This is a genomic window from Oryzomicrobium sp. (assembly GCF_021287045.1).
In the GTDB taxonomy this organism is placed as follows: domain Bacteria; phylum Pseudomonadota; class Gammaproteobacteria; order Burkholderiales; family Rhodocyclaceae; genus Oryzomicrobium.
Genome location: NZ_JAJTBG010000007.1, coordinates 115,344 through 171,231, shown reverse-complemented (window position 1 = coordinate 171,231; position 55,888 = coordinate 115,344). Strand labels below are relative to the sequence as shown.

Sequence of the window (55,888 nt, the reverse complement as noted above, 5' to 3'; positions counted from 1 at the left end):
GAGAACAGCGCACGGCGCTCGGGACTGCCCAATCTCTCTTCACGTCCACCGCGACAGCCGGAGCCCTGCTCACGGGATGGGATATCCCGCCCTCCCCCGGCACGCCGGTCGGTCCATCGCTTATCCCCGTTTTCCGTGGGCAAGCCTGTGGATAAGCCTAAAAACCACCTGGCGGCTCAAGGATATGACGCACCGCCTGAAAAACAAGCAACGACGCGGCTCTTCACGCCCCCTGGCCGCAACGCAAGCACTGGCGCGGGGTTTTGCAGGGGGCAATGCGGCCGCCGTACCGGAACGGCGAAACAGCGCTTACGACCCCAGATTGAAGATAGCGAGTGCCGCAGAGCCAATCGCGACACCGCCCCCAGCCTCCCGAAAACCCGCGCCAGTAGCGGAGTTCCAGGCATCCACCGCGCAATGCCGAACAAGATGCGGCACCACGCCGGTGCCGGAGCCCGGCTCCCTCATGGAGTGCCGGCGCCCTCCTCTACGGCGTCGAGCAGGCGTTCGCACTCGGCCATCAGGGTCTGGGCCGTATCCGAGGTGTGGTTCGGGTCCAGGGCGTCCTGCATGGCGTGGACGGTGTACAGCCCCGCCTCCCGGGAGAGGGCGCCGGCCACCTGGCGGGCCAGCACGTCGCTCAGGGCAGACAGGTGGCGGCGCTCGGCCAGGGGCAGGCTGCGCTTGGTGCGGCCCAGCCACTCGGCGGCCAGGGTCGCCCCCTGGGCCTCGGTAAGCCACTGGCCGTGCTCGTAGTAAGCCGCCAATCGCTCGGCGGTGAGTGCGAACACGAGGGCGGCGCGCACGCCGCGGGAATTGGCATCGGGCAGGGGCGAAACGGAAGAGTCGATGGCCATGGGAAGAAGGTGGCTGGGGAAAAAAGGCGGACGGCAAACGCAGGCCGCCACCCTACCACCCCGGCCGGCATGGCGGGAAACGGCGGAAGGGGCGGGCCGGAAACCCAGTACTGGCGCGGGGCACGGCTCTCCATAGCCAAATACTGTACATCCATACAGTAGTTGGCTATGATTGACGCACTGACAGGCTGCAACCCTCCCGGTCTTACCCTTCTTTCCAGGAGTCACTTGCCATGAAATTCATCCAGAAGTGGTTCGAGCAGATCGCCGGCGTATCCCAGGAAGAGCGCCAGCGCTGGGCCCTGGCCCGGCAGATTTACTCCACCCAGCACATCGACGTGATGGCGCTGCAACGGCCCGCCTATTGGCGGCGCAAGGCCCGGGTGTCCGGCGTCCATCGCTGACAGGCAGACCCATACCTGCGGCCAGGTGCCCGGATGGCCTATCAATGCCGGCATCCACACGATGCCGGCAATTTTTCTGTCCAGGGCGCCCTGGCTTCCCCTGTCCGACATTCACGGATGCTCGGCCGGCCAAGCCATGGCAACGCACCGCACCGGGCCATGAAACAAGGACGGCGCCAATTGGCGCCGTCCTGTTCGACCTAGTGCGACCTATCCAGAGCCGGCCCGATGCCGGATCGGCCCCGTCGTTGGTCGGGTCCTCAGGCCAGTCTCAGCCCAACTCCACAGGCACGAAGATGCGGGCGTCGCCCCGCTCCACCAGCACGGCCACGCGCTTGCCCGCCTTGGCCAGCAGGGCGCGCAACTGCTCGGGGCTGGACACCCGTTCGCCATTGACCGAGAGGATGATGTCCCCGGGCTGGATGCCGGCCTTGGCCGCCGCGCCGGCGACGTTCTGCACCACCACGCCGCCGCTCACCTCGGCCTGGCGCTGCTCGTCCGGGGTCAGGGGGCGGACGGCGACGCCGAGGCGCCCCTTGGGGCCGTCCGGGTTGTCCTGGGCGGCCACCTTGGGCTCGCTGGCAGAGCCGACCTTCACCGCCACTTCCTGGGACGAACCGTGGCGCCACACTTGCAGCTTGGCCACTTCGCCAGGCCGCATGCCGGCCACGGTGGCCGCCAGGTCGCCGGAATTGACCAACTCCTTGCCGTTGATCGCCAGCACCACGTCGCCGGGCTCCAGACCGGCCTTGGCGGCGGGACTGCCCTTTTCCACTGAACTGACCAGGGCGCCGGCGGGCTTCTTGAGGCCGAAGGAATCGGCCAGGGACTGGTTCACCTCCTGGATGGTCACCCCCATGCGGCCGCGCTGGACCTGGCCGTTGGTGACGATCTGCTGCTCCACGTTCATTGCCACCTCGATGGGAATGGCGAAGGACAGGCCCTGGTAGCCGCCGCTGCGGGAGTAGATCTGGGAGTTGATGCCGATCACCTCACCGGCCATGTTGAACAGGGGGCCGCCGGAGTTGCCCGGGTTCACCGCCACGTCGGTCTGGATGAAGGGCACGTAGCTGCCGTCGGGCAGGTTGCGGGACTTGGCCGAAACGATGCCGGCGCTGGCGCTGTTCTCGAAGCCGAAGGGGGAGCCGATGGCCAGCACCCATTCGCCCACCCGGGCCGCGGCGGAACTGCCGATCTTCACCGTGGGCAAACCCTTGGCGTCGATCTTGAGCACGGCCACGTCGCTGGTCTTGTCGATGCCCCGCACTTTGGCCTTGAACTCGCGCTTGTCGGTGAGCTTCACCGTCACCTCGTCGGCGCCGTCCACCACGTGGGCGTTGGTCAGGATGGTGCCGTCGGAGGAAATGATGAAGCCCGAGCCGAGGCCCCGTACCGGGGTCGAGCCCTGGCCTTGCGGCCCGCGGAAGTGGCGGAAGAATTCGTAGAACGGATCGTCCGGATCGAGCTGTGGCAGACCGGCGTCGGCCACCTTGCGGGTGCCGGTGACGCTGATGTTGACCACCGCCGGGCCGTTGCGCTCGACGATGCTGCCCATGTCGGGCAGGGCCATGGGGTTGGCGGCAGCCGGGGCGGGGGCAGTCACCGCGGCGTCGGCGCGGCTGATGGCCGAAACGTGGCCGAAGGAATAGGCACCGCCCACCGCCGCCGCCAGGGATAGGGCGATCACCGACATCTTGAGCGCTTTTGCGGTCATTCTTAGTCTCCTAGAAATGCTTGGGCATGGGCTGCCGGGAGGCAGCGGGCCGTCCGCCCGGGGCGATGGGACCGCGGGCGCAACGGGATACCTTGCATAGTTGCCAAGAACGGCGCGTTTGCCAGTTGGATTTCTGCACCGGGTAGTTGCAGTTATGCAGCGATTTGTATCGTTTTGTTTTTCCTGCCCCGGCAGAGGACGAAGCGCAAACCCCTCCGCCCCACGCTGTTGGGTTGGGAAAGGCTGGGACGGATATCCGACCCCGTCGAGATCGGGGCGCGCCTGGAAGTCCCCACTTGGCGGGTAGCGGACTTGATCGTCCGGCCCGGCAATGGCCCGGCACGGCTCCGGGCAAGCAAGGGAAGCCATCTATAGCCGATGAAAAGCCAACGGCCGGGGCAAGCCCCGGCCGTTTCGGCATCCCCGGGCAGAACACCGGGGAGAATGATGACAACCGCGACAGCGGCGACGGGCCGCCGTCAGCCGGCGTAGCGGAAGTAACCGATCAGGCGGCGCAGTTCCCCGGCCGTGTTGCGCAGGTGGGAGACGCTCAGGCCCACGCTTTCCACGGTGCGGGCGCCGTCTTCCAGGCGGCTGGCGATGTCGGCCACACTGCTGCTGATGTCCTGGCTGGCCTGGGATTGCTGCACCGTGGCCGAGGCGATGTGGGTGGCCATGCCGTCCACCTGGCGGGATTCGCCCACCACCGCCGTCACGCCCTCCTCCAGCCCGGCGAACTCGCTGTCGTGGCGGCCGATCAGGCTTTCGGCGGCCTGAATGCGGCCGGTGGCCTCCTGGGAGAGATTGTGGATGCTGACCACGGTCTCGGTGATCTGCTGGGTTTCCTTGCGGGTGCGCTCGGCCAGCTTGCGCACTTCGTCGGCCACCACGGCGAAGCCGCGGCCGGCCTCGCCGGCCCGGGCCGCCTCGATGGCGGCGTTGAGGGCGATCAGGTTGGTCTGGTCGGCCACTTCCTGGATGGCCTGGGTGATGCGGCCGATCTGGGCCAGGGACTGGCCGAGCACCGCCAGGGTCTGGTTGGCATCCCCCACCGCCTCGACCACCGCCGTGGAAGCATTGCGCCCCTCGCGCATGCGGCTGCTGACCTCGCCCATGCGGTCCCGGGTGGAGGCTGCCGCGTCGGCGGTGCGGGCGGCGTCCCCCGCCACTTCCTGAACCGTCACGCTCATTTCCTCGATGGCCGCGGCAATGCGCCCGGCCGCCTCGGACTGGGCCGACGACTGCTGGGCCACCCGGTCCATGTCGGCGGCCAGCAGGTCGGCGTTGCCGCCCACCTGGTCGGCCATCTCGGCAATCTCGGCAAGCATCACCTTGAGGTGGGACTGGGTGGTGAGCAGACCGTCGAGCAGGGTACCCACCTCGTCGCGGCGGGTGTGGCGGATCAGCTCGGACAGGTCGCCCTGGGCAATGCGGTCCAGGCTGGATTCGACCCGACGGAAGGCGGCGAAGATGTCCCGGTGCACCCAGGCCATGGCGCCGCCAGCAAGCAGCCCCCCCAGGGTCAGCCCCTGGATCAGGTAGCGCTCCAGGCCGGCGTCCAGGCCCAGGTCCTGGCCAAACCAACTCAATACGCCGGACAGCACCATCGCCCCCATCACCCCGGCGGTGGCCAGCCCCAAGCGCGCGCTCAGGCCGAAGCGAGCACGGGAGCGGGGCTTGGGCAGGCTTCCCCCGGTTTCATTCAGGCGGGTGTACAGCGCCTCGGCGGCGGCGATCTGCTCCCGGGACGGGGCAGTGCGCACCGACATGTAGCCGATGGTCTGGTTGTCCTGGCGCACCGGCACCACCAGGGCGTCCACCCAGTAGTGGTCGCCGCTCTTGCAGCGGTTCTTGACGATGCCGCGCCAGGGGCGTCCCACCTTGAGGGTGTCCCACAGGTTCTGGAAGGCCTGGGGCGGCATGTCCGGGTGGCGCACCACGTTGTGGCTGTGGCCGATCAGTTCTTCCCGGGTAAAGCCGGACAGCTCGACGAAGGCGTCGTTGGCGTAGGTGGTGATCCCCTTCAGATCGGTCTTGGAAACGATGTACTTGCCTGCCGGAAACGGGGTTTCCGCCCCCGTGACCGGAAAATTCTTTTTCATATGCCGACACTCCCTGAAACCGTATTACACATTATGCCAAATGTTTACTTATTCTGAATGACAAATCACAGCCGAACCACCGGCACACGTTGCAATAAACGGGCCAGAAATCAGAACCTTACCAATGCACCACTACGGTGCGATTAAAAAGAAAAACCCCCGAACGAATCGGGGGCCAAAGGGGGGTAAGACGGTAAGGCGGGATCAGCCTTGGACCCGGAAGTCGATGACGATTTCTCCGGGTTCGCGTTGAACGTACTGAATCGCCACCCGGTCGCCGAAGAACTGGTTGATCTGGGCCAGCAGCGGCAGGGGATCGTGGTCGTTGCAGAAACGCATGGTCTCGCCGGGCTGGAGGGCGTCCAGGGCACCGAAGATGGCGGCGTGGCGGAAGCGCTTGGCGACGCCCCGGGCGTCGAAACCGTAGATGCCGTCCTGGATGACGGGGATGGAACAATCGTGGGCCATGGGATTCCTCGGCTGGGGGTTGAATTCCCGACAATTTTTGTCGGGTACTCCCTCCGGCGCCTTGATTCCCATCAATTCGCCGACCGTCCCACCCCTCCCCTGCCTTGGACAGCCGGGGCGCAAACAAAAACGGCATACCCCGAAGGGTATGCCGTTCGGCCGCAAAGCGCTCCCGGCCAGGGGCCGGGAGGCCGCGCGGAATCAGAGACGCTCGAAAATCGCTGCGATGCCCTGGCCGCCGCCGATGCACATGGTCACCAGGGCGTACTTGCCGCCCACGCGCTGCAACTCGTACAGGGCCTTGGTGGCGATAAAGGCGCCGGAGCAGCCCACCGGGTGACCCAGGGCGATGGCGCCGCCGTTGGGGTTGGTCTTGACCGGGTCGAGGCCCAGGCCCTTGGAGACGGCGATGGCCTGGGCGGCGAAGGCTTCGTTGGACTCGATCACGTCCATCTGGTCCAGGGACAGGCCGGCCTTCTTCAGCGCCAGCTTGGTCGCCGGGATCGGGCCTTCGCCCATCACGTCGTTGGGCACGCCGGCCACAGCGTAGGAAACCAGGCGGGCCATGGGCTTGTAGCCGGACTTGGCGGCCGCGGCGGCCTCGGCCAGGACGAAGAAGGCCGCACCGTCGTTGATGCCGGAGGCGTTGCCGGCGGTGACGGAGCCGTCCTTCTTGAAGGCCGGCTTCATCTTGGCCAGGGACTCCATGGTGGTGGCCCGGGGATGCTCGTCGGTGTCGAACACCACGTCGCCCTTGCGGCTTTGCAGGGTGATGGGGACGATCTGGGACTTGAAGCGGCCCTCGGCGATGGCCTTGGCGGCGCGGGTCTGGGATTCCAGGGCGAGAGCGTCCTGCTCTTCGCGGCTGATGTTCCACTTGGTCGCCAGATTCTCGGCGGTGATGCCCATGTGGCCCACGCCGAAGGGGTCGGTGAGCACCGCCACCATCATGTCGATGGCCTTGGTGTCGCCCATGCGGGCGCCGGAGCGCAGGGCGGGCATCATGTAGCCGCCGCGGGACATGACTTCGACGCCGCCGCCGATGCCGTACTCACAGTCGCCGAGCAGGATGTTCTGGGCGGTGGAGACGATGGCCTGGAGGCCGGAGGAGCACAGGCGGTTGACCTGCATGGCCACGGAATCCATGGACAGGCCGGCCTGGATGGAGGCCACGCGGGGCACGTAGGCGTAGCGGGAGTCGGTGGGAACGCAGTTGCCGACGGTGACGTAGTTGATCTGCTGCGGATCCACGCCGGAACGGGCCACGGCTTCCTTCATCACCAGGCCGCCCAGTTCGGCGGGCTCAAGGGTGCTCAGGGAACCGCCGAAGCCACCGATGGCGGAACGGACAGCGCTCAGGACAACAACTTCTTTGCTCATGAAACTCCCTCCTAGTAAAACCTTTGGGAAAACCGCTGCCCGCGCCTAACCTCCGGCGCCTAGCCGACCCAGCTGGCCAGCCCCAGCAGCAGCAACAAGAACAACCACAGCACCAGGGCCCGCCAGACCAGGCCCACCGCGCTTTGCAGCGAATCCACGTCGGCGTCGTCGCCCACACCCAGCTCGGCCCGGTCGATGAGCTCGCCCCCTTCCGTCAGGGGCTGGCCCAGGCGGATGCCCAGGGCGCCGGCGCCGGCCGCCAGGACGATGCCCAACTGGCCTTGGCCCCAGGCCGCAGCCTGGGTGCGCCAGCAGTAGGCGGCGTCCTCGAAATTGCCGACGATGGCAAAGATGAAGGCCGTCACCCGGGCCGGCAGCCAGTCGATGATGGCAAACGATTGTTGCGCAAATTCGCCGAAGCGGCCGAATTCGAGCGCCGCCACCGCCACGCTGCCGTCCACACCCGGAGACGACTCCCCAAGTCGAGACCCTGCGGCGAGATCGGCACGGCGGCCCCAGCGGTCCGCCAGGTGGGCCGCCAGCCGGTACAGCACGGCGCCCATGGGGCCGGGCAGCAGCACGAACCAGAAAACCACGGCGAAAACGTGGCGGTAGGCAGCGGCCAGCCCTTCTTCAATGGTCACCCGGGCGATCTCGTCGGACGAGAAGGATTCGGCGCTGCGGCCGCGCCAGGCGGTCAGCAATTCCCGTGCCCGGGGCAGATCGCCCAGGCGCAAGGCCAGCTGGATGTCGGTGACGTAGTGGCTGAACTGGCGGAACCCCATGGTCAGGTACAGCACTGCCACGTTCCAGGCCCAGCCGAGCAGGGGCGACACCTTGCAGAGCAGGAAGAACACCAGCCAGGAACCGCCGGCCAGCAGCACGGCCAGAATCGCCCAGGCGAACAGGCCGTGGCGGTATTCCCCGGCGTTGAGATGGCCTTCCAGGAAATCGGCGAAGCGGTCGAGGGGGGCCAGGATCAGCCGCCGGTCGGCGAGGGGGCGCACCTGCTCGATCAGCAGGGCGGCAATCAGGGAAAACAGGCTCATCGTTGTCTGCTGGACCGGCCGCCCCGGGACATGCCAGAGGGGGCTCGGCCTTCTTGGAAAAATTCAGGGCGGGTGATGAAAATCACCCCCTCAAGATAACACAACACGCCCGCCGCCCCGTCGGAAAGCGGCGCCCGGCGCGGATTCCGGCCCTGGACGGAAGATCAGCGCCCTTCGCCGCGCAGGGCGGCCAGGGCGTCGGCCAGGGCCACGATCATGCCGGCCGTGGCTCCCCAGATATAGCGCTCGCCGTAGGGCAGCGCGTAGTAGTAGCGCTGCCGCCCCTGCCACTCCCGGGCGTGGCGCTGACGGTTGGCCGGGTCGAGCAGGAAGGCCAGGGGCACCTCGAACACCTCGTCCACCTCCCGGGCGTCCGGAACCAGGTCGAAGGGCGGGGTGAGCAGGCCCACCACCGGGGTGATGCGGAACCCGGTGACGGTGAAGTATTCGGGCAGGTAGCCGAGCACCTCGACGGCACTGCGCGGCAGGCCGATCTCTTCCTCGGTCTCGCGCAAGGCGGTGTCCAGGAGCGTAGGGTCCTCCGGCTCCACCTGGCCGCCGGGGAAGCTGATCTGGCCGGCGTGGGCCGACAGGTGGGGGGTGCGCTGGGTGAGCAGGACCGACGGCCCGGCGTCGTGGCGCACGATGGGAAAGAGTACCGCCGCGGGCCGCAGCCCGGCCGGGTCCACCCCGGGTTCGCGGATTTCGCCCTGGCGCGGCAGGGGCTGGAGGGCGTGGCGCAGTTCGTCGGCGGAGGGGATGAGCAGGGCGCTAGAGGCAGCGGATGCGGCGGAAAGCGGCCCGGCGGGCAAGGTCACTGCAGGGCCTCCGGCTCCTCGATCTCGGCGTTGACCGAATCCAGGGCGTCCTTGAGGGTTTCGTCGGGCAGGCCGTTGATGGTGGTGGCCACCATATCGGCGGCCTCAATGGCCTTCACCGGCAGGCGCTTGCTGTCGAGGCCGGCGATCAGGACCGCCGCGGCGCCGGCCACCTGGAGAAGCTGACGGCGCTCGCCCATGAGCATTTCGAGTTCCTGTCGCAGCAGGGCGATTTCAGCATCGCGGTGGGGCATGTATGTCTCCTTGCGGCGGCCGGGGCCGCTCGTCGTTGCGTTGTTGTCGGTGGGGCACGCGCTGCGCGCCCGGCGGATCGAGTGTAAGTGAGTGGCGGACGGTGCCGCTCAAAAGCGTTTCTTCAGGGTCATCCGGTCGCCGTCCCGCTGCATCTCGAAGCGGTTGAGCGCGCTCATGCCGAGCAGGACGAAGGGCATGTCGGAGGAGGTCACCTCGGCGTCCACGTTATGCACCGTCACCTCGCCGATGCGCAGGGAATCGATCTTGATCCGGGACGTGCGCACCGTACCGTTGGCGGTCTGGGAATAGCCGGCCTCGCCGTTGCGGGCTTCCAGCCCGAGGCGGCGGGCCTCCTGGGCGCCAATCACCACGTTGGTGGCGCCAGTATCCACCATGAAGCGGGTGGCGACGCCGTTGATTGCCCCGCCGCCGATGAAGTGGCCGCGCAGGTCGGCGTTGAGGGTCACGGAGGTGCCGCCGCTGTCGCCGCTCATGGACGTCTGCTGGCCGATGCGCACCACCCGGCGCTTGCCGTCCACCTCCAGGGTGGCCCGTTCGCCGTCCACCCCCAGCACCTTGATGCCCTCCGGCGTCTTGCCGCCCACCGGAACGGTGCGCGGGGCGCCGTTGTTGATCACCAGGATGGCCTTGCCGGGAAAGATACCGGCTACCCCCACGTCCACCGCCCCGACCGGGCCGGCGAGCAGGGAACCAAGCAGCAGCAGGACCAGGGAACCAGGCCCGGCGGGCCGGGACGGATGACGAACGGGACGGCTAGAATCGGAGCCCTCGCCCCGTCTATCCATCATGGAAACCCGTGCCATGCGTCCCGTTGCCATTTTTCGTCATTTCCCCTCGGAAGGTCCGGGCTATTTTGCCACATTCCTCGACGCCCACCGCATCCCCTGGACCCTGGTCGCCATCGACCGAAACGACCCGGTGCCGCGGGTTTCCGGGGAATTGGGGGAATCCGGCAGCGCCGCGTCAGCTCCCTCTCGCTTTCCCTATTCCGGGCTGTGCTTCATGGGCGGGCCGATGAGCGTGAACGACCCGCTGCCGTGGATCGACGACGCCTGCGCCCTGATCCGCCAGGCGGCCGCCGCCGGGGTACCGGTGATCGGCCACTGCCTGGGCAGCCAGTTGATGGCCAAGGCCCTGGGTGGCACGGTGGGGGCCAATCCGGTCAAGGAGATCGGCTGGGGGCCGATCGAGGCGTCTGCCGGCCCGGCGGCCCGGCACTGGCTGGGCGGCATCGCCGCCGCCCCGGTGTTCCACTGGCACGGCGAAACCTTCACCCTGCCGCCGGGGGCCGAGCGCCTGGCGGCAAGCCCGGCCTGCGCCAACCAGATGTTCGCCCTCGGGCCCCATCTGGGCATGCAGTGCCACGTGGAGATGACCCCGGAGATGATCGCCGAGTGGAGCCTGGCCTGGCCCGGCGAGGTGGCCGGGCTCGATCCCCTGCCCCCGTCGGTGCAGACCCCGGAGCGGATGAGCGAGGACACGCCGCGCCACCTGCCGGCCATGCGCGCCCTGGCCGACCGGCTCTACGGCGAGTGGATCAAGGGCCTGGCCCGGGACTGAAGCCCCCCCGGCCCCACTGCCCCACTGCCCCACTGCCCCGGCGCCCGGGGCAACCGGGGCATCAGATCACGGGTACAGGCCGCGCATCGCCCGGGCGCGCAGCACCCGGGTGGCGCCCACCGCGTAGGCGGCGGTGCGCAGGGCGATGCCCTTGGAGTCGGCCACCTCCCACACCGCGGCGAAGGCATCGGCCATGATCCGGTCGAGGCGCTCGTCGATCTCGGCCTCGCTCCAAAAGAAGCTGTAGATGTCCTGGACCCACTCGAAGTAGCTCACCGTCACTCCGCCGGCGTTGGCCACCACGTCGGGGCAGACCAGCACGTTGCGCTCCTTGAACACCTCGTCGGCCTCCGGCAGGGTCGGGCCGTTGGCCCCTTCCACCACCATCCGTGCCGTGATGCGCTTGGCCCGGGCCGGGGTGATCTGGGCTTCCAGGGCGGCAGGCACCAGGATGTCGCAGTCCACGTCCCAGAACCGCTCATCGTCGATCGACTCGGCCCCGGGAAAGCCCGCCAGCCCGCCGCTGGCGCGGCGGTGGGTCTGGAGGGCCTGGGGGTCCAGGCCGGCGCCGCTGTAGACCGAGCCGGAGACGTCCTGCACGGCGACGATCTTGGCCCCGGCGTTGTGAAAGACGCGGGCCGCCGCGTCGCCCACGTTACCGAAGCCCTGGATCGCCACCCGGGCGCCCTTCATTTCCAGGCCGATGCGCCGCGCTGCCTCCCGCGCCACCACGAACACACCCCGGCCGGTGGCGTCGTGGCGCCCCAGGCTGCCCCCCAGGGAAATGGGCTTGCCGGTGACCACCCCGGTGATGGTGGCGCCCTGGTCCATGGAATAGGTGTCCATCATCCAGGCCATCACCTGCTCGTTGGTCCCCACGTCCGGCGCCGGAATGTCCTTGTCCGGCCCGAGCAGGATGTTCACCTCCGAGGTGTAGCGCCGCGTCAGGCGCTCCAGCTCGCCCCGGGACAGGGTGCCGGGCTCGACCCGCACCCCGCCCTTGGCGCCGCCGAAGGGCACGTTCACCACCGCGTTCTTGATGGTCATCCAGGCCGACAGGGCCATCACTTCCGAGAGGGTCACGTCCTGGTGGTAGCGGATGCCCCCCTTACCCGGCCCCCGGGAGGTGTTGTGCTGCACCCGGTAGCCCTCGTAGTGGGCATAGCTGCCGTCGTCACGGCGGATCGGCACGTCCACGATCAGGATGCGCTTGGGCCGGCGCAAGGTCTCGACGTGGGGCTGGAGCGACTCTTCCAGCATCGGCACCACCTTTTCCACCTGGGCCAGGTAGGTCGCCCAGGGGCCGAGGGTATCGGCGGACAGGTAGGAAGGCAGGGTATCAAGGTAGGGCTTGAGGCTGGCGGTCATGGCGGCTCCTCGTCGTTGTTTGCCGATGAGACAGCCGGCGCCGGGCGGGGTTCGTCCCCAGGCCGGCACCGGCGCGGGATCGTGTAAGGAATCGGCCGGTTCCCCGACCAAGGGACAGGAAACCGGCGGAACAGCGAACCGGCCGGCCCTTTCGCTGTCTCCGTCAATACAACCGCCCGCTCCTGCGGGTGGGGATTACGCGCCGCACGGCGGCACGGGATGAAGGCCATGGCAACGACGACAATGCACGACCCGGCCCGGGAACCGATCCACCCCGGCTGGCTGCGCCTCACCCACTGGATCAACGCCCTGGCCGTGATCGTGCTGGTGCTGAGCGGCTGGCGCATCTACGACGCCTCGCCGATCTTCCATTTCGCCTTTCCCCACGGCATCACCCTGGGGGGCTGGCTGGGAGGCGCCCTGCTCTGGCACTTCGCCGCCATGTGGGTGCTGGCGTTCAACGGGCTGATCTACCTGGCGCTCAACCTGGCCACCGGCCGGCTGTGGCACAAGTTCTTCCCTCTACGCCCCCGGGATCTGCTCCACGACCTGGGCGCCGCCCTGCGCGGCCACCTGGCTCACGACGACCTGCGCCGCTACAACGCGGTGCAGAAGCTCGCCTACCTGTTCGTGATCGCCGACACGGTGCTGATCGTCCTGTCCGGGCTGGTGGTGTGGAAGTCGGTCCAGTTCCCCCTGTTGCGGGAACTGATGGGCGGCTTCGACAACGCCCGGGTGGTGCATTTCTTCGCCATGGCCGGTCTGGTGGCCTTCTTCGCGGTGCACGTGGTCATGGTGGCCCTGGTGCCGCGCACCCTGCGCGCCATGATCCGTGGCCGCTGATCCGGGAGACGACCATGAGATTGCGCCGCCCTTCCTTGCTTTCCCCCCGGGACCGGGACGCCCTGCTCAAGGACGCCCTGGCCGAACTGCCGGCCCCGGCCCGGCGCCTCTTCCTCAAGCGCGGCCTGACCCTGGGCGGGCTGTCGCTCCTGACCGGCTGCTCGGTGGTGGACGAGGACTCGGCCGAGCGCCTACTGGTGCACGTCTCGCGCTTCAACGACCGGGTCCAGGCCTGGCTGTTCGACCCCAACCGGCTGGCCCCCACCTACCCGGAGTCGATGATGACCCGGCCCTTCCCCTTCAACGCCTTCTACGGCCGCGACGAGGTGCCCGAGGTGGATGGCGACGACTACCGCCTCGAAGTGGGCGGGCTGGTGACGGACAAGCATGCCTGGTCCCTGCCTGAGCTGTACGCCCTGCCCCAGGCCGACCAGGTGACGCGGCACATCTGCGTCGAGGGCTGGAGCGCCATCGGCAAGTGGGGCGGGGTGCCCTTCGCCACCTTCCTCAAGCGCATCGGCGCCGACCTTAGCGCCAAGTACGTGGGGTTCGAGTGCGCCGACGACTACTACACCAGCATCGACATGGCCACGGCCCTGCATCCCCAGACCCTGCTCACCTTCACCTACGACGGCAAGACCCTGCCGCCGGAGTACGGCTACCCGATGAAGCTGCGCATGCCCACCAAGCTCGGCTACAAAAACCCCAAGCACATCGTCGCCCTGACGGTCACCAACACCTACCCCGGCGGGTACTGGGAAGACCAGGGCTACAACTGGTTCGGCGGCAGCTGAGCGATCGGCTGCCCTGAAATCGCGGCATCCGGCCGCTCGTTCGTTTCAACCCACTAGGAGTACTGACATGTCTAAACTGCTTGCCACCCTGCTTGCCTCCTGTTTCCTCATGGTCGGTTTCCAGGCCCACGCCCAGGACACCATGAAAAAGGACGCCATGAGCAAAGACGGAATGGCCAAGGACGAAATGAAGAAGGACGACATGGCCAAGGACAGCATGGCCAAGAAGCCCCACAAGGCGGCCAAGAAGCACACCATGGAAAAGGGCGCCATGGAAAAAGGGGAGAAGGGCGATATGGGCAAAGGGGACATGGGCAAGGACGAGATGAAGAAGTAGCCCCCGCCCGCTCCAAGCGAAACGCCCCGCCGCCGGGTCATCCGGCGTCGGGGCGTTTTCATTGGACCGCGCCGGCCGCCGCAAGGGCGCCACCGGCCGGGCCGGCGTCAAATCCCCAGGAAGCGGAAGGGCGCGACCTCCTTGAACTGGGCGTTGGCCATGCCGGCGTAGACGTGGGTCTGGTTGGGGCCCAGGTCGAGCTTCATCACCTTGCCGCTCTTTGCGGAAAAATCCAGCCGGGCCAGGTCGACCCAGAAGACGTTCGGCGTCAGCACCGACTCGAAGAAATACAGCTTGCGCTTGTGGTCGGCGACGGTGCGCCAGCGCGTCGAGGAGATGTTGGGCTGGTCCGGCGTGGTGATGCCGAACGGCACCGAGACGTTGCGTATCACGCTGAAGGCGCTGGCGATGGTCTGGACCGGGTCCGGGGTCTTGGGGATCGCATTCACGTAGAAGGAGGCCCGGGCAAAACGGTCGGCGGCCCGGTTCGTGCCGGGCAGCATGACGGTGCCGCCGATCTGCCGCCAGTACTGATTCAGCGCCAGCTGCTGCTCGAAGGTCGGCGAATTGGTCATCACCTGGTAGTCGCGGCTGTGGTGGATGACCTGCTTGCCGTCGATGTATTCGACGATGGCGCTGTCGCCGCTGGCGTCGGAAAGGGACAGGTGCAGGGTGGCGAGCCGGTCTTCGCCCGGCACCTGGCTGGTGACGATCGTGAACGGCTCCTTCGCCAGGGCATCGACCGCCTCTTGCACCGTGGCGAAATTGTCGAGCGCATATTGGGCCCAGGCGGCCAGGGACAGGCCGGGGCGCTTGCCGTCGAACGTCGGGTAGGAGGATTCGACCAGCCACAGCACGTTGGCCACCAGCCCCGCCTCGTTCATGCCGTCGGTGGTGGAAATATCGTAGCCCGAGGCAATCACGCTACCGTATTTCGACGTCCAGCGAATCGAGTTCGGCCCCGCCTCCCCGGACCGCTTCATGCCCCGCGGAAAAAGCCACAGGTTGGTCGCCACGTCGCTCTTCCAGTCCATGGAGCGGGCGGTGATCACCTGGTCGTCGGCGCCGCGGTAGATGAAGCGGGTGCAGGCCTCCGCCAGGGAGGCCGCGAGCAGGCCCGACGACACGAGCAGGGCGGCGCAGATCGAGGAGAGGGAGGACGGCGAGAAAGATGACGAACGGCGTTTGACGGTCATGGTTTCCCTCGGGTTGGGGCCCCTGCCCCGGCAGCGCATCGGCCACCGGAGCAGGGGCGGTGCCCGTCAGTGGCTGGTGCCTTCCGACAGGGTGGTCTTGTTATAGACGTTGTACTTGCCCACGGGCTTTTTCATCGGAATGCGCTTCACCTCCTTGAGGGTGGCCGCGTCGAACACGATCAGGGCGCCATCCTGCTCCCACAGGCTGGCCAGCACGTACTTGCCGTAGCGGTCGAACTCCACGTGGGCCAGGGTCTTGCCCGGCTCGGGGCGCAGCTTGGCCACCACTTCCAGGGTGCGCTTGTCGATCACTTGCAGGGTATCGCGGCCTTCCGGACTCATCATCGAATCGACCCAGGCGTAAGGCGACTTCTCGTGGCTGCGCAGGAAGAAGCCCGGGCCCAGGGTGGGGATGGTGGCCACGGTCTTCCAGGTGTCGGTGTCGATCACCGTGACCTTGCCCGAACTGAGGTTGGGCGAGGCCATCACCCGCTTGCCCTGCCAGTCGAAGGTGATGCCCGAGCCCAGGTGGGGCATGCCGGAGAGGTCCAGGTCGGCGATCTTGCGCCGCACGTCCAGGTTCACCACCTGGCCCTTGGTGGCCTCCCGGGAGGCGCCGAGCAGGTTCACGTAGTCCTGGGTGAAGAAGAAGTCGTCGAGCACCTGGTCGAGCTTGATGCGGCGCGGGGTGAACTGGCCCGGCAGGGGGTTGCCCTCGCGCATGCGGTAGTCGTGCACCAGCCCTTCCCACACTTCCGGGGCGTTCTTGTCGTAGCGGATCTCCCAGGCTTCGGGCACATCCTTCAAGGCCACCACGAAGCTATGGCGCGGCGCGGCGGTATACACGGCGGACACCCGGCTGCTCTGCTTGCCGGTGGCGTCGGTGACCGGGTAGATGCGCCGCACCGACAAGTCCTTGGCCGACAGCAGCACCAGGGTGCGGGGCAGGTAGTTGGCCACCATCACCCACTCGCCGTCGGCGGACACGGCCACGTTGCGGGTGTTGAGCCCGGCGCGGATCTCGCCCACGGTCTTGAGGTTCCACAAGTCGTACTTGGTCACCCAGCCGTCGCGGCTGGCAAAGAATACGTAGCGCCCGTCCTTGGTGAACTTCGGCCCGCCGTGCAGGGCGTAGCGGCTCTGGAAGCGGTGGATCGGCTCCAGCTTGTCGCCGTCGAGCACCGAGACATGGTGGTCGCCGGTCTCCACCACCAGAAAGAGGTTCATCGGGTCGGCGGTGAACACCGGCTTGGCCGGCAGCTTGTCCGCATCCGGCAGCACCCAGCGCGAGGCGGCCATGTCGGCCTCGCTCCAGGTCGGCGCCGGCACCACCGGGGTGTAGATCCACTCCGCCAGGGCCTTGATCTGATCGGCCGAGAGCCGGTCGGCGAAGGGCAGCATCTGAGTAGCCGGCCGGCCCTGGCCGATGACCTTGAGCGCCTCGGCCTTCTTCAGCCGTTCCAGGCTTTCCGGCAGCAGGGCCGGGCCGGTGCCGCCGGTGCGGGTGGCGCCGTGGCAGCTGGCGCAGTGGGTGGCGAACAGGGCGGCGGAATCGCTGGCGGCAGGTGCAACAGGGGCCGGCGCCTGGGCGGCGGCGAAGGGCGCTGCGCAAAGCCCTGCCAGGAGAACCAATAGGGACGCGGGTTTCAGAGGAGGCATCGCTAACCTCAAGAATTGACGGGGGTGAGCGGGATGGCATCCCGGAGCGCCTTATCCGGCGCGGCGTTCGCGGCATCGCCCCGGGTGGACTGCCAGCCCGGCGGCAGGCCGATCTCGTCGTCGGCCAGGTAGCAACCCGGGTCTTCGCTCCACGGATCGCCGGTCAGCTGCTGGGCGCGTACCCGGGTGTTGCCGTTGCAGATGGCCAGGTGGGCGCAGGCGCCGCAGCGCCCGGTGACCGCCCGGGGGTGCTGCTTGAGACCGGCCAGGAGCGGGTCCGACAGGTCGGTCCAGATGGCGGAGAACGGCCGCTCCTTGACGTTGCCCAGGGTGTGGTGCCACCACATGGTGTCCGGGTGCACGTTGCCCAGGTTGTCGATGTTGGCCACGTTCACGCCGCTGGAGTTGCCGCCCCACTGGGTCAGCTTGGCGCGGATGTGCTCGGCCTTATCCGGGAAGCGGCGCTGCACCCAGTGGAGGAAATACACCCCGTCGGCGTCGTTGTTGCCGGTGGTGAATTCCTTGGCCTCGCCCTTTTCCACCCCGGCCCAGCAGCGCTCGAACAGCATGTCCATGGCCGCCCGGGTGCTCTGGTGGTGGGCGTCGGTCTTGCGGTTGCGGTTGCCCCGGCCGGCGTAGTTGAGGTGGCTGAAGTAGAAGCGGTCGATGCCCTCCTCCTCCACCAGGTCGAGCAGCCCGGGCAGGTCGTGGGCGTTGTCCTGGGTCATGGTGTAGCGCACCCCCACTTTCAGCCCCCGGTCGCGGCACAGGCGCACGCCGTGTAACGATTTCTCGAAGGCGCCGTCCATGCGGCGGAAGCGGTCGTGGGTTTCGCGGATGCCGTCCAGGGAGACCCCCACGTAGTTGAAGTCCAGCTCGGCAATGCGGTCGATGTTGGACTCGTCGATCAGGGTGCCGTTGGACGACAGGCCGACGTAGAAGCCCATGGCCTTGGCCCGGGCGGCGATCTCCCAGATGTCGTGGCGCAGCAGGGGCTCGCCGCCGGAGAGGATCAGCACCGGCACGCGGAAGCCCTTCAGGTCGTCCATCACCGAAAACACCTGGGCGGTGGACAGCTCGCCGGGAAAATCCTTGTCGGCGGAAATCGAATAGCAGTGCTTGCAGGTGAGGTTGCAGCGGCGGATCAAGTTCCAGATCACCACCGGCCCGGGGGGCGGGCGGCGCGGCCCCACCGGGGTGGGAGCGACCAGTTCCTGCAGGTATTGGGTGATGCGAAACATGGAGCCCTCCGGGTTATGCGGCGCATGGCAGGCAGCGCAAAGAATAGGTCAGCCGGGCGGCGGGCGTAAGGCCCGCTGTGGCGGAGCGCCTCGTGAGCGCATTACACCGCCGCACGCCGCGCCCGGCGTTGATTTCGGTCAGAACAGCGCCCCGGCCGGGCCGTGCATCGGGGCGATCAGCCCGCCGAGGGCGTATCCGCCGGCGGAATCTCGGCCAGCAGTTGCTCGACCCAGCCGCGCATGAAGGCGGTACGCCGTTCGGCCTCAGTCCGGCCGGCGGCGGTCTGCATGGTGGCGGCCAGGGTGAACAGCTTGGCCGGAAAATGGTCCAGGGTGTAGGCCAGGTCGTCCACCGGACGGCCGCCGGGCTGAGGCAAGGGTTCCGCAGGACAGTACAGGGGCCGACCGAGCTGGCCGCCCACCACCAGGCAGCGGGCGATGCCCACCGCCCCCAGGGCGTCGAGCCGGTCGGCGTCCTGGACCACCCGGGCCTCGATCGATTCGGGGGGAATGCCGGCGGAAAAGCTGTGGGCGGCGATGGCCTGGCCGATGGCCGGCAGCCAGCCGGCCGGGTAGCCCTCCTGCGCCAGCCAGGCCACGGCCTTTTCGGCGGCCAGGCGCGAGGCCCGGGGCCGGTCCGGCGAATCCTTGGCCACCGCCACGCAGTCGTGCAGCCAGGCCGCCGGCAGCACCACCTCCAGGCGGGCCCCCTCTTCCTGCGCCAGGCGCCGGGCATTGGTCACCACCCGACGCAGATGCTCGTCGTCGTGGGCGGCATCGGCCGGGGCGCAAGACCGGGCGAAGGCGGCACAGCGGGCCTCCCAGGCGGCCAGAGCGGCGGGATCGAAAACATCGGCGGCCGGAACGGAAGCGGGATCGGCCGTGGCGGAAGCGTCGGGAATCGTCATGTCGGGGGGAGAGATCGTCGTTATTGTGGGTACCGGCCGGATCGTGATTGCCGGCCGGGGAACTGCGGCAGCGGCGGCCGCCCGCAGGCAGCCGTCCGCTTCACTCGACCAGGCGCAGCCCGGCCTTCTTGAGGATGCGGGTGGAAAACAGCACGTCGTGGCCGCGGCAGGCGTCGCCGAGCAACGCCTGAATCCGGGCCACCTTGGCACGCACCTCGTCCCGGGAGGCGCCGTGCACCATGGCGAACAGGTTGTAGGGCCACAGGGGCGGGCGGCGCGGGCGGCGGTAGCAGTGGGTGACGAAATCCAGGCTGCCGATCAGCGGCCCCAGCTCGGCCACCCGGGCGTCGTCCACGTCCCACACGCTCATGCCGTTGGCGGTCCAGCCGATGGCGTAGTGGTTGGGCACCACGCCGATGCGGCGGATCACTCCGTTTTCCAGCAGCCGGGTCAGGCGTGCCCGCACCTCGGCGCCGGACAGGCCCAGGGGCTCGCCCACGGCGTCGTAGGGGCGCGGCACCAGGGGCAGGCCGGCCTGGGTGGCCAGCACCAGGCGGCGGTCGACCGGGTCCAAGACAGGGTCCAGCACGGGAGCGGCTGCGTCCCCGGCCGGGGCAACACGGGTGGCCTCGCTCATACCCGGGCCTCCAGCTTCATCTCGACGAAGAATTCCTCTTCCTTGGGAAAGGCGAACACCGGCAAGCCGGTGGCCGCCTCGATGGCGGCGATGGCCCGGGGGATGCCGTCCGGGGTCTCGGTGGCGAGGACGAACCACATGTTGAGGGCGTGCTCGCGGCGGTAGTTGTGGGCCACCTCGGGCAGGGCGTTGACCGCCTCGGCCACCGCCTCGTAGCGCTCCTCCGGCACCGCCAGGGCGGCCAGGACGAAGGCGCCGCCCATGCGTTCGACCTGGAACAGGGGGCCGAAGCGGGTGAGCACCCGGGCCTCCAGCAGGCGCTCGATGCGGGCGATCAGGGTGGCCTCGGCGCAGCCCAGGGCGGCGGCGGCTTCGGCGAAGGGCGCCTCGCTCAAGGGGAAGTCGCCTTGCAGGCGGGCCAGGATGGCCCGGTCCAGGTCGTCCAGGGGGATCGGCGTGAACGCGCCGCGCCGGGAGGTTTCCGGGGCGGCGGCGGGGGCGGCGGAAACCACGGGCGAAGGGGGCACGGGATCAGGCATAGCGGGCTCCGGTCTGCTTGTAGCGGGTGCGCGAGAACAGCACGGCGTGGGCGTAGCCTTCCAGGCCGAGGCGGCCGCGCAGGTCGGCGATGGTGGCTTCCACCGCGGCCCGGTCCTGGCCGTGGATCATGCAGAACAGGTTGTAGGGCCAGTCCGGCAGCACCCGGGGGCGGCGGTAGCACAGGGTCACCGCCGGTTCCCGGGCGAGGCGCTCGCCCAGGATGTCGGCGGCCGCGTCGGGCAGGTCGTGGACCAGCATGGCATTGGCGGTGTAGCCCAGTTCGTGGTGGCGCACCACCACACCGAAGCGCTTGATGATGCCTTCCTCCACCCAGGCGCGGATGCGGGCGATCACCGCCGGCTCATCCACGCCGATGCGTTCGGCGAGCAGGGCGAAGGGGCGGATGAAGAGGGGCAAGCCTTCCTGCAAGGCCATCACCAGGCGGCGTTCGCCCTCGTCCAGGGTGCGCGGCGAGACGAAGGCCTGCACCGCCGGGACCCGCTCCGCGGCCGGAGCGGAAGGGTCCGCCGCCCCCAGGCCGAAGCCCAGGTCGATGTGGTATTCGGCCAAGAGCGGCAGGCGCAGCACCGGCAGGCCGATGGCCGCTTCGATGGCGGCCAGGGCCGAAGCCAGGCGGCCTTCGGAACCAGCAGTGGCGACGAACCACAGGTTGTAGCGGTGCTCCCGCTCGTAGTTGTGGTTCACCTCGGGAAAGCGGTTGACGATCTGCGCCACCGCCGCCAGCCGTTCCGGCGGCACCGCCACGGCGGCCAGGGTCGAGGCGCCGATGCGCTTGGGGGCGAACACGGCGCCGACCCGGGAAATCTTGCCTTCGCGCTTGAGGGTCTCCAGGGCGCGCAGCACCTCGCCCTCGGCCACGCCCAGGCCGCCGGCCAACTCGGCGTAGGGCGCCGAACAGAGGGGAAAGCCGCGCTGGAAGTCGTTGAGCAGGCGGAAGGCCAGGGAGCCGGGAGCCGGTGCGGCGGGTTGGCCGCCGGCCTCCGGAGGCACCAAAGCCTCCGTGGCGCTTTGCGGCGCCGCCTGCACGGCCAGGAACGACGAGCCGCTCACGCCGCCGCCTCAGAAGCCCAGCCGGTTGGCCCGGCTGGTGAAGAAGATGCCGGAGGGCGACTTGGCCGCCAGGGTGGCCACCGGGGCGAAGGTGGCAGTGTCGTAGACCACCACCTTGTCGTCGTCCCGGGCCGAGATCCACACCTGCTCGCCCCGGGGGGTGAATTCCAGGTGCAGCACGGCCTTGCCAGGCTCCAGGGTCTTGACGATGGTGTTGGTCAGGGTGTCGATCACCTGGACCCGGCTGTAGTCGGGCACGGCGAAGTTCACCCAGACCTGGCGCCCGTCGGGCCGGGCCATGACGAACACCGGCTGGCCGGCCACCGGAATACGGCCCACTTCCTTCCAGGTGGAGAGGTCCACCACCAGCACCTCGTGGCGGCCGATGGCCGGCAGGTAGGCCCGGTTGCCGGCCACGGCCCAGCCGCGCAGGTGGGGCATCTTGAACACCGGCAGCTTTTCCTCGCCCCGGCCGTAGTGGGCCAGCACCCGCTCCACGCCCTTTTCCGGCTGCCACAGGTCGAGCTTGGCGATGCCGTCCTCGCCGAACAGGCCGGCCAGGTAGTAGCGGCCGTCCGGGGTGATCAGGGCGTCGTAGGGCTGGTGGCCGATCTTGCCGATCTTGGTCACCTTGGGCGCCTTCACGTCGGACAGATCGGCGATCCAGATGGCGTCGGCGTCGAACAACGAATAGATGAAGCGCTGCCCGGGCAGGTCGGCGATGCCCACCACCCGGGAAAACTTCTTGCTGCCGTCGGCGGCGGTGTATTCGGCGGGCAGGTCGGCCACCAGTTCCAGGGTCTTGGCGTCGAACACCTTGACCCCGCCCGGCTCGTAGTTGGCCGCCGCCACCAGGGTGCCGTCCTGGGAGACGGCGCCACCGATGGAGTTGCCGCCCTGGATGACGCGCTTGGCGATGCCGGCGGTGAGCAGGTCCACCTTGGTCAGGCCGCCGTCGCGGCCGAAGATGTAGGCGTAGCGCCCGTCCCGGGAATAGACGGCGGAGGCGTGGGACAGGTCCCCCAGGCCGGCCACCTGGGCGTAGGGCGCCCGGGCGGTGGTGTCCACCAGGGTCAGTTGGCCCGAGGCCCGCTCCACCACCAGCCCCAGGTCGCCGGTACCGCGCAGGGCCGATGCCGTGCCGGAACCGCCCGGCGTGGCGCAGGCAGCCAGGCCGGCGCTGGCCAGGGCGAGCAGCGCAGCGCGCCAGGCGCGGCCCCAGGTCGTCGCAAGGATGTGGTGCGGGCCACGCCCGGTCATATTCCCCGTCATGTTGCCTTCCTCATCGGTACTGGCCGCCCAAAGGGCTGGCGCGATTGCATGATCGGGCCATTGTCGGCAAAGCCCGGGATCGGCGCAAAGGGATCGGCCGATGGGCTTGATACCGGTCAAACCCCGCGCCAGGCGCGGACTTTGGCGATGTTACCGGGACGCCGGACGCCATTCCAGACGTCTAGCCCCGGGGCAGCTTGCCTTCCACCTCGGCCCGGGTCACCGCGCCGACCTTGGCCATGAGCGGATTGCCGTTGGCCTCGACGACGACGGTGTACGGCAGCCCGCCCACGGTGTTGCCCAGGCGGCGCATCAGGGCCAGGCCGGCCATGGGGGTGATCAGCACGTTGGCGTAGCCGACGCCCATGGACTTGAGGAAGGCGCCGACCGCCTTGGGGTCTTCCTCCACCGCCATGCCGAGCACCGTCAGGTCCTTGCGTTCCCGGGCCAGGGCGGCCAGCTCGGGCATCTCGCGGCGGCAGGGGGCGCACCAGGTGGCCCAGAAGTTCACCAGCAGGCGCTTGCCCCGGTAGGCCGCCAGGGCGGCGGGCTTGCCGTCGAGGCCGACGACCGGGGTGCGGAACAGTTCGTCCAGGGCGCCCTTTTCCAACTCGGCCGCCCCGGCCGGAGCGGTGCCGCCCAGGGCCAGCAGGGGCGCCCCCGCCAGAGCCGGCAAGGCGGCGAGCAGCCGGCGGCGGCGGGCCGACGGGGCGTCGAAAACGGATTCGGTGGATTCCGGCCGGCAGGCGGCGCAGGAAGGGATGATCGGGGGCAGGACAGGCATGGGCGCGGACTCCGCAACGCAGTGGCGTGACCGCCAAGCATACCTGCTGCGGCCGCCGGCCACGAAGGCGCTCTCTACCCGCCTGCGGCCCCCCCCAGAAAACGCTCCCCGTTTTTGATCCCGGGCAAACCGCCCCGCGCCGGGGCGGTGCGACAATCGGCCGCAGCGTATCCGGGGGAAATCGCGGCATTTGCGGATGACACCTTTCCGCCCCGCCCGTACACTCTGCCCGGCCCGTTTATCCCACACCCTGCCTTTTCTCATGCCCCGCCTGCTTCCCCGCACGTCCGGATTAATCGACCTGGTGATCTTCGCCGCCGTGGTCGCCCTGGGCGTGGCCGCCTGGCGCTTCGCCCCCTTGCTGCTCAAGCAGCCGGACGTGGCCCTGGCCGACCTGGACTGCGCCCTGGGCCGCGTCGTGTGCCGGGCCGAGCTGCCCGGCGGCGGCTCCCTGGCCCTGGAAGCCCGGGCCGACGCCGGCGGCGACCTCCAGCCGGGCCAGCCGATGCAGCTCACCGCCACCGTGCAGGGCGTGGCGGTGGAAGCGGTGACCGTGGTGTTCACCGGCGCCGAGATGGAGATGGGCTACAACCCGGCCCCCCTCGCCGCCGCCCTGGCGGAACCCGGGGGCGTCGCCGTGTTCCGCGGCCCGGCCACCATTCCGGTGTGCGTCACCGGCCCCATGACCTGGCGGGCCACCGCCAACCTGATCCTGGGCGGCCGCACCGTGGCCGTGCCCTTCCGCTTCGCCACCGGCGCCAGCCCCGCCGGCCACTGACCGCCATGAACGCCCCCGCCACGCCGCCCCGCGACCCGGCCGCCCGCCGGGTGCTGATCGCCACCCTGGTGCTGCTGGTGGCGGTGACCGCCGCCCTCGTCGTCTGGCAGCCGGGCCGCCCCGACCGGGGCACCCTGCCGGGCGCCGGCCGGGACGTGTCCTTCGCCCTCCAGTCCGCCGACGGTCCGGTGCGCCTGGCCGACTTCCGCGGCCAGGTGGGGGTGGTGTACTTCGGCTACACCTTCTGCCCCGACGTCTGCCCCACCTCCCTGGCCACCCTGGGCGCCGCCCTGGGCTCCCTGTCGGCGGCGGAACTGGCCCGGGTCCAGCCCTTCTTCATCTCGGTAGACCCGGCTCGGGACACCCCGGAGCAGCTCAAGAATTACAGCCGCTTCTTCCACCCCAAGCTGCTCGGCCTGACCGGCAGCCCGGAGGCCATCGCCGACGTGGCCCGCCGCTACGGCGTCTATTACGCGGCGCAAACGCCTGCCGCAGGCGATACTGGCTACAGCGTGGACCACACCTCGGTGCTCTACCTGATCGGGCCGGACGGCAGCCTGGCCGGCCAACTACCCCACGGCACGCCGCCGGCGGAAGTGGCCGCCGCCCTGCGCCGGCTGCTCGCCGCGTCCTGAATCCAGCCCTGCCCTTTTCCATAAACGAAAGGATCGTCCCATGCGTCTGCTGCTCGCCCTGCTCGCCTCCGGCCTGACCGCCCTGGCCGCCCCCGCCTTCGCCGCCGACCTGTCGGTGAGCAACCCCACGGTGCGCGCCGTGCCGCCGACCCAGAAGGTCACCGGCGCCTTCCTCACCATCAAGAACGCCGGCAGCGCCGACCGCAAGCTGGTGGCCGCCGAAAGCCCGGTGGCCGACACCGTGGAACTGCACAACCACATCAACGACAACGGCGTGATGAAGATGCGTCCGGTCAAGGAAATCGACGTCAAGGCCGGCGGCGAGGCCGTGCTCAAGCCGGGCAGCTACCACATCATGCTGATCGGCCTGAAGCAGCCGCTGAAGGAAGGCGACCAGGTGCCCCTGACCCTCAAGTTCGACGACGGCACCGCCCTCAAGGTGGAGGCCCCGGTGCAGCGCCCCGCTCCGGCCGCCATGGACCACGGCAACATGAAGCACTGAGCCGGCCCCTGCCCCGCACCAATGCAAACGCCCCGCCTTGCGCGGGGCGTTTGCATTGGGAGACCGCCCCCCGGCCCGCAGGTGAAGGAAACGGCGAAGGCACGCCGTGCACTGCCTTGGGCGCGGATCGTAACGGGCGGATCAGAGCTGGCGCGGACGCCAGCCGGTGTGGCGCAGCCGGTGGAACTGGGCCAGCTGGTGGGTGCGCTCGAAGTACTCGGGGGCGTCCGGCACCGGCACCACCTCGCCCATGCCCACCGGCAGGAGCGACAGGTGGGCGAAGCGGGCAGCGTGGTCCACGTCGATCTCGACGCCCTCGGCCAGGCCCAGTTCGTCGCGCAGATAGTCGGCGATGGCCCGGGACAACTCGTCGGCCATGTGCAGGAAGCCTTCCCAGGTGCGGGGCAGGATCACCGTGTCGAACACCACCGAGAGCAGCGCCCGCCCCGGGTAGGAGCGGATGGGGGTGGCGGTGATGCGGCAGCGGCAGTCGAAACGGCGCTCGACGGCGCGGCGGATGTCTTCGAGGTTGTTCATGGGCGTGCTCCAGGCGGAGATGGCTCCCGTGCAGGCAGCCGGTGCCGGGCTCTGGACTCCGGGCCGTGGGAACGGCGCAAACGCGCCACCCTCGGCCGCACGCCGAAACTCGAAAACTAGCGTCCCGGATCGGGGAACCCCCGCATCAGCTGCTGCACCACCCAGGTCGCCTCCGCCTCGCTCAACATGCTGCTCCAGGGCGGCATCGGCGTCCCCTTACGTCCATAGAACACGGTGGCGGCCAAAGATTCCTCGGGTTTTCCGGCCAGGGCCTCCGGCGTCAGGGCCGGGCCCAGGCCGCCCTTGAAGGTCATGCCGTGGCAGGAGCCGCAGTCCTGGCGCACCATGCGCACGATCTCGGCGCGGCGCGCCGGCGACGGCGTGTCGGCATCGGCGCGGGCGGCCCCCGGGGCGGCCAGGAGCGCGGCGCAGGCCATGCCGGCCAGGGTGGGGAAAAGGGTACGGAAACGGAACGGGATCATGGCAGGCAGGGGAACGAAAAAGACCGGCAGAACGAAGGCGGCGGACGATGATCGAAAGCGGAACGGGGGACCGCGGGAGATAACCCTACTCTGATCGTGGCGGCGCAGGGCCTCCTTGACCGGAATCAAGGAGGGACGGGGCGATCCGGGCAAACTCCGGTCATGACGCCTGCGTCGCAGCCGTCGGGCCGGCGAGCGCGAAATGTTGTACCCTGCCACCCCACCCACGTTCCAACGTGCCACCGAGAATTCAGCGAATGAAGCTCCTGCCCAATGATCCCATGGCCCGCCGCGGCATCGAGCCCGGTACGGTGTATCTCGTCGGGGCCGGTCCCGGCGATCCGGAGCTGCTCACCCTGCGCGCCGCCCGCCTGATCGGCGGGGCCGACGCCCTGGTCTACGACCACCTGATCGGCGAATCCATCCTCGACCTGGCGCCGGCCAACGTGCGCCGGGTGTTCGTCGGCAAGGAATCGGCCAACCATTCCCTGCCCCAGGACGACATCAACCACCTGCTGGTGAAGCTGGCCCAGGAAGGGCTGCGGGTGGTGCGGCTGAAGGGCGGCGACCCGTTCATCTTCGGCCGGGGCGGCGAGGAGATCCAGGTGCTGGCCCGCCACGGCATTCCCTTCGAGGTGGTGCCCGGCATCACCGCCGCCGCCGGCTGCGCCGCCTACGGGGGCTTTCCCCTCACCCACCGGGACCACGCCCAGACCCTGGTATTCGCCACCGGCCACCTCAAGGACAACACGGTGGACCTGGACTGGACGGCCCTGGCCCGGCCGCGCCAGACCGTGGTGTTCTACATGGGCGTGGCGGCAGCCAAGGAAATCTGCCGCCAGCTGATCGCCCACGGTCTGCCCGCCGACACCCCGGCCGCCGCCATCGAGAACGGCACCACGGTGCGCCAGCGGGTGGTGGCCGCCACCCTGGCGACCCTGCCCGAGCGCATCCGCCTCGACCGGGTCAAGCCGCCGGCCCTGCTGGTGGTGGGCGGCGTGGTGGACCTGCGCCAGTGCTGCGCCTGGTTCGCCCCCGACACTGCGGACACTGCGGACGCGGCGGACGAAGCCGCCGGCCACGTCCCAGCGCCCCGGATCGCCCAGAGCGCCTGACCGCTCCGCTGTGCCCCACCATCTGAAACGCCGCGCCAGTCGCGGCGTTTCAGCATGTGCCCTCAGGATGCGGCGTCTGTAGCCACTCTCCGCCCAGGCATCGTGAAGAAGCCCGACTGGCGCGGCTTTCCGGCCATCGTCGGACCGGGATGCCGGTACCGGACGGCCCGCTGACAGACAAACGTCATCCCGCAGCCATGGGAGCGTCATGGGGCGTTTATAGCCTTGCCGGTTTTCCACTCCCACCGGAGAACCCATGGCCCGCTCCACTGCCCGCCGCCCCGCCCGCCGCCCCGCCCGCTCCCCCCTTACCGTAGCCCTGATGGCCGCCCTGCCCCTGGCCGTCGCCCTGCCGGCCGCGGCCGAAACCGCCCCGGCCTACCCGGCGGTGCTCGAAGGCCACGCCATCCTGCCAGCCCGCAGCTTCGTCGCCCCGCCCAAGGACGCACCGGAGAGCCTGCGCACCTCGGGCAAGTACACCCGCCCGGACGGCCGCCGCGAGGACAGGCTGGGCAGCATCGCCGGCACCTCCTACCTGTCGGCCAAGGAGGCGCCGCGCCCCACCGGCATCAGCCTGCCCTTCGACGGCCAGCCGGTGCAGGGTTTTTCCGGCATCAAGGCGATGAAGGACGGCAGCTACTGGGTGCTCACCGACAACGGTTACGGCGCCCGCAACAACTCGGCCGACGCCATGCTGATGTTCCACCACGTCAAGCCGGACTGGAAGCACGGCGGGGTCAAGCGCCTCAACACCGTGTTCCTGCGCGACCCGGACAAGAAGGTGCCGTTCCTGATCGTCAACGAGGGCACCAAGTCCCGCTACCTGACCGGGGCCGATTTCGACCTGGAGTCGATGCAGTTCGTCGGCGACCACGTCTGGTTCGGCGACGAACTGGGGCCCTACCTGATCCAGGCCGACCGCCAGGGCAAGGTGCTGGGCGTGTTCGAGACCGAGGTGGACGGCAAGGTGGTGCGCTCCCCGGACCACTACGCGGTGACCACCCCGGCCACCCCCGGCGCCTTTTCCACCCCGGTGCGCCGCTCCCGGGGCTTCGAGGGCATGGCCGCGTCCAAGGACGGGCGCTTTCTCTACCCCCTGTTCGAAGGCCCCCTGTGGAACGAGGCCGAGAAGAAGTGGGAGAGCGCCAATGGCAAGGACTACCTGCGCATCCTCGAATTCGACGTGGCCCGCCGCGCCTGGACCGGCCGGTCATGGAAGTACGCCCTGGAGCAGAACGGCAACAACATCGGCGACTTCAACATGATCGATGCCGACACCGGCCTGATCATCGAGCGCGACAACGGCGAGGGCCTGCCGGAAACCGGCTGCGACGGCCAGCCCCGGGTCGATTGCCAGAACGTGCCGGCCCGCTTCAAGCGCATCTACAAGGTGAGCCTGAAGGACGCCGACGCCAACGGCTTCGTCCGGAAGATCGGCTACATCGACCTGATGGACATCCAGGACCCGCAGGGTGTGGCCCGGGTGGGCGGCAAGGACGGCAAGTTCGCCTTTCCCTTCGTCACCATCGAGGATGTGGACGTGGTGGACGGCGAGCGCATCGTCGTCGCCAACGACAACAACCTGCCCTACTCCGCCGGCCGCCAGCTGGGCAGGAACGATGACAACGAGTTCATCCTGCTGCGGGTGCCCGAGCTGCTCCAGGCCCGCTGATCCGGCCTGGCCCGGCGCATAAGACAAACCCCGTGGAACCCCGCGACTGGCGCGGGGTTCCACGGGGCCGGGTGCAACAGCCGCAGAGGATGCGGTAGCGCGGCTTACTGCTTGGCGGCGACGATGTCGCCCTTGGTGTCGAGGCCCAGGATGTAACCGAAGCTCACCTGGTGGAAACGGCCCACGGTGTAGTCGTCGTGGATGGCGAAACCGAAGTTGTAGGCCTTGCCCGGCACCAGGGTCACGTCGCCCTCGCCGCCCGGGGCCAGCTTGCGGGTGAAGGTCACCGTCCAGGTGTCGCCCTTCTGCTCGCCCTTGGCCTCGACCAGGCCCTTGCCGCCTTCCATGACCCGCTTGTCGGCCACGTAGCCGTCGTGGCTCTTGCCTTTCGAAGTCCACTGGATCAGGTCGTAGAACTTGCCGGAAGCCAGGCTGCCATCCTTGACGTACTTGGTCTTCTTCTCGTCCTTGGCGTCGGGCATGGTGCGCGCATCGCCGTGGCAGGTGGCCCAGCAGCCGCCCTGGTCGGCCAGGTCCACCTTGTGGTCTTCGAGCATGAAGGCCAGCTTGACCGGGTTGTCCTTGTCCATCTTCTCGCCGCCGCCGGCGGGCTGCTTCCAGGTAAAGCGCAGGTAGAGGTTGGCGCCGTCGTGGGCGGCCTGCACCTGGACCGGGATCGAGCCGGCCTTGCCCTTGATCGGGCGGGGCTCGTTGCGGGCGCCGGAGGCGATCTTCTTGCCGATGTCGGCCACCTCCTCCTCGTGGCAGCCGATGCACTGCTCGCCCTTCTTGATGCCCTTGGCGCCGCCGTGCTCGCTGCCCTTCATGATCCATTCGAGGGGCGAGGCGCCGGGGTAGAAGACGGTGATTTTCTTGGCCGGCACCTTGCTCCAGTCGGGAGCGGCGGCGTTGGCGTTGCCGGCGGCAAAGGCCAGGCCGAAGGCGGCGGCCAGGGTGAGCTTGCTGAAATGGGCCAGAGCGGTGGTCATGGGGATTCTCCTGTGGCGAAAACGTGTCGGGGTCGGGGCCGGGGTGGCGGACGGTCCCCGGGCATCCTGGACGCCCGGGGCTGGCGGACGATGCTTACTCGTCGTCCTCGTCGGTCATGTCCTTGGGTTTGTGGTGGGCGATGCCCTTGTGGCAGTCGATGCAGGTGCCGCCGTCCTGCTGGGCCAGCTCGTGCTGCTTGCGCGCGCGCTGCTTCTGGGAATCGGCGTTCATGCCCTGGAAGCTGTGGCAGTTGCGGCATTCGCGGGAATCGCTCTTCTTCATGCGTTCCCACTCGTGGCGGGCCAGCTCCAGGCGCTTGGCCTCGAACTTTTCCTTGGTGTCGATGGTGCCCACCAGCTTGCCGTAGACCTCTTTGGAGGCCTGGATCTTGCGCAGCACCTTGTAGGTCCACTCCTTGGGCACGTGGCAGTCCGGGCAGGTAGCGCGAACGCCGGTGCGGTTGGTGTAGTGGATGGTCTGCTTGTATTCCTGGTAGACGTTGTCCTTCATCTCGTGGCACGAGATGCAGAACTCCAGCTTGTTGGTCGCCTCCATGGCGGTGTTGAAGCCGCCCCAGAGGATGATGCCGGAGACGACGCCGACGGAAAGCAGGGCGAGCACCGAATACTTGGCGCTGGGTTTGCAAAGGCAGCCGCAAAGGCGGCGGAACAGGCCCTCCCGGGGGGCCGGGGATTGATCGGGAGTGTGTTCGGGCATGGCGATCCCACCTGAGCCCGCCGGGTTCTGCGCCCGGCCGGGCGGAATTCTGGAGAGGGCGGCGGGCGAATCCGCCGCCGGTCCGGTACGGCACCGCACGGCCTCCCGGGCCGCGACGGGCGCCCGGGAGGCCGATGCGCGCGGCGCTTAGTACACGTCGTGCTGGGTGTTGAGGATGTTGAACTTGCCGGTGGGGGTGATCATCTTCGGATCGGTGATCACCTTCTTCACGGTCAGGGTCTTGTCGTCATACACCACGATGGCCGACTGGTCGGCCTTGCCGCCCCACAGGGAGATCCACACCTCGGTGCCGTCGGCGCTGTACTCGGGATGCACGGCGCGGCGGATGGCCTTGGTTTCCGGCAGGCCGGAGTCCTTGGCCACGTTGAGGATCTTGGTCGGCTTGGACAGGTCGCTGATGTTCCACACCGCCACCGACTCGGCCACTTCCCGTTCCGGGTTCTGCGGCGCGTCGGCCCACAGGTGCTTGGACTTGGGATGGGTCTTGACGAACAGGTTGCCGGAGCCGGTGTTCTTGACCTCCTGCACCACCTTCCAGGCGTTGGCCTTGTGCTTGGCCGGGTCGGTGCCGATCAGGGAGATCACGTCGGCGCCCAGGTGGCCGGTGGCCCACACCGGACCGAACTGGGGATGGACGAAGTTGGCGCCGCGACCCGGGTGGGGGATCTTGGCCGTGGGCACCAGGGCCGCCAGCTTGCCTTCCTTGGTATCGACCACCGCCACCTTGTTGGAGGCGTTGGCGGCCACCAGGAAGTAGCGCTTGGACGCATCCCAGCCGCCGTCGTGCAGGAACTTGGCGGACTCGATGGTGGTTTCCTTGAGGTTGTTGATGTCGGAGTAATCCACCAGCTTGATCTGGCCGGTCTCCTTGATGTTCACCACCCACTCGGGCTTGGTCATGGAGGCGACGATGGAAGCCACGCGGGGTTCCGGGTGGTACTCGCCGTCCACGGTCATGCCGCGGGTGCTGACGATCTTGATCGGCTTGAGGGTGGCGCCGTCCATGATGGCGTACTGGGGCGGCCAGTAGCCGCCGGCGATGGCGTACTTGTCCTCGAAGCCCTTGAACTTGGAGGTATCCACCGAACGGGCGTCGTAGGCCACCTTGACCTCGGCCACCACTGCCGGCTTCTCCATCCACAGGTCGATCAGGGACAGACGACCGTCGCGGCCGATCACATACACGTAACGGCCGGAGGCGGAAACACGGGAGATGTGCACCGCATAGCCGGTCTTGACGATGCTGCTGATTTCCTTGGTGTCGCCGTCGATCAGCGCCACCTCGCCGGTGTCGCGCAGGGTGACCGACATGACCTTCTGCAGATTCAGCTTGTTCATCTGCTTCTTGGGCCGCTGGTCCACCGGAACAATCAGCTTCCAGGTCGCCTCCATGTCCTTCATGGAGAACTCCGGCGGCACGTCCGGAGTGGTCTGGATGTAGCGGGCCATCAGGTTGATCTCATCCTTGGACAGGATGTCGTCGAAGTTCACCATGCCGCCCTCGGTGCCGTAGGAGATGATCTTCTCCAGACGGCCGGTGCCGAGCTTGGTGGTGCCCCCTTCCTGATTGGAGCCGTCGGGCAGCTTCTTGGTCCAGTGCGGCTCAAGGTTCTTGCCCGTGGCGCCCTTGCGCAGCACGCCGTGGCAGCCGGCGCAGCGCTCGAAGTAAATCTTCTTGGCCTGTTCCTTCTCGGCCGCAGTCAGTTCCGGCCCGGCGGAGCCGGATGCCTGGGCAAGGGCATTGCCCACGGCGAACGGCAGGGCCGCCAGGGCGAATGCCCCCCCGATTACCCAGTGGCGCTTGCTAATGGTCTTCTTGGTCATGGTTCTCACTCTCCTGAAAAGGGGGACACGAACCTGACCGGCGCCAAGGCGCACGGGACCGGCCCCGCGGAGAGTGGGCTGCCGTGAAGGACCACGGCATACCCAGGTGTCGCTGCCACGCACAGCCTCGCCCGTGAGCGAACTGCTGCGCCAACCGATCAACAACCCGATGTGGCGACGGCTCCGAACCTCCCCTTCGGAACGACCGGCTCAAGAGCTCCCGACCCCTATTACCTGGGAGCAGGCCTTGCCGGATTCATATCCACCGCGGGAAGGAAGGTACCCTTGCCACCAGCGGGGCAACTTTGACAAAACTTAAAAATCCCCTAACGGGACAAAGCCTTATCGCCAGCACGGGTAACGCCGTCGTAATAAATCCGGCCCGCCGCCGGCCGCCAAAACGGTGCGCAAAAACGGCCTTCGGAAAACGACGACACCCCGGCGCCTTGGGGCGTCCGGGGTGTTTTTTGCAGCACGTCAGATAACGGTCAGAAGCCCTATTCAGGCGCCGATTTTTCCCCGCCGACGGCCCTCATCGGCAGGGTGGGCGGCAAGGACCTAAATCACCCTGAAACCGTGGGTTCCGTCGCGGCCGAGCTGGGCCACCAGGCCGAATTCCCAATCCAGGTAGCCCTGCATCGCCTCCCGGGGGTTGTCGGTACCCTCGTAGGGGCGCCGGTAACGGTCGATGGGTTCCGAAGCTAGATGCTCCTCGCCGCCGACGGTGGGATTGCCGGCGGCGGCCCAGGCCGGGGTGCCGCCGGCCAGCACGGCCACCTCGCCCTCCACCAGGGCCGCCAGCTCCGCCGCCGCCAGGCGGGCCAGGCCGTCGTCCAGGGTGCCGTCGCCGGCCACCACGTAGCGGGCGGCGGCCGGCAGCCTGGCCACGGCGGCGGCCAGATCGGAACGCAACGCGAACCAGGCCCCCGGCACGTGGGCGCGGCGGTAGACGATGCCGGGGGACACATCCACCACCACCGCCCTGGCCGGGGTGGCGAGCCAGTCGGCCAGGGCCGCCGGCGTCACGGCGGCAACTTCGGGCAGGGCCGGCAGGGGCGCCTGCCACGGGCCGCGTTCGCTGAAGGAGGCCGGCGGCACGCCGTCGAGCACCGCCACCTCCCAGCCCATCTGGGCCAGCCAGGAAGCGCTCATGTTGGCCCGGGCGCCGTCGTCGTCCACCAGCACCAGGCGGGCGCCGCGCACCGGGGCCACCATTTCGGTCTCCTGCACCAGTTGGCCACCCGGAGTGGAACGGAAGCCCGGCAGGTGGCCGGCGGCGTATTCCTCCGGAGTACGCACGTCGAACAGGTAGGTGGTGCGGCCGGTCTCGCCGCGCCAGCGTTCCAGGTCGGCCGGAGAAGCGCGGGCCACCCCGGCCCGGTCGGCCACCCGGCGGGCCCGGGTGGCCGCCTCGTCCCGGGCGGCGCCGGACACGGCGGGGAAGCGCCGGCCCTGGCCCTTGTCCAGGGTCTGGCCGGCCAGGGTCCAGCCGATGGTGCCGTTGCGCAGGGCCGCCACCGGGTTGGGGATGCCGGCATTTACCAGGGACTGGGTGCCGATGATGCTGCGGGTGCGGCCGGCACAATTGACGATCACCCGGGTCTCGGGCCGGGGCGCCAGGGTGGGCACCCGCAGCACCAGCTCGGCCCCGGGCACGCTGGTGGCGGTGGGGATGCTCATGGTCTGGTACTCGTCGAAGCGGCGGGCATCCACGATCACCACGTCGGCTCCGGCGTCGATCAGGGCCTGGACCTCCTCGGCGGCCAGGGACGGCGTGTGGCGCTCGGCCTCCACCAGCTCGCCAAAGGCCTTGCTCGGCACGTTCACGTCGCGGAACACCTCGCCGCCGGCGGCCACCCAGCCAGCCAGCCCGTCGGCAAACAGGGCCACGTTCGAATAGCCCAGGGCGATCAGGCGCCGGGCGGCGGTGTCGGCCGGGCCGCCCGGCGCGCCGTCGTCGTCGAGCACGGCGATGGCCACGTCGCGCCGGGGCAGCTTGGCGTAGGCATCCAGCTCGATGCGCGCCAACGGCAGGTTGGCGGCGAACAGGGGATGGGCCTGGGCGTGAGGATCTTCCTCGCGCACGTCGAGGAGCGCGATCTCGCGCTTTTCCAGCAGGGCAGCGCGCACCTCGGCGTAGGTGCGCACGGGCAGGGCAGGCTGAATACTCATCGGCGCATCAACTCCACAAATTGGGGACGAGGGCGCTGGCGTACCCGGAGACGAAGGACTTGGCCGCCCCAGTGGCCGGGTCGAAGACGTGGCGGTCGATGCGGCCGATGTTGCCGCCATAGACGTGGATGCTGATCGACGCCTGGTCGGCCAGGTCGTTGGCCACCTCATGCACGTCGCCTATGCGGGGCGACACGGCGGTCACCTGGCCGGGCAGCAGCACGCTGGAACCGCTCACGACGAAAGAGCCGTCGGCCTGGCGCACGTAGTCGGTGGCCCGTTCCCGGCCGCGCAGGCCGCCCACCAGGCCCCACACGGTGTGGTCGTGCACCGGGGTCTTCTGCCCCGGCCCCCAGACGAAGCTGACCACCGAGAAGCGGTCGAAGGGGTCGGCGTAGAGCAGGTACTGCTGGTAGTAGGTGGGATGGGGCGCGGCAAAGGCTTCGGGCAGCCAGTCGTCCTGGGCTACCAGGCGGGCGAGCAACTGGCCCCCCTCTTCCAGGATGCGCGGCTCGGCTGGATTGGCGTGGAGCAGGGCCGACAGGCCCCGCACGAAGGTGAGCAGTTTTTGATTGGGTTGGTTGGTTTGGCTCGCTTGGTTGGACTGGCTCATGGCGTTCTCGGACAAAGGCAGGAAGGGAAATGGGGGCGAAGAGGGATAAGGGGAAACGAGGTCAGTCCTGGGCCTCCCGCTCCGCCTGGAGGCGGAGGGAAAGCAGGCCGGCGGCGGCATTGAGGGTTTCCAGGTGGGGCACCGGCACGCCGGCCAGGCCGGCCAGTTCCACCACCGCGCCGACCAGGGGTGCCACCTCCAGGGGACGGCCGGCGAGCAGGTCCTGGAGCATGGAGGTGCGCACCACGCCCCGGGCGCCCACCGCGGCGCTGCGCGCCAGGCGGGCCGCCGGGTCGGCCCCGGGGCCATGGCCGGCGCCGTAGGCCCGGGCCACGTTGCGCACCTCGGTCATGGCCGCCAGGATCAGCGCCTGGGTCGGCGGGTAACCGCACAGGGAGGCCATGTCGGCCCGGGTCAGGGCGCTCAGGGGATTGAGCACGGCGTTGCCGAGCAGCTTGTCCCACACCGCGTCGCGCAGCCGGTCGGTCACCTCCGGCGGCAGGCCGGCGGCGGAGAAGGCTTCGGCCACCGCCAGCAACTCCGGGTCCGGAACCCCGCCGGCAAAGCCCCCGGGACGGCCAAGGACGAAACGGTCGCCGGCGGCGCGCACCGCCCGCACCTGATGCCCGGCCAGGCGCTCCATGGACTTGTGCACCACGCAGCCGATCACCCGCGCCACGGGCAGGGCCGCCGCCAGATTCCCCCCCGGGTCGGCAGCCTGGACGGCGCGGCCGTTGTGGGGGCCGGCCTCGCCCTGGAAATACCACCAGGGGATGCCGTTCTGGGGCAGCAGCAGTTGGGTGCGGGGACCGATCCAGGGCAGCAGGTCGGGCAGGGCGTCGGACAGTTGGTGGGCCTTGAGGGCGGCGATCAGCACGTCCGGCGCCTCGTCCGGGGCCGGCGGTTCGCTCACCGAGCGCACCGCCACCTCGGGGGCCAGGGCGTGCTCGCCCTCCTCGTCCACCGCCACGGCGGCCAGGGGGCGGCCGGGGCGCACCGCCAGGATGACGTCCTGGCCGGACAGGCCCAGCCGGGCCGCCATGTACAGGCCCACGGCGCCGCCGCCGATGACGGCGAAGCGCAACCGCCCGTTGGATGCGGCACTGACGGGGTGGGCGACGTGGGCAACGGGTGCGGCACGGTGGGATTTCGGATCAGTCGGCATAGCCTGGCAACTCCCGGTCGAGACGGCGCAGCAAGGCGGCCCATTCCCGCCTGCCGCTGGGGAAGAACTCAGCTGTACGACCGTAGATCGCCCGGGCCTGTTCCACGGTGCGCGCCACCACCTCGGGCGGCGGCTGGCGCAGGGGGACCCCGGCGGACTGGGCGGCGAGCTGGAAGCGGCAGGCCCGCTCCAGCCGCCAGATGCGCGAGAAGGCTTCGGCCATGGTGCGCCCCACGGCCAGGGTGCCGTGGTTGCGCAGGATGAGCAGGGACCGGTCGCCCATATTGGCGAGCAGGGTGGCCCGCTCGGCCTCGTCGAGCACCACGCCATGGAAGTCGTGGTAGGCCACCTGGCCGTAGACCATCAGCCCCATCTGGGTCAGGGGCAGCAGGCCGGCCTCCTGGCAGGACACCGCCACCCCTTCCCGGGTGTGCAGGTGCACCACTGCCTCGGCCTCGGCGACGTTGCCGTGGATGGCGCCGTGGATGACCACGCCGGCCGGGTTGAGGTCCCCGGCGCCGCCCACCACGCGGCCGTCCAGGTCAACCTCCAGGATCGACGAGGCGGTCACCTCCTCGAACAGCAGGCCCAGGGGATTGATCATGTAGCGGTCGTGACGGCCCGGCACCCGGATCGACAGGTGGGTGGCGAGCAGGTCGGTCCAGCCGAGCAGGGCCACCAGGCGGCAGGCGGCGGCCAGGTCGACGCGGGCAGCCTGGAGGGCGTCCGGAGCGGACGGGATGAGGGATGCGGTCATGAATAAGAAACGATCGGGAACGATCAGGAACGAAGCGTTGCAGTGAGGCGCTTGGGATGGCGCAGCAGGTCCAGGGCGTCGAGGATGGAGGTGCACACCAGGTCGGCCTTGGCCAGGGTGGCGACCGCCCCGCCCTCGCGCTGGACCAGGCCGATGCCCAGGGCTGCGGCCTCGACCATGCGCCGGTCGTTGCGGCCGTTGCCGATGGCCGCCACCTTGTCGGCGCCCAGGCCGACGATGAAGGCCAGCTTGGTCTCGGCCTGGCCTTCGACCGGGGCGATGTGCAATTGCAGCGGCAGCCCGGCCAACTGCTCCCGAGCCAGGCCGAAGGTGTCGGCGGTGATGACGTGGATGGACAGGTCCGCCGCCAGGGCGGCCAGGGCCTCGGCCACGCCGGGCAGCAGGCGGCCATCCACCGCCAGGGTGCCGTTGTAGTCGAGGACCAGGTGCTCCAGGGCCAGGGGGCCGAAGCCGGGGATGTCGATGGCGATCATCGCGGCGGGCCGCCTCAGTCGAGCTTGGCGCCGGAGGCCTGCACCACCTTGCCCCACTTGCTGTAGTCCTCGCGGATCAGCTCGGCGAACTTCTCCGGCGAGGAGGACAGGGTGTCCAGGCCCTGGGCGGCCAGCTTCTCCTGCACCTCGGGCAGCCTGGCGATGCGCACCAGCTCGGCGTTGAGGCGCTTGACCACGTCCTTGGGGGTGGCCGCCGGCACCACCAGGCCGAACCAGGAGGCGGCCTCGTAGTGGCCCAGGCCCTGCTCGATGGCGGTGGGCACGTTGGGCAGCAGGGGGGAACGTTCGCGGCTGGAGATGGCCAGGGCCTTGATCTTGCCGGCCTTCACCTGGGGCGCCAGCACGGTCAGGGTGTCGAAGGCCAGGTCCACCTCGCCGCCGAGCAGGGCGGTCACCGCCGGAGCGCTGCCCTTGTAGGGCACGTGCAGCAGGTCGGTGCCGGTCTGGCTCTTGAACAGCTCGCCGGCCAGGTGGCAGATGGTGCCATTGCCGCAGGACGAGTAGGTGATCTTGCCCGGCTGGGCCTTGGCCCGGGCCACCAGTTCCTTGACGTTGGCCGCCGGCAGGCTGGCGCTGGCGCCGATCACGTAGGGCACCGAGGCGAGCAGGGACACCGGGGCGAAATCCTTGACCGGGTCGTAGGGCAGCTTCTTGTTCAGGTGGGGCAGCACGGTGAGCTGGCCGGCCGGGGCCAGGGACAGGGTGTAGCCGTCCGGCGCGGCCTTGGCGGCGGCCTCGGCGGCGATGGCGGTGCCGGCGCCCGGCTTGTTGTCCACCACCACCGGCTGCTTGAAGGCTTCCGACAGCTTCTCGGCGTAGAGGCGGCCCACCGCGTCGGCGGCGCCCCCCGGCGGGAAGGGCACGATCAGGCGGATCGGCTTGGCCGGCCAGGCGTCGGCCTGGGCGCTGTCCAGGGCGCCGGGCAGGAAAGGTGCGGCAAGCAGGCCGGCGACGGCGAAGGCCCGGACCAGGCGGGCGGCGAGGCGGTTGCCGAAAGCGGAAGAAGGCATGGGGTGTCTCCGGAAGACGAAAAAGGGGCGAAGAGGTGAAGGGGCGGGCCGGCCGGCGCTCAGTTGCCGATAAATTCCGGCGGGCGCTTGGCGAAGAAGGCGGCGATGCCCTCGTGGTAGTCGGCGGCGGTATTGACCGCCTCCACCTGGGCACGGCCGATGGCGGCGGCCTCCGAGGTGCCCTTGGGGATCACCTGGCCGACGAAGCGCTTGAGCATGGTCAGCACCAGGGGGGCGTTGGCGGCGATCTGGGCGGCCAGCTCCCGGGCGGCGGCCAGGTGCTCGCCGTTGGGCACCACCCGGTTCACCAGACCCACCTCGTAGGCCCGCTTGGCGTCGATGGAGCCGCCCACCAGCAGCAGCTCCATGGCCACCTTGTGGGGGATGCGGGCGGCCAGGGAACTGATCAGGCCGCCGCTGTAGCCGACCTTGGCCTCCGGGTAGGAGAGCACCGTGTTCTCGGCGGCCACCGCCAGGTCGGCGAACTGGACCAGGACCAGGCCGCCCCCCACCACCAGGCCGGCGGTGGCGGCGATGACCGGCTTTTCCACCGCCACGCCGACGCCGGGCACGGCGCGCCAGAAGTCGTGGGGGATGTCCTTCAGGTCGGCGCCGGCGGTGAAGGCCTTGTCGCCGGCCCCGGCCAGGATGGCGACCTTGTCGTCGCTGGCGTTGAAGCGGTGCCAGGCGGCATTCAGGCCGGCCACCACCTCGTGGGTGAGGATGTTGTATTTCTCGGCGCGGTTGATGGTGATCTCGGCGATGCCGTCGCGGGATTCGTAGGTGACGAGGGAGGAAAGGGAGGACATGGGGCGTTCTTTCGTGGATCGGTGTCAGGTTCAGTGAAGGGCGGATCAGTCCGCCGTGCCCAGTTGCGCGCGGCGCAGGGCCTCGGCGACGGCCTTGGCCCGATCGGACTCGGCACGCAGGCGGGGGATGTCAGCCAGGTCGAGCCGGGCCGGGTTGCTGTAGTCGAGCTTCCAGGACGGGTCGGCGCTCCATCGGAGGGGCGACTGGACCGTGGTACGCGGCGCCGGTGCCTGCTCCAGCAGTTGCAGGGCCAGTTCCAGGGTGTAGTCCTGGGACTGCGGATCGCCGGGCCGGCCGGCCCCGTTGCCCAGGGGAAAGTCGCTGAACAAGAGGCGCGGCACGCCGCAGTGCTCGACGATGTCCTTGGCGCAGCCGAGCAGCACCGTGGCGATGCCGTTGGCCTCCAGGTGGCGGGCCACCAGGCTCAGGGTCTGGTGGCAGACCGGGCAGTTGGGCACCAGCAGGGCCGCATCCACCCCATCCTCGCGGCAGCGGGCCAGGATCTCCGGGGCATCCACCGCCAGGGTGTGGCGCTGGCTGCGGTTGGTCGGCGCCCCGTGGAAGCGCGCCGCCAGGGGGCCGATGCGACCGTGCGCCGCCAGCCGACGCAGGGCCGGCAGGGGGAACCAGGTGCCGCTGTCGGCCATGCTGGTGTGGGTGCGGTCGATGGCGACGTGGGCGATGCGCAGGTCGTGATCCCTGGCCGTATCGCCGGAATAGACCCGGTAGAACTTGGCTGCGGCGTTGTAGGGCGCGCCAGGCCCCTGGGGGCCCTTGTCCGCCTGGTAGGGCGCCGCCGTGGTGATCAGGGTCAGGCGGCTTTCGGCCAGGGGCTTGGCCAAGGGCTGGAACGGCACCTCGTCGTAGTGAGCCCAGACATAGGGGTTGGCGTAGCCCAGGGCCAGGTAGTAGTCCCGGGTGCGCTCCAGGTAGGGCACGGGCCGGTCGAACTCGGGGGTGAAATCGGTCTCGGCGGCCGCATTGGCAGTCCTGGCCGCGGCGGGTTGGAGTGCGCTCGCCATGGTCAGTCGAAGGTGGCGCCGGAGGCCTTCACCACCTGGCCGTACTTGGCGTAGTCGGCCTTGATGCGCTGGGCGAACTGCTCCGGGGTGGTGGTCCACGGTTCCAGCCCCTGGGCCGCCAGGCTTTCCTTGACGCCGGGCTGACGGGCGATGGCGCCCACCTCGGCGTTGAGACGGGCGACGATCTCCTTGGGCGTGGCGGCGGGAGCGGCCAGGCCGAACCAGGACACCACCTCGAAGTCCGGGTAGCCGGCCTCGGCCACGGTAGGCACGTTGGGCAGCAGGGACGAACGCTCGCGGCTGGCGATGGCGATGCCCTTGACCTTGCCGGCCTTGATCTGGGGCGCCAGCACGGTGAGGGTGTCGAAAGACAGGTTCACGTCGCCGGAGAGCAGGGCCGCCACCGCCGGGGCGCTGCCCTTGAAGGGCACGTGCAGCAAGTCGGCGCCGGTGGCCAGGCGGAAGTTCTCGCCGGCCAGGTGGATGATGGTGCCGCTGCCGCTGGACGAATAGCTCACCTGACCGGGTTTGGCCTTGGCCAGGGCCACCACCTCCTTGACGCTGTGTACCGGCACCGTGCCGTTGGCGGCGATCACCACGGCGGTGGAGGCGAGCAGGGACACCGGGGCGAAGCTGGCGAAGGGGTCGAAGCGCAGGGTCTTGCTCAGGTGCGGCAGCACGGTGAGCTGTCCGGTGGGCACCAGAGACAGGGTGTAGCCGTCGGCCGGGGCCTTGGCCACGAACTCGGCGGCAATGGCCGTTCCGGCGCCGGGCTTGTTGTCCACCACCACCGGCTGCTTGAGCCGCTCGGAGAGCTTGTCGGCGTAGAGGCGGGCCACCGCGTCGGCGGCGCCCCCCGGCGGATAGGGCACCACCAGCTTGATCGGCTTGGCCGGCCAGGCGTCGGCCTGGGCGACGGGGGACAGGGCCAGGCCGGTGGCGGCGGCGAGTGCCGGAACGAAGGCCGCCAGGGCTTTCAGGGCCGTGGCAAAGCGGGATTTGGACATAGGGTGGTTTCTCTCGGAAATTCGGGATGCAGGATTCGAGGTGCGGGCCGTGGCGCAGTGGTGGCCGGGGCGGAGAGAGAAGGCTTCTGCCCTCCCCTGCCCTATGCGCACAGATTCCGGACTCAGGCGGCCTTGGGCACCACCTCGATCAGCTTGGTCTTCTGCCCCGAGCGGGGCAGGCTGCCGAAGGGCAACACGGTCACCACCGGGCGGAAGGTGAGCAGTTCGCGGATGCGCTGCTCGATGGACTTGGCCAGGGCCGGCCATTCGGCCTGGGGGGTGTCCGGGCCGGCTTCCACCGCCAGTTGCAGGGGCGGCTCGACCCGGGGCGGCGGTGCGTCGAGGCGGATGCGCAGCTCGCCGGAGACCTTGGGCTGGAACTGGCCGACCACGTTCTGGATGGCGGCGGGATAGACCTTGACCCCCTTGATGGCGAGCATGTCGTCGGCCCGGCCGATGATCTCCATGCGCACGCCGAAGTGGCCGCAGCCCGGGCATTCGCCCACGTGCAGGCGCAGGATGTCGCCGGTGGCGTTGCGAAACGAGGGGGCTGCCTCGTATTCCAGGGCGGTGTGGATGGCCTCGCCCACGGCGCCGTCCCTGATCTCGATGGGCTGCTTGGTCGCCGGGTCCACCAGGTCGTAGCGGAAGCAGTAGTCGTCGGCCAGGTAGTGCATGCCGTGGTAGTGCTCGCTGGCGCAGGAGATGGTGCCGTTGTGCCAGGCCCCGCCGGTGGCGTCGAACACCTGGGCGCCGAAGTGCTCGCGCACCCGCTGGCGGAAGGCCGGCAGGCCGGCGCCGGGCTCGCCGGAGCAATAGATGATCTCGATGCCCAGGGCCCCCACCGGCTTGCCCAGTTCTTGGGGCGCCCGCTCGATCAACTGGTTGACCATGGAGGGGGTGGCGAACAGCACCCGGGGCCGGGTCAGTTCGATGTAGCGCAGGATCTTCGGCACGCCGCCCTCGGCCCCCACCGCCACGGGGCGGGCGCCGTAGGCTTCCAGGGCCTGGATGTAGGTGATGCCGGCCAGCCACAGGGACAGGCCGAAGGCGTGGAAGGTGGTGTCGCCGGGGCGGATGCCGGCGAACTGGAACATGCGCCCGAGTACCTTGTAGGTGATGTCCAGGTCCTTGCGGCTGAACACGTAGAAGGTCGGGGTGCCGGTGGTGCCGGAGGTGGCCGCCAGGTGGATGGCGTTTTCCGGCGCCGTGGTCAGGTGCAGGCCCAGGGGATGGCCGTAGCGGGCCAGGGAGGCGTCCTGGGAATCCCGGTGGCGCACCTTGTCCAGAAAGGCGGGCAGGCGGCGGAAGTCGTCCAGGGTCTTGATGTCGTCGGGGGAGGTAACGCCGGCCTCGATGAAGCGCTGGCGGAAGTAGTCCTCGTTGCCCCACACGTAGCGGATCTGGCGTTGCAGCTTCTGCCAGCGGATGTTGTCCAGTTCGGCCAGGTATTCGCCGGGGTCGCGGGTGGCGATGCCGAGGTAGTTGGGGCTGGCGTGGCGGTGGGTGGTACTCATGAAAATCTCGTCGAAAGTCGGGCAGTGAAAATCGGTGAATAGGCGGAAGGGGAGCGGACCGGCAACGGCGGCTCAGTCCTCCTGGAAGGCCACGTCCCGGGTGCGGCGCACGTTGGGCAGCACCAGGATCACCACCAGGGCGGCGGTGGCGAGCAGCAGGCCCAGGCTCAAGGGCCGGGTGAAGAACACGGTGGCGTCGCCCCGGGCGAGCAGCAGGGCGCGGCGCAGGTTCTCTTCCATCAGGGGGCCGAGGACGAAGCCGAGCAGCAGGGGCGCCGGCTCGCAGCGCAGCTTGATGAACAGGTAGCCGAGCAGGCCGAAGGCCACGGTGAAGGCCACTTCCAGGGCGCTGCTGTTGACGCTGTACACGCCGACGCAGCAGAACAGCAGGATGGCCGGATAGAGCAGCCGGTACGGCACCTTGAGCAGGCGCACCCACAGGCCGATCAGGGGCAGGTTGAGCAGCACCAGCAGGCCGTTGCCGATCCACATGCTGGCGATCAGGCCCCAGAACAGCTCGGGCCGCTCGGTCATCACCTGGGGGCCGGGGACGATGCCGTGGATCATCATGGCGCCTACCATCAGGGCCATCACCGCGTTGGGCGGAATGCCCAGGGTGAGCAGGGGGATGAACGAAGTCTGGGCGCCGGCGTTGTTGGCCGACTCCGGCGCCGCCACCCCTTCGATGGCGCCCTGGCCGAAGCGGGAGGGGTCTTTGGCTAGCTTCTTTTCCAGGGTGTAGGCGGCGAACGAACTGAGGATGGCGCCGCCCCCGGGCAGCACGCCGAGCAGGGAGCCGAGGAAGGTGCCGCGCAGCACCGGCTTCCAGGTGGCGCGGAAGTCGTCCCGGCTCGGCCAAACGCCGCCCACGGTGGTGGCGAAGATGTCGCGCCTCTCGCCTTTTTCCAGGTTGGCGATGATCTCGGCGATGCCGAACAGGCCCATGGAAACCACGACGAAGCCGAAGCCGTCGGACAGTTCGGGAATGCCGAAGGAAAAGCGCTCGGCGCCGGAATTGACGTCGGTGCCCACCAGGCCCAGCAGCAGGCCGAGCACGGTCATGGCGATGGCCTTGATGAGGGAGCCGTTGGCCAGCACGATGGCCGCCACCAGCCCCAGCACCATCAGCGAGAAATATTCCGCCGGGCCGAACTTGAGGGCCAGGGCCGACAGGGGCGCCGCCAGCACGGCGATGGCCACGGTGGCCACGGTGCCGGCGAAGAACGACCCCAGGGCGGCCACCCCCAGGGCGGCTCCGGCCCGGCCCTTGCGGGCCATGGCGTAACCGTCCAGGCAGGTCACCACCGACGAGGACTCGCCAGGCAAGTTCACCAGGATCGCCGAGGTGGAGCCGCCGTACTGGGCGCCGTAGTAGATGCCGGCGAGCATGATCAGCGCCGACAGGGGCTGGAGCCCGTAGGTGATGGGCAGCAGCATGGCGATGGTGGCCACCGGCCCCAGGCCGGGCAGCACACCGATCAGGGTGCCCAGGGTGACCCCGACGAAGCAGTAGCCCAGGTTGGCGACGGTGAAGGCGGCGTCGAAGCCCAGACCCAGGTTGGCAAGCAGGTCCATCGCCGCGCCTCAGGCCAGCAGGCCGGCGGGCAGCACCGCCACCGGCAGCACTTCGAAGGGCAGCCCCAGGCCGTAGAAGAACACCCCCACGGCAAAGGCCGCCAGGCCGGCAGCCAGGACCGCCACCTCGCGCCAGCGGGTCTCGTGGTGGGCGATGCCGCTCACCACCACCAGGGCCACGGTGGCCAGCACCAGGCCCAGGGCGTTCACCGTCAAGGCAAAGAGCAGCACGCCGACGGCCACCAGCAGCACCGGCTTGAACGAAACCCCTTCGACCCGGCCGTCGTCGGCCCCTTCGCCGTCCGGCACCACACGCAGGGCGGCCAGGGCAATGGCCAGGCCGAGCAGGGCCAGCAGGCCGCCCAGGAGCAGGGGGAAATACCCCGGCCCCATGCGCATGGCGGTGCCCAGCGGATAGCGCAGGGCACCGCCGGCGGCGGCCACCCCGAAGGCGATGAACAGGCTGCCGGCGATGAAGTCCCGCCGGCGCAAAATGTGCAGATGCATGGCAAATCCCTGTCTGATTCAAGACGGACAATCGTCCGCAACGCCAGGAAATTAACAGGGGTGACCATGCCGGCACAAAGAAGCAATCTTTATTTTTCTAGCAGCTTTTCTGATAAACGAACAAAAACCCTCATAAAAGAAATTTATTTTCTTTTCAAAAAATCGAATAAGCCGACAATCCTTTGAATTTAAATAAACAAAAAGGCGCAACGATGGGCGCCTTTCGATCAAATCCATAAATATTTTCCAATTACCTCACGCCGCCGCCACCTCCACCAGGCAACTCATGGCATTGGCGCCCTGGGTCAGGGTCGAGGTGCCGATATCCAGGGTAAGCACGTTGGGGTTGCCGGAGCGCTCCGGGCCGCCCTCCTCCGGGTCCGGGTCGAACCAGGCGCCGGTGGCCATCACCGCCACGCCCGGGGCGATGCCGTCGGAGACGCGCAGCCCGGCCAGGCAGGCGCCCCGGGCGTTGAACACCCGCACCACGTCGCCGTCGCGCAGGCCCCGGTCCGCCGCATCGGTGGGGTGCAGGGACACCGCTTCCCGCCCGGCCACCTTGCCGGCCTGGGCCAGGGGCGCCGGGTCGAGCTGGCTGTGCAGCCGGTCGGCGGGCTGGATGGTGACCAGGTGCAGGGGATGGTCCGGCCCCGCCGCCCCCAGCCATTCCACCGGCGGCACCCAGGCCGGATGCGGGCCGATGTCGGCGCCGCCGTAGCCGGCGATGGTTTCGCTGTAAAGCTCGATCCGTCCGCTCGGGGTGGCCAGGGGATGGGCCGCCGGATCGGCGCGGAAATCGGCGAGGAAGACGAAATCCTCCCGGGGCGCCGGCAGCTCGACGAAGCCCCGTTGCCAGAAGGCGGCGAAATCAGGCCAGTCCAGGGGAACCCCGCCCCGTCGCTGGGCCTCGCCGCAGCGCTCGTAAAGCAGGCGAATCCAGGCCGCCTCGTCGCGCCCCTCGGTGTAGGCGTCCCGGTAGCCGAGGCGTTCGGCCAGGTCGGCGAAGATGGCGTAGTCGTCCCGGGCCTGGTGGCGCGGCGCGATGGCCCGGTGCATGGCGAGCACGTAGCGGTCCCGGGACGAGCCGCCGATGTCGTTGCGTTCCAGGGAGGTGGTGGCCGGCAGCACGATGTCGGCATGGCGCGCCGTGGCGGTCCACCAGATGTCGTGCACGATCACCGTCTCGGGCTTCTGCCAGGCCTGGCGCAGACGGTTCAACTGCTGGTGGTGGTGGAACGGGTTGCCCCCGGCCCAGTGCACCAGGCGCACGTCTGGGTAGGTGGCGCGGCGGCCGGAAAAATCGTAGGCCGCCCCGGGGTTGAGCAGCATGTCGCTGATGCGCGCCACCGGGATCGCCAGCCCGGCCGGGTTGGCGCCCAGGGGCATTTCCGGCCCCGGGGTGAACGAGCGTGGATTGCCCACCCCGTTCATGGAACCGTGGCCGAAGCCGAAACCGCCGCCGGGCAGGCCGATCTGGCCGAGCATGGCGGCCAGGGCGATGACCATCCAGTAGGGCTGCTCGCCCCGGTGGGCCCGCTGCACCGAGTAGGCGCAAGTCAGGTAGCTGCGCGCCCCGCACAACTGGCTGGCCAGCCGGGCAATGCGCTCGGCCGGAATGCCGGTGATCGCCGCCGCCCAGGCCGGGGTCTTGGCGACGCCATCCCCGGCGCCGTCCAGGTAGGCGGCCAGTTGCGGGTAACCGACGCAGTGGCGGGCGAGAAAATCGTCGTCCGCCGCCCCACGCCGCTTCACCTCGTAGGCCAGGGCCAGCATCAGGGCCACGTCGGTGTTGGGGCGGATGGGAATCCACTCAGCGCCGAGAAAGGCCGGGCAATCGTCCCGGGTCGGGCTGATGTTGATGACCCGGGCGCCGCTGGCCGCCAGCTTGCGCAGCCAAGGTTCCAGGGAATGCTCGGCGGCGCCGCCGGAGGACACCTGGGCGTTCTTCACCGCCAGCCCGCCGAAGGCGACGAACACCTCGGTGTGGTCGATGATGCTCGGCCAGGCGGTGACCCGTCCGGTGAGGGGGCTGTAAGTGCCGATGACGTGGGGCAGGAGGAACTGGGCCGAGCCCCAGCTGTAGTTGCCCACCTGGTCCACCGCCCCGCCGCCGGCAAAGTAGAAGCGGCGGATCAGGGAACGGGCATGGTGCAGCCGCCCCGCCGACGACCAGCCGTAGGAGCCGGCGAACAGCCCGGCCGGGCCGTGGGTCTCGCGCACCCGGCGAATCTCGCTGGCCACCAGGTCCAGGGCTTCGTCCCAACCCACCTCGACGAAATCCTCCCGGCCGCGCAGGCTGCGGTCGCTCTTTTCCCGGGCCGCCAGCCAGGAGCGGCGGATGGCCGGACGCCGGATGCGCCGCTCCGAATAGACCATGGGTGCAATCGAATCGAGCAGGGGCGAGGGGTTCGGATCGTGGGCGAAGGGCTCGCAGCGAACCAGGACGCCATCCTCGACGACGGCGGTGAAGGCGCCCCAATGGGCGAGCTGGGGAAAGCGTTGCTGACGCGGCACGGCAGATTATCGAAAGCAGGGCGGCAAGGCCCGGGCGGCCGACTATAGGCAAGGGAACCGCCGCCGGCAATGCAAGGATTCTGCTAAGGATATGCGGCGAAGGCGAGGGGCGCGGTCGGGCGGAAAGACGGTAGCGACAGTGGTGATGTGATTCGGTGGTGCCGATTCCTCACGGTCGAGCTGGATTTCTGAGTTGCCTGTGCGGCAGTGAAGTTAGCCGTCTGCGTCGATGTTGTGCGCGAGCATTTCTGAGCTGCCTATACGGCAGTGAAGGACGGCACGCGCGCGGAGCGTGTGGTACTTGCTTTCTGAGCTGCCTATACGGCAGTGAAGCCGGCGCCGGCGTTCGAAGTGGAGGCGGGCAAGGAAGTTGTACGGTCTACGGCAGTGAAGCCGGCGCCGGCGTTCAAGAAGGAAGCGAAACATTTCTGAGCTGCCTATACGGCAGTGAAGTCCCCGTAGTTGCGGCGGCGTGTGCCGGGTATTTTCTGAGCTGCCTATACGGCAGTGAAGATTCTCAACCGTCGTCCCGCTGGCCAGCCGGATTTCTGAGCTGCCTATACGGCAGTGAAGGAACCCAAGGGTATCGCTGATCTTGGGGACTTTTTCTGAGCTGCCTATACGGCAGTGAAGACATCCTGGGGCTTGTCGGCAGGGACAAGGTTTTTCTGAGCTGCCTATACGGCAGTGAAGCCGGCATGCTTTACGCCGGCAGCCAGCCAACTTTTCTGAGCTGCCTATACGGCAGTGAAGGCCAGGGCACGCCAGGAAAGGCGCAATTCTTCTTTCTGAGCTGCCTATACGGCAGTGAAGGCCGACCAAGCCTTCGAGCAGGCGCGCGGCCATTTCTGAGCTGCCTATACGGCAGTGAAGGGTTGCCCGGGTCCGTGGGTCGAAAGAACTTCGTTTCTGAGCTGCCTATACGGCAGTGAAGATTAAGACGGCCAATCTGATCGGCCCGCCCCTTTTCTGAGCTGCCTATACGGCAGTGAAGATGGACATCGCCGCCCTGGGCGACATCGACGTTTTCTGAGCTGCCTATACGGCAGTGAAGTTCCGGGCATGGAAAGGGTTAGTCAGGGGGTATTTCTGAGCTGCCTATACGGCAGTGAAGGTCCAGCACACCCCATTCGACCATTGCTTCGGGTTTCTGAGCTGCCTATACGGCAGTGAAGTCGGTCGGCGCCGCGAATTGGACGTGCTGCCCTTTCTGAGCTGCCTATACGGCAGTGAAGCCAAGGAACAACTCGACTTGCGACATAGGCTATTTCTGAGCTGCCTATACGGCAGTGAAGTTCGGCGTACACGTAGGTGCCGACGACTTTCATTTCTGAGCTGCCTATACGGCAGTGAAGAGCCCCTGGCGCAGGCCAGGGCGGGGAACGATTTTCTGAGCTGCCTATACGGCAGTGAAGGCACATTCCTCTCGTTCTGCGGCGGCTACTATTTTCTGAGCTGCCTATACGGCAGTGAAGGGCGTCGTCGCTACCGTCGAATTCGTGGTGCATTTCTGAGCTGCCTATACGGCAGTGAAGCTTCCGGGTGTCCAGCTTCTGCCCCTCGACACTTTCTGAGCTGCCTATACGGCAGTGAAGCAGACCCTGGCCGTGGTGGTCCAGCAGGTCCATTTCTGAGCTGCCTATACGGCAGTGAAGATGATGTAGCACTGGCAGCCCCACCCGTTCGGTTTCTGAGCTGCCTATACGGCAGTGAAGGTGAAGCTGTCGACTGACCGCCTGGCCTCCCTTTTCTGAGCTGCCTATACGGCAGTGAAGGACAACACCCAGGACATCCTGGGGTACGCCCTTTTCTGAGCTGCCTATACGGCAGTGAAGGCGCCGGTGGCGGAGGCCGCGCCCTGGTAGCCTTTCTGAGCTGCCTATACGGCAGTGAAGAGATTGCCAATTTGATCATTCAGTCATTTCGATTTCTGAGCTGCCTATACGGCAGTGAAGAGCGCCTCTTCCAACGTGACGTGGTGGGTATCTTTCTGAGCTGCCTATACGGCAGTGAAGGACATCACACCTCGGGATACCGACCTCCTGCTTTTCTGAGCTGCCTATACGGCAGTGAAGATCAGGTGGTAGCTTCCATAGCTGCCGGCAGTTTTCTGAGCTGCCTATACGGCAGTGAAGGAGAGCCCGGCACACGTCAGCAGCCACGAACCTTTCTGAGCTGCCTATACGGCAGTGAAGCGCGTCAAAAGCCTCCGTCCTGATCGCTGGCTTTTCTGAGCTGCCTATACGGCAGTGAAGACCAGATGCAATCGTCCCTTGCATCCGTCAATTTTCTGAGCTGCCTATACGGCAGTGAAGGCTGGCCCTGACCCTGGGCGGCTTTGGCTTCCTTTCTGAGCTGCCTATACGGCAGTGAAGTGGGGTGTGCTGGACGCGCAATGGTTCGGAGTTTTCTGAGCTGCCTATACGGCAGTGAAGCACGGGGACGCCGCTTTCGGGCTTTCCGTCATTTTCTGAGCTGCCTATACGGCAGTGAAGGCCGTTCGCTGGGATGGGCTACACGATGTACCTTTCTGAGCTGCCTATACGGCAGTGAAGCACCAGCAGCGTGCCAGCCTCGAAGTCGCCCGTTTCTGAGCTGCCTATACGGCAGTGAAGATCTTCCCGGACGAACTGAACCGGGACATGACTTTCTGAGCTGCCTATACGGCAGTGAAGCGGTCAGCCCCTGGGGCTGCACGATGGCGGCTTTTCTGAGCTGCCTATACGGCAGTGAAGAGCATATGGACCGCACCACGGGGCGGCTTACCTTTCTGAGCTGCCTATACGGCAGTGAAGTCCAAGCGCTGGTACGCCAAGCTCTACATCAATTTCTGAGCTGCCTATACGGCAGTGAAGTGATCGCTCCATACGTCCTCGGCATCGGTCCCTTTCTGAGCTGCCTATACGGCAGTGAAGCAGAGGCCATTTCGCCGGCCGGGAATTTTCTCTTTCTGAGCTGCCTATACGGCAGTGAAGCTCGTACACTTTCGAGAGATCGGAGTGGTTCGTTTCTGAGCTGCCTATACGGCAGTGAAGTGGCGGCGATTGGGTGCGGGTAAGGCCCGAGTTTTCTGAGCTGCCTATACGGCAGTGAAGGGCAGAAGCTGGACACCCGGAAGCAGTCCGCCTTTCTGAGCTGCCTATACGGCAGTGAAGAGTGGATCGACGAGTGCTGCGTGATCGTACCGTTTCTGAGCTGCCTATACGGCAGTGAAGTTCCACCGTCTCTCCCAGTCCGCCGCCGCCAATTTCTGAGCTGCCTATACGGCAGTGAAGTTCTCTTCAACGACTGATCCGGAACCTGATCTGTTTCTGAGCTGCCTATACGGCAGTGAAGGCAGGCTGGGTGACCTGGTCGTAGATCGGGGCTTTCTGAGCTGCCTATACGGCAGTGAAGTGGCCGGGGGTATATTCCTTGCCATCCGCGTATTTCTGAGCTGCCTATACGGCAGTGAAGCGGAAATGGATATTACGGCTTGCCACTTAAACTTTCTGAGCTGCCTATACGGCAGTGAAGCCGGACCCGGGCGAGTTCTACGCCTTCTGCTCTTTCTGAGCTGCCTATACGGCAGTGAAGGGCTGCTTTCTGCCGCGATTCTCTGCCTAATATTTCTGAGCTGCCTATACGGCAGTGAAGATATTCCCGGACGAACTGAACCGGGACATGACTTTCTGAGCTGCCTATACGGCAGTGAAGTAGCCACAACATTACCCCAACGCTTTGCCTGACAAGGAACTTCAACAGTTTCCCCAGGCTTAACCCAAAAATAACGCCCCTTTTCCAATTCCTTTAAAAACAAGGAGATGGAAAAGGAGCAAGAAAAAGGGTCAGAACCAGGGCAGTGTGGCGGTCGGGCTGAGGCCATAGGCGCTGAAGGCACCCGGGCTGGCGCCGGCCTGGTCGGGCAGGTGCTCGATGAACAGGCGGAACTGCTGACCGGTGCTGGCGCTGCGTAGCGTAGCGTCAGGGCCGAGCCGAGAAGCGCGGGAAGAAGCTGCCGGCGCTGCGTAGCGTAGCGTAGCGTCAGGTAAGGCAAGTCGAGCCGCCTGGCGCTGGCAACGAGCCCGCAATGGGCCGGCAATGGCGTCCCTATTGGGTTTCCAGGCAGGATGGGTATGAACGGCGACAGCGCTGAATCAGCTGTCCCCGTCGTGCCCTGCTACCCCCATCAGGGGCAGCTGTGGGCCACCCCGCCGGCATCCACATAGCCGATCGTCCCGCCGCTACCGCTGCTGCTGCACGAGCCCGCCAGAACGGTGTTGCCGGTGGAACCCGGCAGGGGCGTCGAGCTGCTGATGTGGAGGGCAATCGAGGCACCGACCCCCTGGCCGGACAAGGTATTGCCGCTCACCAGTGCCGTCGAGTTGGTCAGCAGTTGCAACGCAATGCCAGAGCCGCCCCCGACATTGGTGTTGATGGCGGTCAGGCTATTGCCCGTGACGGTGGCGTTGGTGGTGTTGTTCAGCCGCAGGGCGATGGCCGAGGCGACGGGGCTGGTGGCCGTCACCGTGTTGCCGGCAATCACCACACCGCTGACGCCGTTCGCATCGATCCCGTAGACCCATGTGTTGGCACCGTTGGCGGCGGTATTGGCGGCGTTGATGGTCATGCCGCGCAAGGTGCTGCCGCTGGCCATGGTCACCGATGCCTGGGAACCGAGGTTGGGCGGCGACAGGGTCGAGGCCAAGGTGGCCCCTGGTGCGGCCAGGGTGACGCTATGGCCCGAAGGCGTCGTCACCGTCAGGTTACCGAGGCCGATGAGGCTCTGGCCGGGCTTGAGCGCGAGGGGGGCGGTGGTGTCGAACCTGCCGGCCAGCACCACGGTGGAATTGTTGCCCGCTGCATCGAGGGCGTTCTGCAGGTTGGCGCCGGTGGTGGTGGCGCTGTTCACCAGCGTCACCGCCTTGCCATCCAGGGTGACGGCGTTGCTGGCCGTGGCGGCATCCACCGACTCCATTTGGGTCGAGACGCGACGCTGGGTCACCACATCGACGTCGCGCACCACCGGCGCCACCATGCGCCGCGCCTGGGCCGAGAGTGGGCTGCGCGCCTCGTCGGCCTTGCCCAGGGGAATGCGCAGGCGGACGGAGAAGAACTGCTGGCTGCCCCGGGCATGGTCGTGCTGGGCCTCGGCACTGACAAAGAGTGCCGTGCCGCGCCCGAACCAGCCCAGGTCCTCGAAGGCCAGCTCGGCCCGGGCCCGGGGGCCTTCGACGGTGATGCCGGCCATGCTGAAATGGTAGCCGCCGGCATAAACGCGCAATTGGCGGCGCGCTTCCGAATCGAAGATCGGCAAGCGCCAGCCGGCTTCGGCGTCGAAGCCCTGCAAGGAGTGCTCTTCCCGGTTGGTGGTCGTCACCTGGACCGTGCTGCCGGACAGCGCTGCCGTGCTGGTGCTGCCCAGATCGTGGGTCTGGGTGCCGACCGGCACGTAGGCATTGGCACGCAGGTCGACGTCCCGGCCCAGGGCTTCGACGCCCAGGGTCGTCTGGTTGTAGTAGTAGCCGGTGTCCGAGGAACGGCGCCGGTCGAAGTAGCCGTAAGTCCCCAGGTTCCAGCCGTTCTCCAGCATGTGCCGCACACCCAGGCCGAGGTTGCCTTCACGGCCGCTCTCGCTGTCGAAACGGGTACGCACGTTGGCGAAGTAGAGGGTGCGGGCGTCCTGTGCGATGGGCAGGAAGAAGTCCGCCTCGCCGATATTGCGCTTGTTGCCGAGCTTGCCCTCGAAGTCCAGGTGAGGCAGCCACTGGGCGGCGCCGTCCTGGGCGGTGGCTGCCATGGCAAAGGCCGCCAGGCACAGGCTCACGGCAGGACGGGCGGTGGAATCGAAAATGGCGCGGCAGAGCAATGACATAGCGTTATCTTCCTTATCGTCCGGAGGGGTCAGCAGGCCCCGGCGGCCACCCTATCCAATTGATGACGTTTGTATGCGTTGCCCGGCGTTTCCATGTATTGGAGGCGTTTGACCAAAACCACGAGATGTTACGGGCTGTCCGGGCCAACATTCCAATTGATTTCTGTCAGATGCTGTCAAAATCTGGCCATATCGCGGCAGGCCGCTAAACTTGGCCGGTTCTCCATTCTTTTATGCCGGTTCAGATGAAGCCGTCCCCTCCCCCTTCCCTCGTCGCCGTAGTCGAGGACGACCCCGGGTTGTGCGCTGATCTGGTGGAGTTTTTGCAATTGCGCGGCATGACCGCCCGCGGCTTCGGGAGCGCCGAGGACTTCTTCCAGGTCTGGCCCTTGGTGCATTTCGACCTGCTGTTGCTGGATATCGCCCTGCCCGGCGCCAGCGGCCTGGAAGTGGTGCGCCGCGTGCGCGCCCAGGACACCGCCGGCATCGTGATACTGACGGCCCTGGACGCCGCCGCCGACCAGGTGACCGGGTTGTGGGCGGGGGCGGACGCCTATCTCTCGAAGCGCAGCCCCCTGGAGGTGATAGAGGCCACCTGCCTCAGCGTGCTGCGCCGGCTGAACATGGCAGGTACGGCGCAGCCAGCCGCCGGGCAGGCTGACGAGGCGAACCGCTGGCATCTGCGCGAACGGCAGTGGTCCCTGGAAACCCCCAACGGCCTCATCGTTCCCTTGACCCACACCGAGCGCATCTTTCTTACCACCCTGTTCGACCGGCCCGGCGAGGTGGTGGAACGGGAGAGGCTGCTGGCCGCCCTGGGCAAGCAGGATACCCTCTCGAACCTGCGCAACCTAGACAATGCCGCGAGCCGGCTGCGGCGCAAGGTCCAGCAGGCCTGCGGCATCGAATTTCCCGTGCGTCCGAGTTACGGCCAGGGCTACACCTTCATCGGCGACTGCGAGGTCAGCGCGTGATGCGGCGCCTGCTTGCGGCCATCGTGCTGATCGTGCTGATCGTGATGGCCGGGGCAAGCCAGGCCGCCCCCCTGGTGCTAACGGCGGATACGCGGCATGCCTCCCTGGAAGGCCGGCTGGAGCATTTTGCCGATGCCGCCAATGCCCTGTCCTTCGAGGCGGTTCGCCAACAGCGCTTCACCCTCCTCCCCGAATTCCGCAGCCTGGGCTACGACACGGCCGCCCACTGGTTCCGTTTCGAACTCAGCAACCAGGCCTCGGCCGCGCCTGCGCGCTGGGTGCTGACCATCGGCATTCCCGAGCTGGAGGAAGTAGACATCTGGGTGGAAAAACCGGAGGGAGGCTTTGCACAGTACGCCCTCGGCTATCACCGGCCTTACGGGGATCGCCCGTACCAGACCCGCCTGTTCGCCGTGCCCGTCGACGCCTCCGGGCACACCGACGTCTATTTCCGCGTGCGCACGCACAACGCCATCAACGTCACCGCCGAACTCTGGCAGCCCGGCGTTTTCGTCGCCAACGAAACCCGCAGCAATTTTCACGGCGGGTTGTACTTCGGCATCCTGCTGATCGCAGTGCTGCTCTATTCGATACTCGGCGCGTGGCTTCGCGACGTCGTCATGGCCGCCTATGCCGGCTATATCGCCTCCCAGGTGCTGTTCAACCTGGGCGTCACCGGCTACCTGCCGGTGCTGTTCGCCCTCGACGCGCCCTGGCTCGTCGATGTGTTCCCGCGCATCGGCTGGCTGGGCGGGGCGATCGCCATCGTGCTCATGTGGAGCCGGCTGCTGGAGCTGAAACAGGCCTATCCGCGCATCCACCGCCTGTATCGGTTCACCATCGTCCTCAACCTCGCCCTGCTGCCCTTCGCGCTGATGCCCTTTCTGGTGACCTCGGCGCTGCTGGTGGTCGTGAAGCTGGCGAATTACCTGAACAGCCTCAATTTCCTCATCGGCATGGCCCTGGTGCTGATCGCCTGGTGGCGCACCCGCCGGGTCGAACTGATGGTGTATTTCGTCGCCTTCATCATTCCGGCGCTGGGCACCGGGGTGAACACCGCCGCCAACCTGGGGATGCTGCCCCAGAACGTGGTGGCCCTCTACCAGATGGCCCCCCTGGTTCATGTGCTGGTGATGAGTTGCGGCCTGGCGCTGCGCCTGCGCCAGGTGCCGCGTGACAAGGCCATGGCCGAGCAGAAGGCCACCCTCGCCACGCAACGGACCGAGGAACAGCGGCGCTTCGTCGCCATGCTCTCCCACGAATTCCGCAATCCCCTCGCCGCCATCGACCGTTCGGCCCAGATGATCGGGATCAAGACGCCGGAA

The 55,888-nt window shown here is 68.1% G+C and carries 51 protein-coding genes and 1 CRISPR repeat array (1 of these 52 running past the window's edge); of the genes, 12 read left to right on the top strand and 39 right to left on the bottom strand.

Translation table 11 applies throughout. The annotated features are described in order from the left end of the window. Positions 1-464: 464 nt before the first annotated feature. Positions 465-857, bottom strand: coding sequence for a hypothetical protein (locus LWW89_RS09775; RefSeq protein WP_293263792.1), 393 nt, complete (start codon positions 855-857; stop codon positions 465-467). 233 nt (positions 858-1,090) lie between these two features. On the opposite strand from LWW89_RS09775, the gene LWW89_RS09770 reads away from it, so the two are divergent. Continuing rightward, on the top strand, positions 1,091-1,261 hold the full coding sequence (locus tag LWW89_RS09770) for a hypothetical protein (protein ID WP_293263791.1): 171 nt from the start codon (positions 1,091-1,093) through the stop codon (positions 1,259-1,261). A 271-nt stretch (positions 1,262-1,532) separates the two neighbouring features. Here the strand turns inward: LWW89_RS09770 and LWW89_RS09765 are convergent, their stop codons facing one another. The 8 genes from LWW89_RS09765 to LWW89_RS09730 form a co-directional block, all read right to left on the bottom strand. Further along, complete coding sequence (locus LWW89_RS09765; RefSeq protein WP_293263790.1) at positions 1,533-2,975, bottom strand: DegQ family serine endoprotease; 1,443 nt, start codon at positions 2,973-2,975, stop codon at positions 1,533-1,535. Between the two features lie 479 nt (positions 2,976-3,454). Next, positions 3,455-5,077, bottom strand: a complete 1,623-nt coding sequence (locus tag LWW89_RS09760; protein ID WP_293263789.1) for a PAS domain-containing methyl-accepting chemotaxis protein — start codon at positions 5,075-5,077, stop codon at positions 3,455-3,457. Between the two features lie 204 nt (positions 5,078-5,281). Next, positions 5,282-5,545, bottom strand: a complete 264-nt coding sequence (locus tag LWW89_RS09755) for a DUF2249 domain-containing protein (protein WP_293263788.1) — start codon at positions 5,543-5,545, stop codon at positions 5,282-5,284. A gap of 201 nt (positions 5,546-5,746) precedes the next feature. Next, positions 5,747-6,925, bottom strand: coding sequence for an acetyl-CoA C-acyltransferase family protein (locus tag LWW89_RS09750; protein WP_293263787.1), 1,179 nt, complete (start codon positions 6,923-6,925; stop codon positions 5,747-5,749). 59 nt (positions 6,926-6,984) lie between these two features. After that, positions 6,985-7,974 (bottom strand): CobD/CbiB family protein, encoded by a 990-nt coding sequence (locus LWW89_RS09745; protein WP_293263786.1) that lies wholly within the window; start codon positions 7,972-7,974, stop codon positions 6,985-6,987. A 164-nt stretch (positions 7,975-8,138) separates the two neighbouring features. Continuing rightward, on the bottom strand, positions 8,139-8,792 hold the full coding sequence (locus tag LWW89_RS09740; protein ID WP_334157510.1) for a CoA pyrophosphatase: 654 nt from the start codon (positions 8,790-8,792) through the stop codon (positions 8,139-8,141). After that, positions 8,789-9,046, bottom strand: coding sequence for a hypothetical protein (locus LWW89_RS09735; protein ID WP_293263785.1), 258 nt, complete (start codon positions 9,044-9,046; stop codon positions 8,789-8,791). The genes LWW89_RS09740 and LWW89_RS09735 overlap by 4 nt, the downstream gene beginning before the upstream one ends. Before the next feature lie 108 nt (positions 9,047-9,154). Next, positions 9,155-9,871: a retropepsin-like aspartic protease gene (locus tag LWW89_RS09730; RefSeq protein ID WP_293263784.1), complete on the bottom strand. Its 717-nt coding sequence runs from the start codon at positions 9,869-9,871 to the stop codon at positions 9,155-9,157. On the opposite strand from LWW89_RS09730, the gene LWW89_RS09725 reads away from it, so the two are divergent. Continuing rightward, a complete protein-coding gene (locus tag LWW89_RS09725; protein ID WP_293263783.1) occupies positions 9,870-10,628 on the top strand; it encodes a type 1 glutamine amidotransferase in 759 nt (252 codons plus the stop codon). The genes LWW89_RS09730 and LWW89_RS09725 overlap by 2 nt on opposite strands. A gap of 66 nt (positions 10,629-10,694) precedes the next feature. Here LWW89_RS09725 and LWW89_RS09720 read toward each other — a convergent pair whose 3' ends face one another. Then, the gene (locus LWW89_RS09720) at positions 10,695-11,996 is read right to left on the bottom strand and encodes a Glu/Leu/Phe/Val dehydrogenase (RefSeq protein ID WP_293263782.1); all 1,302 of its coding nucleotides are present in this window, start codon (positions 11,994-11,996) and stop codon (positions 10,695-10,697) included. Positions 11,997-12,224: 228 nt separating this feature from the next. Between LWW89_RS09720 and LWW89_RS09715 the strand changes: the two genes are divergently transcribed. The 3 genes from LWW89_RS09715 (at position 12,225) to LWW89_RS09705 (ending at position 13,970) form a co-directional block, all read left to right on the top strand. After that, on the top strand, positions 12,225-12,839 hold the full coding sequence (locus LWW89_RS09715) for a cytochrome b/b6 domain-containing protein (protein WP_293263781.1): 615 nt from the start codon (positions 12,225-12,227) through the stop codon (positions 12,837-12,839). Between the two features lie 14 nt (positions 12,840-12,853). Next, complete coding sequence (locus LWW89_RS09710) at positions 12,854-13,633, top strand: molybdopterin-dependent oxidoreductase (protein WP_293263780.1); 780 nt, start codon at positions 12,854-12,856, stop codon at positions 13,631-13,633. Positions 13,634-13,700: 67 nt separating this feature from the next. Beyond that, complete coding sequence (locus LWW89_RS09705; RefSeq protein ID WP_293263779.1) at positions 13,701-13,970, top strand: pentapeptide MXKDX repeat protein; 270 nt, start codon at positions 13,701-13,703, stop codon at positions 13,968-13,970. A gap of 107 nt (positions 13,971-14,077) precedes the next feature. On the opposite strand, the gene LWW89_RS09700 is transcribed toward LWW89_RS09705, so the two are convergent. The 9 genes from LWW89_RS09700 to LWW89_RS09660 form a co-directional block, all read right to left on the bottom strand. Further along, positions 14,078-15,166, bottom strand: a complete 1,089-nt coding sequence (locus LWW89_RS09700) for a linear amide C-N hydrolase (RefSeq protein ID WP_293263778.1) — start codon at positions 15,164-15,166, stop codon at positions 14,078-14,080. A 66-nt stretch (positions 15,167-15,232) separates the two neighbouring features. After that, positions 15,233-16,789 carry a nitrite reductase gene (locus LWW89_RS09695; protein WP_293263870.1) on the bottom strand — a complete coding sequence of 519 codons (1,557 nt, stop codon included), beginning with the start codon at positions 16,787-16,789 and terminating at the stop codon, positions 15,233-15,235. 44 nt (positions 16,790-16,833) lie between these two features. Next, the gene (gene nirJ / locus LWW89_RS09690; protein ID WP_293263777.1) at positions 16,834-18,066 is read right to left on the bottom strand and encodes a heme d1 biosynthesis radical SAM protein NirJ; all 1,233 of its coding nucleotides are present in this window, start codon (positions 18,064-18,066) and stop codon (positions 16,834-16,836) included. 176 nt (positions 18,067-18,242) lie between these two features. Next, the gene (locus LWW89_RS09685; RefSeq protein WP_293263776.1) at positions 18,243-18,974 is read right to left on the bottom strand and encodes an HD domain-containing protein; all 732 of its coding nucleotides are present in this window, start codon (positions 18,972-18,974) and stop codon (positions 18,243-18,245) included. Between the two features lie 100 nt (positions 18,975-19,074). Beyond that, on the bottom strand, positions 19,075-19,611 hold the full coding sequence (locus tag LWW89_RS09680; RefSeq protein WP_293263775.1) for an AsnC family transcriptional regulator: 537 nt from the start codon (positions 19,609-19,611) through the stop codon (positions 19,075-19,077). Then, positions 19,608-20,150 (bottom strand): AsnC family transcriptional regulator, encoded by a 543-nt coding sequence (locus tag LWW89_RS09675; RefSeq protein WP_293263774.1) that lies wholly within the window; start codon positions 20,148-20,150, stop codon positions 19,608-19,610. Before LWW89_RS09675 ends, LWW89_RS09680 begins: the two co-directional genes overlap by 4 nt. Further along, entirely contained in the window at positions 20,143-21,222 is a 1,080-nt protein-coding gene (locus LWW89_RS09670) for an Lrp/AsnC family transcriptional regulator (protein WP_365781339.1), read from the bottom strand. The genes LWW89_RS09675 and LWW89_RS09670 overlap by 8 nt, the downstream gene beginning before the upstream one ends. A gap of 9 nt (positions 21,223-21,231) precedes the next feature. Then, entirely contained in the window at positions 21,232-22,494 is a 1,263-nt protein-coding gene (locus LWW89_RS09665; RefSeq protein WP_293263773.1) for a cytochrome D1 domain-containing protein, read from the bottom strand. Positions 22,495-22,675: 181 nt separating this feature from the next. Beyond that, entirely contained in the window at positions 22,676-23,278 is a 603-nt protein-coding gene (locus LWW89_RS09660) for a TlpA disulfide reductase family protein (RefSeq protein ID WP_293263772.1), read from the bottom strand. A gap of 262 nt (positions 23,279-23,540) precedes the next feature. Between LWW89_RS09660 and LWW89_RS09655 the strand changes: the two genes are divergently transcribed. From LWW89_RS09655 to LWW89_RS09645, 3 genes are read left to right on the top strand one after another with little or no spacing between them, the layout of a single operon-like run. Continuing rightward, a complete protein-coding gene (locus tag LWW89_RS09655) occupies positions 23,541-24,056 on the top strand; it encodes a hypothetical protein (RefSeq protein ID WP_293263771.1) in 516 nt (171 codons plus the stop codon). A gap of 5 nt (positions 24,057-24,061) precedes the next feature. Beyond that, complete coding sequence (locus LWW89_RS09650; protein WP_293263770.1) at positions 24,062-24,691, top strand: SCO family protein; 630 nt, start codon at positions 24,062-24,064, stop codon at positions 24,689-24,691. Between the two features lie 40 nt (positions 24,692-24,731). Beyond that, entirely contained in the window at positions 24,732-25,193 is a 462-nt protein-coding gene (locus LWW89_RS09645) for a copper chaperone PCu(A)C (RefSeq protein WP_293263769.1), read from the top strand. Between the two features lie 141 nt (positions 25,194-25,334). Here the strand turns inward: LWW89_RS09645 and LWW89_RS09640 are convergent, their stop codons facing one another. Continuing rightward, positions 25,335-25,730 (bottom strand): hypothetical protein, encoded by a 396-nt coding sequence (locus LWW89_RS09640; protein WP_293263768.1) that lies wholly within the window; start codon positions 25,728-25,730, stop codon positions 25,335-25,337. 116 nt (positions 25,731-25,846) lie between these two features. Further along, entirely contained in the window at positions 25,847-26,212 is a 366-nt protein-coding gene (locus LWW89_RS09635; protein WP_293263767.1) for a cytochrome c, read from the bottom strand. 257 nt (positions 26,213-26,469) lie between these two features. On the opposite strand from LWW89_RS09635, the gene cobA reads away from it, so the two are divergent. Both cobA and LWW89_RS09625 read left to right on the top strand, forming a co-directional pair. Beyond that, the gene (cobA, locus tag LWW89_RS09630) at positions 26,470-27,327 is read left to right on the top strand and encodes a uroporphyrinogen-III C-methyltransferase (RefSeq protein ID WP_293263766.1); all 858 of its coding nucleotides are present in this window, start codon (positions 26,470-26,472) and stop codon (positions 27,325-27,327) included. A 256-nt stretch (positions 27,328-27,583) separates the two neighbouring features. Continuing rightward, positions 27,584-28,999, top strand: coding sequence for an esterase-like activity of phytase family protein (locus LWW89_RS09625; RefSeq protein ID WP_293263765.1), 1,416 nt, complete (start codon positions 27,584-27,586; stop codon positions 28,997-28,999). Positions 29,000-29,103: 104 nt separating this feature from the next. Here the strand turns inward: LWW89_RS09625 and LWW89_RS09620 are convergent, their stop codons facing one another. From LWW89_RS09620 to LWW89_RS09540, 18 genes are all read right to left on the bottom strand, one after another. After that, the gene (locus LWW89_RS09620; protein WP_293263764.1) at positions 29,104-29,988 is read right to left on the bottom strand and encodes an ethylbenzene dehydrogenase-related protein; all 885 of its coding nucleotides are present in this window, start codon (positions 29,986-29,988) and stop codon (positions 29,104-29,106) included. Between the two features lie 94 nt (positions 29,989-30,082). Further along, entirely contained in the window at positions 30,083-30,706 is a 624-nt protein-coding gene (locus LWW89_RS09615) for a NapC/NirT family cytochrome c (protein WP_293263763.1), read from the bottom strand. 147 nt (positions 30,707-30,853) lie between these two features. Beyond that, entirely contained in the window at positions 30,854-32,551 is a 1,698-nt protein-coding gene (locus LWW89_RS09610; RefSeq protein WP_293263762.1) for a cytochrome D1 domain-containing protein, read from the bottom strand. Between the two features lie 558 nt (positions 32,552-33,109). Further along, complete coding sequence (locus tag LWW89_RS09605) at positions 33,110-34,723, bottom strand: rhodanese-like domain-containing protein (RefSeq protein ID WP_293263761.1); 1,614 nt, start codon at positions 34,721-34,723, stop codon at positions 33,110-33,112. Positions 34,724-34,730: 7 nt separating this feature from the next. Further along, positions 34,731-35,336, bottom strand: a complete 606-nt coding sequence (locus tag LWW89_RS09600) for a cysteine dioxygenase (protein WP_293263760.1) — start codon at positions 35,334-35,336, stop codon at positions 34,731-34,733. Between the two features lie 61 nt (positions 35,337-35,397). Continuing rightward, positions 35,398-36,501 (bottom strand): 2-dehydropantoate 2-reductase, encoded by a 1,104-nt coding sequence (locus LWW89_RS09595; protein ID WP_293263759.1) that lies wholly within the window; start codon positions 36,499-36,501, stop codon positions 35,398-35,400. After that, on the bottom strand, positions 36,491-37,258 hold the full coding sequence (locus tag LWW89_RS09590) for a class II aldolase/adducin family protein (RefSeq protein WP_293263758.1): 768 nt from the start codon (positions 37,256-37,258) through the stop codon (positions 36,491-36,493). Before LWW89_RS09590 ends, LWW89_RS09595 begins: the two co-directional genes overlap by 11 nt. A 23-nt stretch (positions 37,259-37,281) precedes the next feature. After that, positions 37,282-37,752 (bottom strand): hypothetical protein, encoded by a 471-nt coding sequence (locus LWW89_RS09585; RefSeq protein ID WP_293263757.1) that lies wholly within the window; start codon positions 37,750-37,752, stop codon positions 37,282-37,284. Between the two features lie 14 nt (positions 37,753-37,766). Continuing rightward, entirely contained in the window at positions 37,767-38,783 is a 1,017-nt protein-coding gene (locus LWW89_RS09580) for a tripartite tricarboxylate transporter substrate binding protein (protein WP_293263756.1), read from the bottom strand. A gap of 59 nt (positions 38,784-38,842) precedes the next feature. Continuing rightward, complete coding sequence (locus LWW89_RS09575) at positions 38,843-39,592, bottom strand: enoyl-CoA hydratase-related protein (RefSeq protein ID WP_293263755.1); 750 nt, start codon at positions 39,590-39,592, stop codon at positions 38,843-38,845. A 45-nt stretch (positions 39,593-39,637) separates the two neighbouring features. Next, positions 39,638-40,615 carry a hypothetical protein gene (locus LWW89_RS09570; protein ID WP_293263754.1) on the bottom strand — a complete coding sequence of 326 codons (978 nt, stop codon included), beginning with the start codon at positions 40,613-40,615 and terminating at the stop codon, positions 39,638-39,640. Positions 40,616-40,617: 2 nt separating this feature from the next. Further along, a complete protein-coding gene (locus LWW89_RS09565; RefSeq protein ID WP_293263753.1) occupies positions 40,618-41,622 on the bottom strand; it encodes a tripartite tricarboxylate transporter substrate binding protein in 1,005 nt (334 codons plus the stop codon). A 122-nt stretch (positions 41,623-41,744) separates the two neighbouring features. Beyond that, entirely contained in the window at positions 41,745-43,139 is a 1,395-nt protein-coding gene (locus tag LWW89_RS09560; RefSeq protein ID WP_293263752.1) for a hypothetical protein, read from the bottom strand. Positions 43,140-43,211: 72 nt separating this feature from the next. After that, a complete protein-coding gene (locus LWW89_RS09555) occupies positions 43,212-44,714 on the bottom strand; it encodes a tripartite tricarboxylate transporter permease (RefSeq protein ID WP_293263751.1) in 1,503 nt (500 codons plus the stop codon). A 9-nt stretch (positions 44,715-44,723) separates the two neighbouring features. Next, positions 44,724-45,221, bottom strand: coding sequence for a tripartite tricarboxylate transporter TctB family protein (locus tag LWW89_RS09550; RefSeq protein WP_293263750.1), 498 nt, complete (start codon positions 45,219-45,221; stop codon positions 44,724-44,726). A 255-nt stretch (positions 45,222-45,476) separates the two neighbouring features. After that, a complete protein-coding gene (locus LWW89_RS09545) occupies positions 45,477-47,735 on the bottom strand; it encodes a molybdopterin guanine dinucleotide-containing S/N-oxide reductase (RefSeq protein ID WP_293263749.1) in 2,259 nt (752 codons plus the stop codon). Positions 47,736-47,920: 185 nt separating this feature from the next. Then, positions 47,921-51,431: a CRISPR direct-repeat array (repeat unit 28 nt; unit sequence TTTCTGAGCTGCCTATACGGCAGTGAAG). Between the two features lie 131 nt (positions 51,432-51,562). Next, positions 51,563-51,805 (bottom strand): type I-F CRISPR-associated endoribonuclease Cas6/Csy4, encoded by a 243-nt coding sequence (gene cas6f, locus LWW89_RS17550; protein WP_365781323.1) that lies wholly within the window; start codon positions 51,803-51,805, stop codon positions 51,563-51,565. Between the two features lie 98 nt (positions 51,806-51,903). After that, a complete protein-coding gene (locus LWW89_RS09540) occupies positions 51,904-53,589 on the bottom strand; it encodes an inverse autotransporter beta domain-containing protein (RefSeq protein WP_293263748.1) in 1,686 nt (561 codons plus the stop codon). A gap of 245 nt (positions 53,590-53,834) precedes the next feature. Here LWW89_RS09540 and LWW89_RS09535 point away from each other — a divergent pair, with 245 nt between their 5' ends. Both LWW89_RS09535 and LWW89_RS09530 read left to right on the top strand, forming a co-directional pair. Beyond that, entirely contained in the window at positions 53,835-54,563 is a 729-nt protein-coding gene (locus LWW89_RS09535; protein ID WP_293263747.1) for a response regulator transcription factor, read from the top strand. Next, positions 54,563-55,888, top strand: the 5' portion of a protein-coding gene (locus tag LWW89_RS09530; protein WP_293263746.1) for a sensor histidine kinase. It continues 618 nt past the right edge of the window; only the first 1,326 of its 1,944 coding nucleotides appear in the window; it begins with the start codon at positions 54,563-54,565; the stop codon falls past the right edge of the window. The genes LWW89_RS09535 and LWW89_RS09530 overlap by 1 nt, the downstream gene beginning before the upstream one ends.

What these genes read in the sequence shown, in the direction of transcription:
- LWW89_RS09650 (WP_293263770.1), top strand. Translation starts at nt 24,062, where the DNA reads ATGAACGCCCCCGCCACGCCGCCCCGCGACCCGGCCGCCCGCCGGGTG.
- LWW89_RS09610 (WP_293263762.1), bottom strand. Translation starts at nt 32,551, where the DNA reads ATGACCAAGAAGACCATTAGCAAGCGCCACTGGGTAATCGGGGGGGCA.
- LWW89_RS09595 (WP_293263759.1), bottom strand. Translation starts at nt 36,501, where the DNA reads ATGCCGACTGATCCGAAATCCCACCGTGCCGCACCCGTTGCCCACGTC.
- LWW89_RS09755 (WP_293263788.1), bottom strand. Translation starts at nt 5,545, where the DNA reads ATGGCCCACGATTGTTCCATCCCCGTCATCCAGGACGGCATCTACGGT.
- LWW89_RS09550 (WP_293263750.1), bottom strand. Translation starts at nt 45,221, where the DNA reads ATGCATCTGCACATTTTGCGCCGGCGGGACTTCATCGCCGGCAGCCTG.
- LWW89_RS09535 (WP_293263747.1), top strand. Translation starts at nt 53,835, where the DNA reads ATGAAGCCGTCCCCTCCCCCTTCCCTCGTCGCCGTAGTCGAGGACGAC.
- LWW89_RS09770 (WP_293263791.1), top strand. Translation starts at nt 1,091, where the DNA reads ATGAAATTCATCCAGAAGTGGTTCGAGCAGATCGCCGGCGTATCCCAG.
- LWW89_RS09730 (WP_293263784.1), bottom strand. Translation starts at nt 9,871, where the DNA reads ATGGCACGGGTTTCCATGATGGATAGACGGGGCGAGGGCTCCGATTCT.
- LWW89_RS09735 (WP_293263785.1), bottom strand. Translation starts at nt 9,046, where the DNA reads ATGCCCCACCGCGATGCTGAAATCGCCCTGCTGCGACAGGAACTCGAA.
- LWW89_RS09665 (WP_293263773.1), bottom strand. Translation starts at nt 22,494, where the DNA reads ATGACGGGGAATATGACCGGGCGTGGCCCGCACCACATCCTTGCGACG.
- LWW89_RS09685 (WP_293263776.1), bottom strand. Translation starts at nt 18,974, where the DNA reads ATGACGATTCCCGACGCTTCCGCCACGGCCGATCCCGCTTCCGTTCCG.
- LWW89_RS09715 (WP_293263781.1), top strand. Translation starts at nt 12,225, where the DNA reads ATGGCAACGACGACAATGCACGACCCGGCCCGGGAACCGATCCACCCC.
- LWW89_RS09585 (WP_293263757.1), bottom strand. Translation starts at nt 37,752, where the DNA reads ATGATCGCCATCGACATCCCCGGCTTCGGCCCCCTGGCCCTGGAGCAC.
- LWW89_RS09570 (WP_293263754.1), bottom strand. Translation starts at nt 40,615, where the DNA reads ATGGCGAGCGCACTCCAACCCGCCGCGGCCAGGACTGCCAATGCGGCC.
- LWW89_RS09725 (WP_293263783.1), top strand. Translation starts at nt 9,870, where the DNA reads ATGCGTCCCGTTGCCATTTTTCGTCATTTCCCCTCGGAAGGTCCGGGC.
- LWW89_RS09560 (WP_293263752.1), bottom strand. Translation starts at nt 43,139, where the DNA reads ATGAGTACCACCCACCGCCACGCCAGCCCCAACTACCTCGGCATCGCC.
- LWW89_RS09590 (WP_293263758.1), bottom strand. Translation starts at nt 37,258, where the DNA reads ATGACCGCATCCCTCATCCCGTCCGCTCCGGACGCCCTCCAGGCTGCC.
- LWW89_RS09750 (WP_293263787.1), bottom strand. Translation starts at nt 6,925, where the DNA reads ATGAGCAAAGAAGTTGTTGTCCTGAGCGCTGTCCGTTCCGCCATCGGT.
- LWW89_RS09615 (WP_293263763.1), bottom strand. Translation starts at nt 30,706, where the DNA reads ATGCCCGAACACACTCCCGATCAATCCCCGGCCCCCCGGGAGGGCCTG.
- LWW89_RS09625 (WP_293263765.1), top strand. Translation starts at nt 27,584, where the DNA reads ATGGCCCGCTCCACTGCCCGCCGCCCCGCCCGCCGCCCCGCCCGCTCC.
- LWW89_RS09705 (WP_293263779.1), top strand. Translation starts at nt 13,701, where the DNA reads ATGTCTAAACTGCTTGCCACCCTGCTTGCCTCCTGTTTCCTCATGGTC.
- LWW89_RS09775 (WP_293263792.1), bottom strand. Translation starts at nt 857, where the DNA reads ATGGCCATCGACTCTTCCGTTTCGCCCCTGCCCGATGCCAATTCCCGC.
- LWW89_RS09700 (WP_293263778.1), bottom strand. Translation starts at nt 15,166, where the DNA reads ATGACCGTCAAACGCCGTTCGTCATCTTTCTCGCCGTCCTCCCTCTCC.
- LWW89_RS09675 (WP_293263774.1), bottom strand. Translation starts at nt 20,150, where the DNA reads ATGCCTGATCCCGTGCCCCCTTCGCCCGTGGTTTCCGCCGCCCCCGCC.
- LWW89_RS09640 (WP_293263768.1), bottom strand. Translation starts at nt 25,730, where the DNA reads ATGAACAACCTCGAAGACATCCGCCGCGCCGTCGAGCGCCGTTTCGAC.
- cobA (WP_293263766.1), top strand. Translation starts at nt 26,470, where the DNA reads ATGAAGCTCCTGCCCAATGATCCCATGGCCCGCCGCGGCATCGAGCCC.
- LWW89_RS09660 (WP_293263772.1), bottom strand. Translation starts at nt 23,278, where the DNA reads ATGCCTGTCCTGCCCCCGATCATCCCTTCCTGCGCCGCCTGCCGGCCG.
- LWW89_RS09760 (WP_293263789.1), bottom strand. Translation starts at nt 5,077, where the DNA reads ATGAAAAAGAATTTTCCGGTCACGGGGGCGGAAACCCCGTTTCCGGCA.
- LWW89_RS09580 (WP_293263756.1), bottom strand. Translation starts at nt 38,783, where the DNA reads ATGCCTTCTTCCGCTTTCGGCAACCGCCTCGCCGCCCGCCTGGTCCGG.
- LWW89_RS09600 (WP_293263760.1), bottom strand. Translation starts at nt 35,336, where the DNA reads ATGAGCCAGTCCAACCAAGCGAGCCAAACCAACCAACCCAATCAAAAA.
- LWW89_RS09745 (WP_293263786.1), bottom strand. Translation starts at nt 7,974, where the DNA reads ATGAGCCTGTTTTCCCTGATTGCCGCCCTGCTGATCGAGCAGGTGCGC.
- LWW89_RS09605 (WP_293263761.1), bottom strand. Translation starts at nt 34,723, where the DNA reads ATGAGTATTCAGCCTGCCCTGCCCGTGCGCACCTACGCCGAGGTGCGC.
- LWW89_RS09620 (WP_293263764.1), bottom strand. Translation starts at nt 29,988, where the DNA reads ATGACCACCGCTCTGGCCCATTTCAGCAAGCTCACCCTGGCCGCCGCC.
- LWW89_RS09720 (WP_293263782.1), bottom strand. Translation starts at nt 11,996, where the DNA reads ATGACCGCCAGCCTCAAGCCCTACCTTGATACCCTGCCTTCCTACCTG.
- nirJ (WP_293263777.1), bottom strand. Translation starts at nt 18,066, where the DNA reads ATGTTTCGCATCACCCAATACCTGCAGGAACTGGTCGCTCCCACCCCG.
- LWW89_RS09655 (WP_293263771.1), top strand. Translation starts at nt 23,541, where the DNA reads ATGCCCCGCCTGCTTCCCCGCACGTCCGGATTAATCGACCTGGTGATC.
- LWW89_RS09680 (WP_293263775.1), bottom strand. Translation starts at nt 19,611, where the DNA reads ATGAGCGAGGCCACCCGTGTTGCCCCGGCCGGGGACGCAGCCGCTCCC.
- LWW89_RS09555 (WP_293263751.1), bottom strand. Translation starts at nt 44,714, where the DNA reads ATGGACCTGCTTGCCAACCTGGGTCTGGGCTTCGACGCCGCCTTCACC.
- LWW89_RS09710 (WP_293263780.1), top strand. Translation starts at nt 12,854, where the DNA reads ATGAGATTGCGCCGCCCTTCCTTGCTTTCCCCCCGGGACCGGGACGCC.
- LWW89_RS09765 (WP_293263790.1), bottom strand. Translation starts at nt 2,975, where the DNA reads ATGACCGCAAAAGCGCTCAAGATGTCGGTGATCGCCCTATCCCTGGCG.
- LWW89_RS09575 (WP_293263755.1), bottom strand. Translation starts at nt 39,592, where the DNA reads ATGTCCTCCCTTTCCTCCCTCGTCACCTACGAATCCCGCGACGGCATC.
- LWW89_RS09645 (WP_293263769.1), top strand. Translation starts at nt 24,732, where the DNA reads ATGCGTCTGCTGCTCGCCCTGCTCGCCTCCGGCCTGACCGCCCTGGCC.
- LWW89_RS09635 (WP_293263767.1), bottom strand. Translation starts at nt 26,212, where the DNA reads ATGATCCCGTTCCGTTTCCGTACCCTTTTCCCCACCCTGGCCGGCATG.
- LWW89_RS09540 (WP_293263748.1), bottom strand. Translation starts at nt 53,589, where the DNA reads ATGTCATTGCTCTGCCGCGCCATTTTCGATTCCACCGCCCGTCCTGCC.
- LWW89_RS09565 (WP_293263753.1), bottom strand. Translation starts at nt 41,622, where the DNA reads ATGTCCAAATCCCGCTTTGCCACGGCCCTGAAAGCCCTGGCGGCCTTC.